The organism is Nocardioides sp., assembly GCF_047607365.1.
Taxonomy (GTDB): Bacteria; Actinomycetota; Actinomycetes; order Propionibacteriales; family Nocardioidaceae; genus Nocardioides.
The window spans coordinates 1-40,798 of the sequence record NZ_JASGDD010000019.1; the positions used below are offsets into that span (position 1 = coordinate 1).

Genomic DNA, 40,798 nt, shown 5'->3' on the forward strand with positions numbered 1-40,798 from the left:
CGCCCCCGAGCCGCGCCGCGACCGCGCGCACGTGGCTGCGCTCCCGCTCGGTGCCGCGGCCCGCGTGCAGGGTCGCGGCGGCCAGCCGGGCGCCGACGTCGACGGGCAGGCAGAGCTCGTGGCCGAGCAGCGCGAGGGCGGCGTGGCCGAGGGCGAAGGTGGGATCGTGCGTGATCGCCTCGGCGAAGTGACGGACCGCCCCCGACCGGAGCCGGAGCATGTCCCTGAGGCCGTTCTCGTAGGCCGCCGCGGCAGGTGCCGAGGTGGTCAGGCGAAGGCCGTAGGGGTCGGTCGGCGTCACAAAAGTAGACTAACTCAGGCGACATTAGATGTGTCGGACCCGCCGCTTAATGTTGACTGTGTGACGGACCCGCGGAGCTATCGCCCGAAGGCCGGGGAGATCCCGACCAGTGCGGGCGTCTACAAGTTCCGCGATCCGTCGGGCCGGGTCATCTACGTCGGCAAGGCCAAGAACCTCCGCGCCCGGCTGTCGAGCTACTTCCAGGATCTCGCCGGGCTCCACCCGCGCACCGCGACGATGGTCACGACCGCCGCGAGCGTCGAGTGGACGGTGGTCAACACCGAGGTGGAGGCCCTCCAGCTGGAGTACTCCTGGATCAAGGAGTTCCACCCCCGCTTCAACGTGAAGTACCGCGACGACAAGTCCTACCCCTGGCTGGCCGTCACCATCTCCGACGAGTTCCCGCGCGTCATGGTCGGGCGCGGGGCGAAGCGGAGGGGCACGCGCTACTTCGGTCCCTACGGCCACGCCTGGGCGATCCGGGAGACCGTGGACGTGCTGCTGCGGGTGTTCCCGATGCGCTCGTGCAGCAACGGGGTGTTCAAGCGCTCCCAGCAGGTGGGGCGGCCCTGCCTGCTCGGCTACATCGACAAGTGCGCCGCGCCGTGCGTCGGCAACGTCAGCGCCGAGGACCACCGCGCGATCGTCGAGGACTTCTGCGACTTCCTCGGCGGGCGCACCACGGCGATCCAGCGGCGCATCGAGCGCGAGATGCACGAGGCGGCCGAGGAGCTGGAGTTCGAGCGCGCGGCCCGGCTGCGCGACGACCTCGGCGCGATCCAGCGTGCGCTGGAGAAGCAGGCCGTCGTGCTCGGCGACGGCGCCGACGCCGACGTGATCGCCCTCGCCGAGGACCCGCTCGAGGTCGCGGTACAGATCTTCCACGTCCGCGGCGGCCGTATCCGGGGCCAGCGTGGCTGGGTCGCCGACCGCGTCGAGGCGGGCGGCACCGACAAGCTCGTCGAGGACTTCCTGCTCCAGCTCTACGCCGGCGTCGACCCCGCCGACGAGGGCGACCGCGGCGCCATCCCTCGCGAGATCCTCGTCCCCGCGCTCCCGCCGGAGGCCGAGGCGCTGGAGCAGCTGCTGAGCGAGATCCGGGGGAGCCGGGTCGGCATCCGGGTCCCGCAGCGCGGCGACAAGCGCACGCTGATGGAGACCGTCGCGCGCAACGCCGGCCAGACGCTGGCGCTGCACAAGACCCGCCGCGCCTCCGACCTCACCACCCGCTCCCAGGCGCTCGAGGAGATCGAGCAGGCGCTGGACCTCCCCGAGGCGCCGCTGCGGATCGAGTGCTACGACATCTCCCACCTCCAGGGCACCGAGATCGTGGCGTCGATGGTGGTCTTCGAGGACGGGCTCGCGCGCAAGTCGGAGTATCGCCGCTTCATCATCCGCGGGCAGGACGGCTCCGACGACGTCAAGGCGATGCACGAGGTGATCACCCGTCGATTCCGGCGGCTCCTCGACGACCAGGCCAACGCCACCGAGATCGACCCCGAGACCGGCCGGCCCGGCAAGTTCTCCTACTCGCCCGGCCTCGTGGTCGTCGACGGCGGAGCGCCCCAGGTGGCCGCCGCCGTACGCGCCCTGGAGGAGCTGGGCATCGACGACGTCCCGGTCTGCGGACTGGCCAAGCGCCTGGAGGAGGTCTGGGTCCCGGGCGAGGAGGACCCGGTCATCCTGCCGCGCAGCTCCGAGGGGCTCTACCTGCTCCAGCGGCTGCGCGACGAGGCACACCGGTTCGCGATCACCCACCACCGCAACCGCCGATCGAAGTCGATGGTCGAGTCGATGCTCGACGACGTACCCGGCATGGGGGAGGTGCGCCGCCGCACGCTGATGAAGCACTTCGGCTCGCTGCGGAAGCTGCGGGCCGCCTCGGTCGAGGAGATCGCCGCGGTGCCGGGCATCGGCCCGGTGACCGCTGCCGCGATCAAGGCCGCCGTCGATCAGAATGGACCTGGCATGGTGGTCAACACGGCGACCGGCGAAGTGCAGGAGGGCACGTGAGCACAGCCGCGGATGCGGCCCAGAGGGCCGGGGGACAGGAGGCCGGCGAGCTGGTCGTCGTCACCGGGATGACCGGCGCCGGCCGGAGCACGGCCGCCAAGGAGCTCGAGGACCTCGGCTACTTCGTGGTCGACAACCTGCCGCCGGCGCTGCTGCCCGAGGTGATCCGTCTCGTCGACGAGGATCCCACCGGCGGTCGCTCGCAGCCGGTGGCGGTGGTGATCGACGTCCGCTCCGGCGCGTTCTTCGACGAGCTCCGCGAGCAGCTCGGCCGGGGGCTCCTCGACCGCCGCACCACGCTGCTCTTCCTCGACGCCACCGACGAGGTGCTCGTACGCCGTCAGGAGGCCGCCCGTCGTCCCCACCCTCTCCAGGGCAGCGACCGCCTGCTCGACGGGCTGATCCGCGAGCGCGAGACGCTCGGCGACCTGCGCGCCATGGCCGACCTGGTGATCGACACCTCCTCGCTCAACGTCCACCAGCTGACCGCCCGGGTCGCCGCGATGTTCGGCACCCCCGACACGACCAGGCTCAAGGTCTCGGTGGTGAGCTTCGGGTTCAAGTACGGCATCCCGGTCGACGCCGACTTCATCGCCGACATGCGCTTCCTGCCCAACCCGCACTGGGTGCCCGAGCTGCGCGACGGCAACGGCCGTGACAACGCGGCGGTGGCGGACTACGTCTATGCCGCTCCGGGCGCGCAGGAGTTCCTCGAGGGCTACGTCCCCGTGCTCGCCGGCGTCGCCGAGGGATATCTCCGCGAGGGGAAGCGCTTCATGCGCGTCGCGATCGGCTGCACGGGCGGCAAGCACCGCTCGGTCGCGATGTCGGAGGAGATCGCCCGCCGGCTCCGGGCCCGGGGCCTGGAGGCCAGGGCACTGCACCGGGACCTCGGCCGTGAGTGAGCCGGTGGGTGGGCACGACCGGGCCCAGGCGGTGGTCGCGTTCGGCGGCGGGCACGGCCTGCATGCCACGCTCTCCGCCTTGCGCCTGCTCGTCGACGACCTCACCGTCGACGACCTCACCGCCATCGTCACGGTCGCCGACAACGGCGGCTCGTCGGGGCGGCTGCGCCGTGAGTTCGACGTGCTCCCGCCCGGCGACCTGCGGATGGCGCTCGCCGCGCTGTGCGGCAACGACGACTGGGGCGAGACCTGGGCACGGGTGATGCAGCACCGCTTCGCCGGCGACGGCGAGATGAACGGCCACAACCTCGGCAACCTCCTCATCGTCGGCCTCTGGGAGCTCCTCGGCGACCACGTCGCCGCGCTCGACTGGGTGGGCCGGCTCCTCGGCGCGACCGGCCGGGTCCTGCCGATGGCGCTCACCCCGATGGACATCACCGCCCAGGTGCGGGGCCTCGACGCCGGGGACCCTGACCGGCTCGTCGGCGTACGCGGTCAGGTGGAGGTGGCGACGACCGGCGGGGTGATCGACTCGATCGCCCTCGACCCCGCCGATCCGCCCGCATCGCCGGAGGCGCTCAAGGCGATCCTCGACGCGGACTGGGTCTTCCTCGGACCGGGGTCCTGGTTCACCTCCGTGATCCCGCACCTCCTCGTCCCGGCGCTGCACGACGCGCTGCTGGAGACGAGGGCGCGGATCGTCGTGGTGCTCAACCTCGAAGAGCAGGCGGGAGAGACTCCGGGCTTCGGTCCGGCCGACCACCTCGCCGTGCTCCTGGAGCACTCGCCCCAGCTCGACGTGCACACCGTGCTCGCCGACCGGGGCTCGGTCGGCGACGGCCTGGGCGAGCTGACGGAGGCGGTCGCCGCGGCCGGGGCGACGCTCGTGCTGGCCGATGTCGCCGTCGGCGACGGGAGCCCCCGTCACGACCCTGTCAAGCTAGCGACCGCCCTGCGAGGGTTGTTGACTCCCATGGAAGGATCGTCGCCATGGCGATGACGGCACAGGTGAAGGCGGAGCTCTCGGCCACCCCCGTCACGAAGACCTGCTGCCGCAAGGCCGAGGTGGCCTCGATCCTCCGGTTCGCCGGCGGGCTGCACATCGTCAACGGCCGCATCGTCGTCGAGGCCGAGGTCGACACCGGCGCCGCCGCGCGACGTCTCAAGGCGAACATCGCCGACGTCTACGGCCACCAGGCCGAGGTGACCGTCGTGCAGTCCAACGGCCTGCGCAAGGGCAACCGCTACATCGTGCGCGTCACCCGCGAGGGCGAGGCCTTCGCGCGTCAGACCGGGCTCCTCGACCAGCGCAACCGACCGGTCCGCGGGCTGCCGCCGGCTGTCGTGTCGGGCGGTGTCTGCGACTCCGAGGCGGCCTGGCGGGGAGCCTTCCTCGCCCACGGCTCGCTCACCGAGCCCGGTCGCTCCTCCTCGCTCGAGGTGACCTGCCCGGGCTCCGAGGCAGCGCTCGCACTGGTCGGCGTCGCCCGCCGTCTGGGCATCCAGGCGAAGGCTCGCGAGGTCCGGGGCGTCGAGCGGGTCGTCATCCGCGACGGCGACGCCATCGGCGAGCTGCTCACCCGCCTCGGCGCCCACGAGTCGCTGATGGCCTGGGAGGAGCGACGGATGCGGCGCGAGGTCCGCGCCACCGCCAACCGGCTGGCCAACTTCGACGACGCCAACCTGCGCCGCTCCGCCCGCGCGGCCGTCGCCGCCGGCGCTCGCGTCGACCGCGCGCTGGAGATCCTGGGCGACGACATCCCCGACCACCTCCGCCAGGCCGGCTTCCTGCGGCTGGAGCACAAGCAGGCCTCCCTGGAGGAGCTCGGCCAGCTGCACGACCCCGCGCTCACCAAGGACGCCATCGCCGGCCGCATCCGCCGCCTCCTCGCCATGGCCGACAAGCGAGCCGAGGAGCTCGGCATCCCCGACACGGAGTCGACGCTCACCCCCGACATGCTGGCGGACGACTGAGACTCGCTCGTGACGGATGAGGGTCCGCCCTCACGTTCGAGCCAGAGGCAATTCCGTATTCTCCTTCGTCAACTCTTGGCACCTGCTTCAATGAGCCATGGACGCTTCGGTGGTGGGGACGACCCTTGGTGTCGTGTTGGGTGGCACGGGTGGAGCCTTGCTCAATCGGTGGTTCGGCCGCGTGAACGGCGAGGTGGTTCTCGTCTCGATCGTGCGTGAAGCGCCCGCTCACCGGCCCGCCCGACTGACTCCCCGGCTGATGGAGCTGATGGAGCGCTCGGTATGGGTGCCGGTGCTGCCCGACGATCTCACGTTCGGGTACCTCGGGGAATTGCGCGAGGCGCTCGCGCTCCTGAGCGAGCAGGAGATCCCGGAGGCTCTCGCTGAGGCTCGCCGGCTCCGCGAGGAGATCCCTCGTACGACGTCGAAGGCGGGGAAGACGCAGATCGCCTTCGACTTCGTGACGCCGAAGAAGGTCCTTCGCGAGCAGATCGCCGGCGGTCTGCTCCGGCAAGACCTGACCCTGGCGCTGTCGAACCCTCAGGCCGAGCCCGTGGTCCCGGTGGTCGACGCCGAGCATGAGGGCGCGCCCGCCAAGGTCTTCAGCTTCCCGACCTCGACCGTTCGGTTCGCGTACAGCAAGTACTTCGCGCCGGCCGCCGAGCTCGCCAAGGTGCTGCCCTTCATCGAGGCGGTATCGCGGTTCGACGTCGACGCACTGCTGGCCTGCGTCGACTACGCCGAACGCAGCCTCCGGGGAGACGCGGACCAGCTGGTGCCGATCATCGCCGAGCTCGACGCCATCCTGATGGGCGCCGCGTGGAGCACGGAGGCCATCCTCGTGAACCGCGGCGACCGGGCGTTGGTCGTGCATGCCTATGGCGCGCTCGTCACGCGAGGCACGCAGCGGTCGATTCCGGCGCTCCCGCTCAGAGTCAGCCAGGCGGTTCCCGCGGTCGCCCCCTCGGGCGCGAGTTCGATCGATCGGGCCCCCTCCTACGTCTCGGTCCCGCCTCAGTCGACGCTGCGACTGCAGTTCGAGTCCGACGTCGAGGAGCCGACCGTGGGATCCTCGGCGCTCGAAGCCGTCTTCGACACGGACCTGCTCGACTGCTCCATCGTGCTGCTGCGGCAGGGTCGTGTCTACGCCGGCCGCAAGACCCTGCGCTCGGACTGGGTTCGCTTCGGCAAGAAGCTGGATGCCGACCAGAGTCGCCTCGTGCTGGAGGCAGCGGGCAAGCGTCGCCGGTGAGGCGCTCGCCGCACCGAGCCGTTCGCCTGCCGCTTGGAACGAGCAAACGACCGGCGGACACGGCCCCGGTAGGGTTTCGGCGGGTCACTGAAGGCCCGAACCGCATCGGGGTCACCAAAGGCCCCACCACCTGAGGAGTGAGCATGACCGTTCGCGTAGGCATCAACGGCTTCGGCCGTATCGGCCGCAACTTCTTCCGCGCCGTACGCCAGTCCGGCCTCGACATCGAGATCGTGGCCGTCAACGACCTCTCGGACAACGCGGTGCTCGCGCACCTGCTCAAGTACGACACCATCCTCGGCGTCCTCGACGCCGACGTCACCGCCACCGGCGACGAGATCAAGGTCGGCGACCAGATCGTCAAGGCCTTCGCCGAGCGCGACCCCGCCAACCTCAAGTGGGCCGACGCGGGCGTCGACGTCGTCGTGGAGTCCACGGGCTTCTTCACCGACGCCACGAAGGCGCGTGCGCACGTCGACAACGGCGGCGCCAAGAAGGTCATCATCTCCGCGCCCGCCACCAACGAGGATGCCACCATCGTGATGGGCGTCAACGAGGGCATCTACGACGCCGCCGCCCACACGGTGATCTCCAACGCGTCCTGCACCACCAACTGCCTCGCCCCGCTGGCCAAGGCGCTCCACGAGGGCATCGGCATCGAGAAGGGCCTGATGACGACGGTCCACGCCTACACCGCCGACCAGAACCTCCAGGACAACATCCACAAGGACCTGCGCCGCGCCCGTGCCGCCGCGCTCAACATCGTCCCGACGTCCACCGGCGCCGCCAAGGCGATCGGCCTCGTCCTGCCCGAGCTCAAGGGCAAGCTCGACGGCTACGCGCTGCGCGTCCCCACCCCGACCGGCTCGCTGACCGACCTCTCCTTCGAGGCGTCGCGCGAGACGTCGGTCGAGGAGATCAACGAGATCGTCAAGGCCGCCGCCGACGGCAAGTTCCTCAAGTACTCCACCGACCCGATCGTCTCCTCCGACATCGTCAACGACCCGGCCTCGTCGATCTTCGACGCTCCGCTCACCAAGGTGATCGGCAACCAGGTCAAGGTCGCGTCGTGGTACGACAACGAGTGGGGCTACTCCAACCGCCTCGCCGACCTGATCGACTACATCGGCAAGACCCTCTGATCCCGGTGGGGGAGTACGCCGGTCTGGGCGAGGTCGCGGGTAAGCGGATCCTCGTCCGGTCAGATCTCAACGTCCCGCTCAAGGACGGAGTCATCGGGGACGACGGGCGCATCCGCGCCTCCGTCCCGACGATCAAGGCGCTCGCCGACGCCGGTGCCCGCGTCGTCGTGATGGCCCACCTGGGCCGTCCGGACGGGTCGCCGGATCCGGCGTACTCCCTGGCTCCGGTCGCCGCCCGCCTGGGCGAGCTCCTCGGTGCTCCGGTCGCGTTCGCGACCGACACCGTGGGCGACTCGGCGAAGGAGACCGTGGCCGGGCTCGCCGACGGCCAGGTGGCCGTCCTCGAGAACGTCCGCTTCAACGCCGGCGAGACCTCGAAGGACGAGGCCGTCCGCGGCGCGTTCGCCGACGAGCTGGCCGCGCTCGGTGACGCGTTCGTCTCCGACGGCTTCGGCGTCGTCCACCGCAAGCAGGCGAGCGTCTACGACGTCGCCCTCCGACTGCCGCACGCCGAGGGTGGCCTGGTGGCGGCCGAGATCGACGTGCTCCGTCGCCTCACCGACAGCCCCGAGCGGCCGTACGCCGTGGTGCTGGGCGGCTCGAAGGTGTCCGACAAGCTCGGCGTCATCGACAACCTCCTGGAGAAGGCCGACACCCTGCTCATCGGCGGCGGCATGGTCTTCACCTTCCTCAAGGCCCAGGGTCACGAGGTCGGCAAGAGCCTGCTCGAGGAGGACCAGATCCCGACCGTGCTGGACTACCTCGAGCGGGCCAAGGCGAGCGGCGTCGAGATCGTGCTGCCGACCGACATCGTCGTCGCCGACTCCTTCGGCGACGAGGCGTCGGCCCGGGTGGTCCCGGCCGACGCGATCCCGGCCGCCTCGCTCGGCCTCGACATCGGCCCGGAGTCCGGTGCCGCCTTCGCCGCCGCGGTCCGCGGTGCGAGGACCGTCTTCTGGAACGGCCCGATGGGCGTCTTCGAGCAGCCCGCCTTCGCGGAGGGCACGCGTGCTGTCGCGGAGGCCCTAACCGAGGTCGACGGCCTGTCGGTCGTCGGCGGCGGCGACTCGGCCGCGGCCGTCCGGGCGCTGGGCTTCGACGACCATCAGTTCGGGCACATCTCCACCGGCGGCGGTGCCTCTCTCGAGTATCTCGAGGGCAAGGAGCTCCCCGGCATCACGGTGCTGGGAGCCTGACGTGGCGAGCAAGCGCACCCCGCTGATGGCGGGGAACTGGAAGATGAACCTCAACCACGCCGAGGCCGTGGTGCTGGTCCAGAAGCTGTCGTGGACGCTCGCGGACAAGAAGCACGACTACAGCCTCGCCGAGGTCGTCGTCGTGCCGCCGTTCACCGACCTGCGGTCGGTCCAGACCCTCGTCGACGGCGACCGGCTCTCGATCAAGTACGGCGCGCAGGACGTCTCCGTGCATGAGTCGGGCGCCTACACCGGCGAGATCTCCGCCGGCATGCTGGCCAAGCTCGGCTGCGCGTACGTCGTCGTCGGCCATTCCGAGCGGCGCGAGTACCACGGCGAGACCGACGAGGTCGTCAACGCCAAGGCGCGCGCCGCGCTCGGCGCCGGGATGACTCCGATCGTGTGCGTCGGGGAGTCGCTCGAGGTCCGTCAGGCCGGCGAGCAGGTGCCCTACTGCACCGCGCAGGTCGAGGGCGGGCTGGTCGGCTTCACGCCCGAGCAGGTCGCGGGCCTCGTCATCGCCTACGAGCCCGTCTGGGCGATCGGCACCGGCGAGGTCGCGACGCCGGAGGACGCGCAGGAGGTCGCCCAGGCGATCCGCAACCAGGTGCGCGAGTCGTTCGGCGACGCGGCGGCCGACGGCGTACGCGTTCTCTACGGGGGGTCGGTCAAGGCGTCCAACGTCGCCTCGATCATGGCCCAGCCCGACGTCGACGGTGCGCTCGTCGGCGGCGCCAGCCTCCAGGCCGACGAGTTCGGCGGCATCTGCCGCTTCTATGCCATGCCTGTGCTCTGACCGACGACCCGTGACGTAGGATTCTCAATCGTGCTCGAAATGCTCTTCACCGTCATCCTGGTGACCGCCAGTGTCCTGATGGTCCTGCTGGTCCTGCTCCACAAGGGTCGCGGTGGCGGCCTCTCCGACATGTTCGGCGGTGGCGTCTCCAGCGGCCTCGGCGGATCGTCGGTGGCCGAGCGCAACCTCGACCGGATCACCATCGGCATCGGTGCGATCTGGTTCGCCTGCGTCATCGCCCTCGGCATCCTGAAGGCCTACTGATGGCCGGCGGCGGCAACGCGATCCGGGGCAGCCGGGTCGGTGCCGGCCCGATGGGCGAGGCGGAGCGCGGCGACGCCGCGCCCCGCAAGGCGGTCACGTACTTCTGCGCCAACGAGCACCGCTCCGTCGTGACCTTCGCGGTCGAGGCGACCTCGCCCGACTCGTGGGACTGCCCCAAGTGCGGCCTGCCCGCCGGACTCGACTCCGACAACGCCCCGGCCGCGCCGAAGATCGAGCCCTACAAGACGCACCTCGCCTACGTGAAGGAGCGCCGCTCCGACCAGGAGGCGGCCGACATCCTCGAAGAGGCCGTGCAGCTGCTGCGCTCCCGCCGGAAGTCCGGCGACATCATCTTCTGAGCGTCCCCCGGGGCCCCGCGGCACCGCTCATGGTGCGCCGTTCGGTCAATCGGCCGGCTCGGCGTACACGATGAGGTTCTTCGTGTAGTGGAAGGCGCCGTTGGCGTAGGTGACCTTGTCGGTGCAGGTGACGAGGATCAGCCGGCGCTCGAGGTCCTGGGCGAAGATGCCGCGAGGCAGCTTGGTGCGGTCGACGGCCCGGATCCGGGTGATCCGCCACCGGCTCGTCCGGCCCGCCGGCGGGGTCAGCTCGATCACCTGTCCCCGGCGTGCCCGCTGCAGGCGCTTGAAGGCGCCCGGGCGGTCGTGGTCGTCGGAGACGTGACCGACGAGGACGGTGGTGCCGACGACCGCGTCGGGCGTCGCTCCCGCAGCCCAGATGCCGGCCGTGGAGATCGCGTGCGGAGGAGTCAGGGTGCTGCCGTGGAAGTCCACCCGCGCGAGGGTGGTCGAGAGCCCGACCGCGCGCAGGCTGACCCGGCCGGGCGCTCGCCGGTCGGCCGTCTCGGGCGTCCCGTCGGACTCACCGCCTGAGTCGACCGACGGGTGACCGGGGACGCGCACGCGGGGAGGTCCGGCGAGCGTCGTCTCCGCGGCGATGCCCGGGGCGGTCCACGGCACCTCGGAGCCGAGCGCCGTGGCGGCGAGGCGCTCGACGTAGGTGTAGCAGCCACCCTCCGCGATCCGGGTCGCCCCGACCTCGACCGTGCCGTCCGCACCGGCGGAGAAGACGCCCTGCGCGGCGGTCGCGGCGCCGCTCCAGGCCGCCCCGGCGCAGGTGAGGGAGGCGTCGGGCCGCACCGGGCCGAGCAGGCGCCACTCCCCGGCGGCCGGCGTCGCGCCCGGCCCGTTGGGGAGTCCGGCGATCGTCACCCGGTCGACGAGCGTGGCTCCGGCCGTGGCGCGCTGGGTGTTGACCACGGTCGAGAGGCTCGGCACCGACGTGACGACCGCCGTCTCCGTCTCGATGCCGGGTGGTGACCAGTCGACGGCCAGCGTCGTCGGGCTCGCCGCGAGCCGCTCGACGTAGGTGTAGCAGCCGGTGACGCTGATCCTCGTGGCGCCGACCTCGACGTCCCCGTCCCCCGGAGCCGTGAACGTCCCGGAGGAGACGATCGGCGCACTCGACCAGTCCAGGGCGCCGCACCCGCCGTCCGCCGCGGGCGCGATGGGGCCGAGCAGTCGCCACTCGCCCGCCACCGTCGCCCCGGACGTGCCGGTCACCGTGACCCTGTCGACCAGGGTGTCGCCGAGGACGGCCCGCTGGCTGTTCACCTGGGTGGAGAGCGACGGCACCGCCAGGCCGGGGCCGGTGATCGCGGCGCGCAGCCGGGTGCGGCCGGCGGAGGCGGCCACCCGCTGGCGATGGTCCGCCGAGGGCGTGTAGAGCCGGAACCGGCTCGCCGGGACCCGGCTGACGACGACCCGGACGCGCACCTCGGCGGAGGAGGTCGGGCGGACCTCGCGCGCGATCGGCCGGTCCGCCGTCCTCCCGCGCCAGACCGTCCGCCCGTTCGCGAACCGTCCGCCCTCGAGCCGGATCACGACCGGCAGCCCGGGCACCCAGTGCCCGGTCGCGGACCGGATGCCCACGCCGTCGAGCCGCCCGCCCGCCAGGGTGAGCGCGGGCGCCGCGTAGCCGTCGGCGCCGGGAGCGTTCGCCAGCGCGTCACGGACCAGCGACGCGTGCCGCCTGATGATCCTGGCGGCCAGCTTCGGCGTCTCGTGCTGCATCCGCGCGACGTGCTCGCTCACCCGCAGCGGGTGGCTGTTGAGCCGCTCGCCGACGGCCCACCACAGCGCGGCGGCGAGGACGGGATCCGAGGCTGCCCGCGGGAGCCAGCGCGAGGTCAGGTAGCCGACCACCGGGTCGTCGACCAGCGTCGAGGACGGCGTCCGGTCGGGCCAGTCCCAGGCGTCCCCGGTGTCGAGGCAGATGCCGCGGACGCCGTTGGCCAGGCGGCCCACGCCGAGCTCGGAGCCGTCGGAGGCGACGTACCCCGAGAAGCCCTTCGTGGGCGCGTGGCCGTGACCGATGGTGGCGGCGCGGACGGGGCCGACGCAGACGGCCGTGGCGACGAGGATGAGGATCAGGAACCGGAGGCGTGTCATGGCCCCGATCCTCAGGACCCGGACACCGCCCCGCTCCGATCAGCCGTACGCTGGTGGGAATCCGCCCCGGAGAGGCCGTCTGTGGACACCGAGCGGCCCACGGAGTGACGCGTGGGACGGTGTCGCGGTGTCGTCGCTCAGAGCTGCGACGCCGACCCGCGGTCGAGGAACCAGATCGTCTCCGCCCGGCCGGTCACGCCCGCGGCGGGCGTCTCGTGGAGATCGGCTCCGCCCAGCGCGCTCGCCACGGCGCCCGCCTTGCCCTCGCCCGAGGCGACGAACCACACCGAGACGCCGCGCCGCAGCGCGGTGTAGGTGAGGCTGATCCGCTCCGGCGGCGGCTTCGGCGACCCGGTCACACCGACGGCCAGGAGACCGGTCTCGTCGAGCTGCGGGAAGCCGGGGAAGAGCGAGGCGATGTGGCCGTCGGGCCCGATGCCGAGCATCAGCACGTCGAACTGCGCGGGCACCGTCGCCGCGTAGGCGCGGGCGCCCTCGTCGACGCTGCACGCCGCCGACGTGGAGGCCATCTCATGGATCCGGTGGGCCGGCACCCCGAGGGCGTCGAGGAAGGCGGCACGCGCCTGGCCGACGTTGCGGTCCGGGGAGTCGGGGGCGACGTACCGCTCGTCGCCGAACCAGAAGTCGACCGCACCCCAGTCGACGCCCGAGTCGTCGGCCAGCCGGGCGACGTCGGCGTGGATGGCCTCGGCGATCGTGCCGCCGGTCAGGCAGATCTGGGGCACGTCGCCGGCCGCCTGGAGGTCGGCGATCCGGTTGAGCAGCTCGCCGGCGACGGCGGTGGCGAGCTCCTCGGGACTGTCGTGGACCTCGACGCGCGCGTCCTCCGGACTGCTCATGAGCGGTGCTCCCGGTAGTAGTCGATGAGGGCCCGCGTGGAGGCGTCCTGCTCGGCCGCCGCCTCGGCGTCGCCGCCGACCGCGGGTGCCACCTCCAGCGCGAGCTGCTTGCCGAGCTCGACGCCCCACTGGTCGAAGCTGTCGATGCCCCAGACCACGCCCTGGACGAAGGTGAGGTGCTCGTAGAGCGCGATCAGCTGCCCGAGCACCGCCGGAGTGAGCGCGGGCGCCATGATCGAGGTCGTCGGGCGGTTGCCGGTGAAGACGCGCGCGGGGTTCTCGGCCTGCGGGCGGCCGAACGCCAGCGCCCGGGTCTGCGCGAAGAAGTTGGCGAGGAAGAGCTCGTGCACATCCGTGTCGCCGTCGCGGAGGGGGTACGGCGGGGTGGCGAACGCGATGAAGTCGGCCGGGATCAGCCGCGTGCCCTGGTGGATGAGCTGGTAGAACGCGTGCTGCCCGTTGGTGCCGGGCTCGCCCCAGAACACCTCGCCCGTGGGGGTCGTCACCGGCGTGCCGTCCCAGCGCACGCCCTTGCCGTTGGACTCCATCGTGAGCTGCTGGAGGTACGCCGGGAAGCGGTGCAGCAGCTGGGCGTAGGGGAGCACGGCGTGGGTCTGGGCGTCGAGGAACGTGGAGTACCACACGTTGAGCAGGCCCATCAGGAGCGGGACGTTGTGCTCCGGATCGGCTGTCCTGAAGTGCTCGTCGATGGCGTGGAAGCCGGCGAGGAAGTCCGCGAACGCCTCCGGCCCGATGGCGACCACGAGGGAGGTCCCGATCGCCGAGTCCACGGAGTAGCGGCCGCCGACCCAGTCCCAGAAGCCGAAGGCGTTGTCGGGGTCGATGCCGAAGGCGGCGACCTTGTCGAGGGCGGTCGAGACCGCGACGAAGTGCTTCTCGATCGCCGCCTTCTCGTCCACGCCGCCCAGCGCGGAGCCCAGCTCCGCGAGGAGCCATCCCTTGCACAGCCGGGCGTTGGTGAGCGTCTCGAGCGTGCCGAACGTCTTCGAGGACACGATGAAGAGCGTGGTCTCCGGGTCGAGGCCCGTCAGCGTGAGGGCGGCGTCGGTGGGGTCGATGTTGCTGATGAACCGGCACTCGATCTCAGGGTGGCGGTAGGGCGCGAGCGCCTCGTAGGCCATCACCGGGCCGAGGTCCGAGCCGCCGATGCCGATGTTGACGACCGTGTGGATCCGCTTACCCGAGACGCCGGTCCACTCACCGGAGCGGACCTTCTCGGCGAAGGCGTAGACCCGCTCGAGCACGCGGTGCACGTCGGGCTCGACGTCGACGCCGTCGACGTCGACGACCACGCCCGCCGGCTGCCGCAGGGCGGTGTGGAGGACCGCGCGGTCCTCGGTGACGTTGATGTGCTCCCCGGCGAACATGGCGTCGCGTCGCGCGGCGACCCCGACCTCGTCGGCCAGGTCGAGCAGGGCCGTCCAGATCTCCGGTGTCACGAGGTTCTTGGACAGGTCGACGTGCAGGTCCGCCGCGTCGAGCGTGGAGCGCCGCACCCACTCCTCGTCCGCCAGGGCGGCCGGGAGGTCCGGGACGAGGCCGTCGGCGAGTCTCCGGAGCCGTCCCCAGGCCTCGGTCGTCGTCGCGTCGACGGGGGAGTCGCTCATGCCTGCTTGCTCAGCTCGTCGGCCACCGTCTGCTGCAGGTCGGTCCACGACGCCTTGAACTTGTCGACGCCCTCGGTCTCCAGGGTCCCGAAGACGTCGGCGACGTCGATGCCGACCGCGTCGAGCCGGTCGAAGACCGCCTGCGCCTCCGAGCCCTTCCCGGTGACCTCGTCGCCGGTCACCTCGCCGTGGTCGGCGAAGGCGAGGAGCGTCTTCTCCGGCATGGTGTTGACCGTGTCGGCGACGACCAGGCCCGCGACGTAGAGCGTGTCGGAGTAGGCGGGGTTCTTCACGCCGGTGGAGGCCCACAACGGACGCTGGGCGTTGGCGCCGGCCGCCTCGAGGGCCTTCCAGCGCTCCGAGGCCACGACCTCCTCGAAGGCCGCGTAGGCGAGCTGGGCGTTGGCCACCGCGGCCTTGCCCCGCAGGGCCAGTGCCTCGTCGGAGCCGATCTTCTCCAGCCGGGCGTCGATCTCGGTGTCGACGCGGGAGACGAAGAAGGAGGCGACCGAGCGGATCGTCGAGAGGTCGATCCCGGCCTCCTTCGCCTTCTCCAGGCCGGCGAGGTAGGCGTCCATCACGGCGCGGTAGCGCTCGACGGAGAAGATCAGGGTCACGTTGACGCTGATGCCCTCGCCGATCACCTCGGTGATCGCAGGGAGGCCCTCGAGAGTCGCGGGGATCTTGATCAGCACGTTGGGCCGGTCGACCGAGGCCCACAGCGCCTTGGCCGAGGCGACGGTGGCCTCGGTGTCGTTGGCCAGCGTCGGCTCCACCTCGATCGAGACCCGGCCGTCGTCCTTCGTCGCCGCAGCGACGGGGGCGAAGATGTCGCACGCGTCCCGGACGTCGTTGGTGGTGAGGGTGAAGATCGCCTCGTCGACGCTCTTGCCGTCGGCCGCCAGCTTGCCCAGCAGCTCGTTGTAGGCGCCGCCGGCGCCGATGGCGGCCTGGAAGATCGACGGGTTCGTGGTCACGCCGGTCACGGCGCTGTCGTCGATGAGGGACTGCAGGTTGCCGGAGTCGATCCGCTCGCGCGAGAGGTCGTCGAGCCAGATGGAGACGCCGGCCTCGGACAGCGCCTGGAGCTTCGGGTTGGTCATGGGGTCCTCCTAGGGGTGGTCAGTGGACGAGACGCACGATGATTCAGTGGACGGCCGCGATGCTGTCCTTGGCGGCCTGGGTGACGGCCTCGGGTGTGAAGCCGAACTCCTTGAAGATGCGGGCGGCGTCGGCCGACGCCCCGTAGTGCTCGAGGCTGACCGAGCGGCCGGCGTCGCCGACGTACTCCCGCCAGCCCTGCTTGATGCCGGCCTCCACGCTCACGCGCGCCTTGACGATGGGCGGCAGCACCTCGTCGCGGTAGGCCTGGGTCTGCTGCTCGAACCACTCGACGGACGGCACCGAGACGACGCGGGCGTTGATGCCCTCGGCCTTGAGCTGCTCGCGGGCGGTGACCGCCAGCTGCACCTCGGAGCCGGTGCCGATGAGAATGACGTCCGGCTGGCCGCCATCGGCGTCGATCAGGACGTACGCGCCCTTGCCGACGTTCTCGGTGGTCGCGAAGCCGTCGGTGCCACGCGGGAAGATCGGGAGGTTCTGGCGGCTGAGGATCAGGCCCGCCGGGCGATCGCTGTTCTTGAGCACCTGGAGCCACGCCGCCGCGGTCTCGTTGGCGTCGGCGGGGCGGACGATGTCGAGACCGGGGATCGCGCGCAGCGCCCAGAGGTGCTCCACCGGCTGGTGGGTCGGGCCGTCCTCGCCCAGGCCGATCGAGTCGTGGGTCCAGACCCAGATGGCCGGCGCCTTCTGCAGCGCGCCGACGCGGACCGCCCCGCGCATGTAGTCGGAGAACTGCAGGAACGTGCCACCGAAGACGCGGGTGCCGCCGTAGACGGCGATGCCGTTGATGATCGCGCCCATGCCGTGCTCCCGGATGCCGAAGTGCAGCACCCGGCCCTGGAGGGGATCGCCCTTCCAGTCGTGCGTCGAGCGGCTGGTCGGGATGAAGGAGGGCGCGCTGGTGATCGTGGTGTTGTTCGAGCCGGCGAGGTCGGCCGAGCCGCCCCACAGCTCGGGCATCACGCCGGCGATCGCGTTGATCACCTTGCCGGACGCCGCACGCGTGGCGATGCCCTTGGCGTCGGCCTCGAACGTCGGCAGCGCGGCCTCGAGCCCCTCGGGCAGCTCGCGCTCCTTGAGCCGCTGCAGCAGCGCGATCTTGTCGGGGTTGGCCTTCTCCCAGGCGGCGTACCTCTCGTCCCAGGCGGCGCCCCACTCCTTGCCCTTCGCGAGCAGGGATCGCGTGTGCTCCAGGACGTCGGCGGGCACCGGGAAGTCGACCTCGGGATCGAAGCCGAGCAGCTTCTTGGTCGCGGCGACCTCCTCCGCGCCGAGCGCGCTGCCGTGGGCCGCCTCGGTGTTCTGCGCCTCGGGCGCCGGCCAGGCGAGGATCGTGCGCAGCACGATGATGCTCGGCTTGTCGGAGACCTGGCGGGCCTTGTCGATCGCGTCGTAGAGCGCCGGGACGTCCTCGTGGTAGTCCTTGCCGTTCGCGTGGTCGCCCGCATGGGTCCAGTCGACGACCTGGACGTGCCAGCCGTAGGCCTCGTAGCGCTTGGCGACGTCCTCGTTGAACGCGACGTCGGTGTTGCCCTCGATCGAGATCTTGTTGGCGTCGTAGATGACCGTCAGGTTGCCGAGCTCCTGGGTGCCGGCGATCGAGGACGCCTCGCCGCTGACGCCCTCCTCGAGGTCGCCGTCGGAGGCGATCACGTAGACCTGGTGGTCGAAGGGCGAGTCCCCGATGGCGGTGTCCGGGTCGAGGAGGCCGTGCAGGCGGCGCGACGCCATCGCGAAGCCGACGGCGTTGCCGACGCCCTGGCCGAGCGGGCCGGTCGTGACCTCGACCCCGGCGGTGTGGCCGAACTCGGGGTGGCCCGGCGTCTTGGAGCCCCAGGTGCGCAGGCTCTCGATGTCGTCGAGCTCGAGGCCGAAGCCGCCGAGGAAGAGCTGGAGGTAGAGCGTGATCGAGCTGTGCCCGGCGCTGAGGACGAAGCGGTCGCGGGCGATCCAGTCGGGATCGGCGGGGTCGTGCCGCATGATCTTCTGGAAGAGGAGGTACGCCGCCGGCGCGAGGCTCATCGCGGTGCCGGGGTGGCCGTTGCCGACCTTCTGGACGGCGTCCATCGCGAGGACGCGAATGGTGTCGACGGCCTTCTTGTCGAGGTCGGTCCACTCGAGCTTGGGGAGGGAGTCAGTCACGTTTCCGAGCCTACTCATGTCCGGGTCTACACTCACCCCGTGACCACCACCCTCGTCTCCGAACAGGTGGGGTCGGCCACCTGGAAGGACGTGGTGGCGGCGTACGTCGGGCTGACCAAGCCCCGCGTGATCGAGCTGCTCCTCCTGACGACCGTGCCGGTGATGTTCTTCGCCGCCCGGGGCGTCCCCGGGCTGTGGCTGGTCGTCGCCACGGTGGTCGGCGGAACGCTGTCGGCCGGATCGGCGTCGGTCTTCAACTGCGTCTACGACCGCGACATCGACGAGCAGATGCGCCGCACGCGCCGCCGGGCGCTGCCGCGGCACATCGTCTCGCCCGGCGCCGCGCTGGTCTTCGGCGCGGTGCTCGGCGTCGTCTCGACGATCGTGCTGTGGGTGTGGGTCAACCCGCTCTCGGCCGTGCTCTCGGTGACGGCCAACGCCTTCTACGTCTTCGTCTACACGATGCTGCTCAAGCGGCGCACGACCCAGAACATCGTGTGGGGCGGCATCGCGGGCTGCTTCCCGACGCTCATCGGCTGGACCGCGGTCACCGACCGCGTCGCGTGGGCGCCGATCGTGCTCTTCGCCGTGGTCTTCTTCTGGACCCCGCCGCACACCTGGGCGCTGGCGCTGCGCTACCGCGAGGACTATGCGGGGGTCGACGTGCCGATGCTGCCCGTCGTGCGGCCCGCGCGCGTCGTCGCCCGCCAGATCGTCGCCTACTCGTGGGTGATGGTCGCCACCTCGCTGCTGCTCCTGCCGGTCGCCGGCACGGGCGTCTTCTACACCGCCGCCGCCGTCGTCCTCGGCGCGGTCTTCCTCGTCGAGGCGCACAAGCTGAGCGCCCGGGCGCGCGACACCGAGGACCTGAGCCTGATCCGCCCGATGCGGCTCTTCCACAGCAGCAACCTCTACCTCTCGCTGCTCTTCGTCGCGGTCGCCCTCGACCCGCTCATCTCCCGCTGACGCTGCTCCGCCGCACGCGCCGCGCTCGGCGGCTGGGCCGCTGATCAGCCGCCGACGCGCTCGCGCGTCGTGAGCACCACGCGGGCGAGGCCGGCGGCGACGAGGGCGGCGCCGAGCATGTGGAGCACGACGAGCAGCTCGGGGAGGTCGAGCGCGTACTGCACGTAGCCGAGCACGCCCTGGAGGAGCTCGATGCCGAAGAGGAGGCCCGCGAAGCGGGCCAGCCAGCGCTCGCCTCGGCGGGCGGCCAGGGCGAGGAGCGCGACCGTCAGCAGGACGAGCAGCCACACGGCGTACCCGTGGAGGTGGGAGAGGTCGGCGGGGTCGAGGCCGTTGCGCGGTGCGGTCTGGTCGCCGGCGTGGGGGCCGGAGCCGGTGACGACCGTGCCCAGCCAGAGCACCAGCGCCCCGACCGCCAGGACCGCCCAGGACAGCGCGCGGGTCGGCGTGCCGGCGGCGGCGCGAGCCGGGCCGGTGAGGTCGTCGACGAGCCACACGCACAGCCCGATCATGAGCATCGACAGCAGCAGGTGACAGGCCACGATCCAGGGGTTGAGGTGGGTGAGCACCGTGACCCCGCCCAGGACCGCCTGCGCCGGGATCCCGATCGCGACCACGACGGCCAGCCGCCGGGGCCGGTCGCGGCGGCGCCACAGCGACACGACGCACGAGATCGCGACGGCGGCGAGCACGTACGTCAGCATCCGGTTGCCGAACTCGATCGCGCCGTGCGCGCCGAGGGCCGCGTGCGGGACGAGGGAGGCGCCCGTGCACTTCGGCCAGGTGGGGCAGCCGAGCCCGGAGTCGGTGACCCGCACGGCACCGCCGGTGACGACGATGAGGATGTTGGCGACCAGGTTGGCGACGGCGAGGCCGGGGACGTGGGCGCGGCACCACGCCGCGTAGGCGCGACCCCACGCGCGGATCACTCCCAGGCGACGCTGCGCGTCGCTGGTCGCTCGCTCGCGGCCGACGTCTCCGCGAGCAAGCTCTCTCCGACGCCGTCGCTCGCTCACTCCCATTTGAAGGTCCTCGCGGTGAGCGTGCTGCCCGCGACGGCCCAGACGAGCAGCACGCCCAGGTCGCGCCAGGCGACGCCGTTGTCCAGGAACGCCGTGCGGACCGCCTCGCCGAGGGCGCCGGACGGCAGGAGGCGCGTCACGTCGCCGAACTCGCCGTACGCGTGCGCGGGGAGGACGACCGCGCCGCCCGCCAGGAGCAGGAGGTAGACGAGGTTGGCGGCGGCGAGCGTCGCCTCCGCCCGCAGTACGCCGGCGACGAAGAGCCCCAGCGAGGCGAAGGCGGCCGTGCCCAGGACGATCGCGAGCAGGAAGCCGATGGCGCCGGGCTGGGGGGTCCAGCCGAGGAGCTGGCCGACGCCGCCGATGACGATCAGCTGGAACAGCTCGACCAGGAGCAGCGCCAGGACCTTGCCGGCGAGCAGGCCGACGCGGGGCAGGGGGGAGGCGCCGAGGCGCTTGATCACGCCGTAGCGCCGCTCGAAGCCGGTCGCGATGGCGAGCGAGGTGAACGACGTCGACATGATCGCGAGCGCGAGCACGCCGGGGGTGAAGATGTCGACCAGGGGGCGGCTCTCGTCGAGGTCGAGGTGCTGGCCGCCCTTGACGCCGCCCACGAGGACGATGACCGGGATGACGACGGCCAGGAGCAGCTGCTCGCCGTTGCGCAGCATCAGCCGGGCCTCCATCGAGGCCTGGACCACGATCTGGCGCAGCAGGGGAGCGCTGCCCGGACGCGGGGTGAAGGTGCCGGCGCTCATCGGCGTGCTCGCTTCGCCGCGCGCGCCGACGAGGCTCCCCGCGCGCTGTGCTGTCTGGTTCGCTCGCTGCGCTCGCTCACTCGCCCGACACCTCCTCGCCCATCGGCCGCCCGGTGACCTCGAGGAAGACGTCCTCGAGGGTGCGCGAGCCGAACGTCATCGACTTGATCCCCACGCCCTGCCGGGCGCCCCAGTCGGCCAGCGCGGAGCGCAGGTCCTTCTCCGCCACGTCGCTCAGCTCCCGGTCGACGGTCAGCCGGACGGTCGCCGACGTCCCGCGGGTCAGCTCCTCCGGCGTCCCGCTGGCGATGAGCCGGCCGTGGTTGATGATGTGGACGTGGTCGGCGAGCGCCTCGGCCTCCTCGAGGTAGTGCGTCGTCAGCACCACCGTCACGCCGTCGGCGCGCAGCTCGCTGAGCAGCTCCCAGGTGGTCCGCCGCGCGAGCGGGTCCATGCCCGCGGTCGGCTCGTCGACGAAGACCAGCTCGGGCCGCCCCACGATCGCCATCGCCAGGCCGAGACGCTGCTGCTGGCCGCCCGACAGCCGGCGGTAGGGGGTGCGGCCGCACTCGTGGAGCCCGAGCCGGTCGGCGAGCAGGTCGACGTCGAGGGGGTGCGCGTGCAGGCGCGCGACGTGGCGCAGCATCTCCAGCGCCCGCACGCCGCTCCAGGCGCCCTGCCCCTGGAGCATCACGCCGATGCGGGGGAGCAGCGCCGAGCGCTGCGTCGTGGGGTCGAGCCCGAGCACCCGCACCCGGCCACCGTGCGGCCGGCGGTAGCCCTCGCAGGTCTCCAGCGTGGTGGTCTTCCCGGCGCCGTTGGGGCCGAGGACGGCGGTGATCGTTCCGGTCTCCACCGTGAGGCTCAGTCCGCGGACGGCCTGCTTGTCGCCGTACGTCATGACGAGGGAGTCGACGACGACGGCGGGCTCCTGCACGCCGGCAGTCTAAGGAGACGGGCCGATCCGCCACGCATCGGGAGCTGGTAAGGCGACCCTTCGTTGAAGGGCTCGGCGAATAAGAGCACACTGGTGTTGTGAAAATCGACGAGCGTCAGGAGAGCCCCGGCACGCGCCGGCGGGTCGCGCGCTCCCTCCTCGTCGACGGACCGTCCACCGCGGCCGCCCTGGCCGAGCGGCTCGACCTCACCCCGGCGGCCGTGCGCCGCCACCTCGACCAGCTCGTCGCCGACGGCTCCGCCGCCTCACGCGAGCAGCGCGCCACCGCGGAGCGTGGTCGCGGACGACCGGCGCGTGAGTTCGTGCTGACCGACGCCGGACGCGAGGGCTTCGAGCAGACCTACGACGACCTGGCCGCCCAGGCGCTGCGCTTCCTGCGCGACACGGTCGGCGAGGACGCCGTGAAGGCGTTCGCCCAGCGTCGCGCGTCGTTCATCGCCGAGCGCTTCGCCGCCGTCTCCGCCCATGAGCCGGAGATGTCGCCCGCGCAGGTGCTCGCCCGCATCTTCACCGACGAGGGCTACGCCGCCTCGGTGCGCGAGCTGCCGCTCGCAATAAACGGGGCCGGGGAGCAGTTGTGCCAACAGCACTGCCCCGTCTCCCATGTCGCCCATGAGTTCCCGCAGCTCTGCGAGGCCGAGACCGAGGCGATCAGCCAGGTGCTCGGCACCCATGTCCAGCGTCTCGCCACCATCGCCCACGGCGACGGGGTCTGCACCACGTGCATCCCCGCCGTGAGCACCACCAGCACCACCGAGAGGAAGCAGGTCACCGCATGACCTCCGTCGACAACCGCATCGAGGAGCTCAACCCCGAGCTCAAGGGCATCGGCCGCTACGACTTCGGCTGGGCCGACAAGAACGACGTCGGCGCCGACGCCAAGCGCGGCCTCAACGAGGAGGTCGTGCGCGACATCTCCTCGAAGAAGTCCGAGCCGACGTGGATGCTCGACCTGCGTCTCAAGGGTCTGAGCCTCTTCGGTCGCAAGCCGATGCCGACGTGGGGCTCGGACCTGTCCGGCATCGACTTCGACAACATCAAGTACTTCGTCCGCTCAACCGAGAAGCAGGCGGCGAGCTGGGACGACCTGCCCGAGGACATCAAGAGCACCTACGACCGGCTCGGCATCCCGGAGGCGGAGAAGCAGCGCCTCGTGGCGGGGGTCGCGGCGCAGTACGAGTCGGAGGTCGTCTACCACCAGATCCGCGAGGACCTGGAGGAGCAGGGCGTCATCTTCGTCGACACCGACACGGCGCTGAAGGAGCACGAGGAGCTCTTCCGCGAGCACTTCGCGACCGTCATCCCGGTGGGCGACAACAAGTTCTCCGCGCTCAACTCGGCGGTGTGGTCCGGCGGCTCGTTCATCTACGTGCCCAAGGGGGTCCACGTGGACATCCCGCTGCAGGCCTACTTCCGGATCAACACCGAGAACATGGGCCAGTTCGAGCGCACCCTGATCATCGCCGACGAGGGCTCCTACGTGCACTACGTCGAGGGCTGCACCGCGCCGATCTACTCCTCGGACAGCCTCCACTCGGCGGTCGTCGAGATCATCGTGAAGAAGAACGCCCGCGTCCGCTACACGACCATCCAGAACTGGTCGAACAACGTCTACAACCTCGTCACCAAGCGCGCCTTCTGCGAGGCCGGCGCGACGATGGAGTGGGTCGACGGCAACATCGGCTCCAAGGTGACGATGAAGTACCCCGCGGTCTACCTGATGGGCGAGCACGCCAAGGGCGAGACGCTCTCGATCGCCTTCGCCGGCGAGGGCCAGCACCAGGACGCCGGCGCCAAGATGGTCCACGCGGCGCCGCACACCTCCAGCTCGATCCTGTCGAAGTCGGTCGCGCGGGGCGGGGGCCGGACGTCGTACCGCGGGCTGATCCAGGTCAACGAGGGCGCCTACGGCTCCAAGTCCAACGTGCTCTGCGACGCCCTCCTCGTCGACCAGATCTCGCGCAGCGACACCTACCCGTACGTCGACATCCGCGAGGACGACGTGTCCATGGGCCACGAGGCGTCCGTCTCGAAGGTCTCCGACGACCAGCTCTTCTACCTGATGAGCCGCGGCATGGAGCAGGACGAGGCCATGGCGATGATCGTCCGCGGCTTCGTCGAGCCCATCGCCAAGGAGCTCCCGATGGAGTACGCGCTGGAGCTCAACCGCCTGATCGAACTGCAGATGGAAGGAGCGGTCGGCTGATATGACCGCCACCCAGCTGGGCCAGTCCTTGGACTCGGTCCTCTCCTCGCTCGAGCTCGAGCCGGTGGAGTCCCACCTCCACCCGGCCGGGTCCTTCGACGTCGCCGACCACGCGGTCCCCACCGGCCGCGAGGAGATCTGGCGCTTCACCCCGCTGCGCCGCCTGCGCGGGCTGCACGCCGACGCCCCCCTGGACGGTGACGGGTTCGAGGTGCGCATGGAGGTCCCCGCCGGTGTGATCACGAGCGGGGTCCCCGTCGCGGAGTCCGAGCGCGGACTCTCCGGTCTGGTGCCCACCGACCGGATCGCCGCGCGGGTCTGGGAGAGCTCCCCCTACGTCCGCACCATCGAGATCCCGGAGGACGCCGAGCTCACCGAGCCGATCGTCTTCACGCTGACCGGTACCGGCGGCGACCACGCCGTCGCCCGGCAGGTCCTCGTCAAGGCCGGCCGCTTCTCGCGCGCCACGGTCGTGCTGCGGTTCGAGGGCTCGGCGACCTGGGCGGACACCGTGGAGCTCGTGGTCGGCGACGGTGCCGAGCTCACCTACGTCACCATTCAGGACTGGGCCGACGACGCCGTGCACCACAGCACGCAGCAGGCGGTGGTCGGCCGCGACGCCTCGCTCAAGCACATCGCGGTCACCTTCGGCGGCGACGTCGTCCGGCACGACACCACGGTGCAGTACGCCGGCCCCGGCGGCTCCGCGGAGCTCCTCGGCCTCTACTTCGCCGACGAGGGCCAGCACATCGAGCACCGGCTCTTCGTCGACCACACCGCCCCGCGGACCAAGTCGAACGTGGTCTACAAGGGCGCGCTGCAGGGCCAGGGCGCGCACACGGTGTGGATCGGCAACGTCCTGATCCGCAAGATCGCCGAGGGTATCGAGACCTACGAGGAGAACCGCAACCTCGTCCTCACCGACGGCGCCCAGGCCGACTCGGTGCCCAACCTCGAGATCGAGACCGGCGAGATCGAGGGCGCGGGCCACGCGTCCGCGACCGGCCGGTTCGACGACGAGCAGCTCTTCTACCTGCGCTCGCGCGGGATCTCCGAGGCCGAGGCGCGACGGCTCGTCGTGCACGGCTTCTTCAACGACCTGATCCGCCAGGTCGGCGTGCCCGCGCTCGAGGAGCAGCTGCTCGCGACCGTCGAGGCCGAACTGTCCAAGAACGTTTCAACCATCACTGGAGCAATCGCATGAGCACGCTGGAGATCAAGGACCTGCACGTCACGGTCGCCGACGAGAACGCCGAGGGCGGGGTCAAGGAGATCCTCAAGGGCGTCACGCTCACCATCCGCGACGGTGAGACGCACGCGATCATGGGCCCCAACGGGTCGGGCAAGTCGACGACGGCGTACTCCATCGCGGGTCACCCGAAGTACACCATCACCGGCGGCGAGGTCCTCCTCGACGGGCAGAACCTCCTCGAGCTCTCGCCCGACGCGCGGGCGCGTGCGGGCCTCTTCCTGGCGATGCAGTACCCCGTCGAGGTGCCCGGCGTGAGCATGGCCAACTTCCTGCGTACGGCGAAGACCGCTCTCGACGGCGAGGCCCCCAAGCTCCGGACCTGGGTCAAGGACGTCAACACCGCGCTGGAGCAGATGCACCTGGACCCCGCGTTCAGCCAGCGCTCGGTCAACGAGGGCTTCTCCGGCGGCGAGAAGAAGCGCGCCGAGATCGCCCAGCTCGACCTGCTCGACCCCAAGGTCGCCGTGCTCGACGAGATCGACTCCGGTCTCGACATCGACGCGCTGAAGGTCGTCTCCGAGGGCATCAACCGCTTCCGCGAGCGCCCCGGCAAGGGCCTCCTGCTCATCACCCACTACACGCGCATCCTGCGCTACGTGAAGCCCGACTTCATCCACGTCTTCGTCGACGGCCACGTCGCCGAGACCGGTGGCGAGGAGCTCGGCGAGGAGCTCGAGGCCAACGGCTACGACCGGTTCTCCAAGGCAGCGGTCTGACCATGGCGTCCGTGCCCGATGTGAGCAGCGGCCTGCTGCCCGAGCTGGAGGTGGTCCGCAAGGACTTCCCCATCCTCGAGCGCACCCTCCACGACGGCCTGCCGCTCGTCTACCTCGACAGCGCCAACACGTCGCAGAAGCCGCAGATCGTGATCGACACGATGGTCGACCACCTCGAGCGGCACAACGCGAACGTCGCGCGGGCGATGCACGTCCTCGGCGCGGAGTCGACGGCGGCGTTCGAGGAGGCGCGCGACGTCGTCGCGACCTTCCTCGGCGCGCCCTCGCGCGACGAGGTGATCTTCACCAAGAACGCCTCCGAGGCGCTCAACCTGGTCGCGAACACGCTCGCGTGGGCACGCGGACCGCTGCAGATCGGCGAGGGCGACGTCGTCGTCACCACCGAGATGGAGCACCACTCCAACATCGTGCCGTGGCAGCTGCTCGCCGAGCGCACCGGCGCCACGCTGCGCTGGTTCGGGCTCACCGACGACGGCCGGCTCGACCTGTCGAACATCGACGAGCTCATCACCGAGCGCACGAAGGTCGTCACGTTCACGTGGGTCTCCAACATGCTCGGCACCGTCAACCCGGTCGCCGAGCTGGCCCGTCGCGCGCACGAGGTCGGCGCGGTCGTCGTCGTCGACGCCTCGCAGGCCGCGCCCGTGCTGCCGATCGACCTCGCCGCGATGGCTCCGGAGGAGCGGCCCGACGTCCTGGCGTTCACCGGCCACAAGACCGTCGGCCCGACCGGCATCGGCGTGCTCTGGGGTCGCCGCGAGCTCCTGGAGCAACTGCCGCCGTTCCTCGGCGGCGGCGAGATGATCGAGACCGTCACGATGGAGCGCTCGACGTACGCGGGGATCCCGCACAAGTTCGAGGCCGGCACGCCGCCGATCGTCGAGGCGGTCGGGCTCGGCGCCGCGCTGACCTACCTCTCGCACCTCGGCATGGACGCCATCCACGCCCACGAGCAGGCGATCACGGCGTACGCGCTCTCGCAGCTCCGCGAGGTGCCCGGTGTGTCGATCCTGGGTCCGTCCGACGCGTCGATCCGTGGCGGAGCGATCTCCTTCGAGCTCGCCGGCGTGCACCCGCACGACATCGCGCAGGTCGTCGACTCCCGCGGCGTCGCGATCCGTGCCGGGCACCACTGCGCCAAGCCGGCGCACCAGCGCTTCGGCGTCCAGGCCTCGACGCGGATGTCGTCCTACCTCTACACGACGCCGGCCGAGATCGACGCGCTCGTGGAGGCGTTGGAATATACCCGTCACTACTTCAAGTTGGACTCCTGATGAGTCAGGCGAACCTCGACGCGATGTACCAGGAGATCATCCTGGACCACTACAAGCATCCCCACGGCAAGGGTCTGCGCGACGACTTCGAAGCCGAGGTCCACCACGTCAACCCGACCTGCGGCGACGAGATCACGCTGCGCGTGCATGTCGCGGACGGCACCGTGAAGGACGTGTCGTACGACGCCCTCGGCTGCTCCATCTCGCAGGCCTCCGCCTCGGTGCTCTACGACCTCGTCGTCGGCAAGCCGGTCGAGGAGGCGCTGGCGATCCAGGAGACGTTCCTGGAGCTGATGCAGGGCAAGGGCACCGTGGAGCCCGACGAGGACGTGCTCGAGGACGGCATCGCGTTCGCGGGCGTGGCGAAGTTCCCCGCGCGCGTGAAGTGCGCCCTGTTGAGCTGGATGGCATTCAAGGACGGGACCACCCAGTCCCTGGCGAAGGAGTCGGCATGAGCCTCACCGTCGAAGACGTCAGCGAGGCGATGAAGGACGTCGTCGACCCCGAGCTCGGGATCAACGTCGTCGATCTCGGCCTGATCTACGACCTCCACATCGAGGGCGACAACGTCACCATCGACATGACCCTCACCTCGGCCGCCTGCCCGCTGACGGACCTGATCCAGGACCAGACCAACCAGGCGCTGGAGGACATGGCCAGCGAGGTCACGATCAACTGGGTCTGGATGCCGCCCTGGGGCCCGGACAAGATCACCCCCGACGGCCGCGAGCAATTACGTGCCCTCGGCTTCAACGTCTGACCTGCGAGGCGCTGGCAGAGCGTCTGCGGCGTTGGCCGGGCTCGACGGCCCGCTTCGCTCCAAGGCCGCCTTCGCCCGGCCGCCTTGCAGCCGCACACGCCAGCACCCCGCAGGCTCGTGAAGATCCGGCCGGCTGTCGTCACGGACGCGGCCGATCTGGCCGCGCTGCACCTGCGGGTGTGGCGGGAGGCCTACACCGGGCTGATCCCGGACGCCGTGCTCGCCGAGCGGGAGCAGGTCCCGGTGGTCGAGCGCGTGACGCGCTGGGTCGGGTGGGTGCGCGCTGGTCAGATCACGGTCGCGGTCGACGACGGTGGCGCCCTCGTCGGCTGGGCGGGGACCGGGCCGAGCCGCGACGCCGACATCGAGGGGCTGGAGCTCTACTCCCTCTACGTCACGGCCGAGCACTACTCGACCGGTCTCGGGCACCGGCTGCTCGCGGCGGCGCTCGGCGATCGGCCCGCCTTCGTGTGGGTGCTGCGCGGCAACGACCGCGCGATCGGGTTCTACGAGCGGCACGGATTCGCCTTCGACGGCACCGAGAAGGTCGACGAGCTCGGCCTGACCGACCTCCGCATGCGCCGCCCCGCGGAGTCCTGACCCGACGGAGCGGACCGGACGTGCGGCCGGTCGCCGCGACACGCCGCGCGAGTCGGCGTGTCGCGTCAGGATCGCTCACGTCGTGATCGCGCGAGTGCGCGGAGACCTATTATGGGCGCGTGACGCAGGCGGCCGCTGGCTGGTACCCCGACCCCGAGCCGAGTGCTTCCGGCCTGCTGCGCTACTGGGACGGGCAGGGCTGGACCGAGCATGTCAGCGCGCCGCCCTCGCCGACGGCGCAACGCTCGTCGACGCCGTACGCCGGATGGTGGTGGCGCGGCCTGGCGCTGCTGATCGACGGCGCGGTCGTGGGCGTGCCCGGCGCGATCGTGGAGCTGCCGGGCCAGATCCAGTTCCAGCGCGACGTCAGCGGGGCGGTCGAGGAGTTCTCCCGCCAGGCCGACTCCGGTGCGACGCCGGACTTCGGCCCGCTGCTCGACGCCTATGGGAACGGGCTGCAGCAGCTCGTCTGGTGGGTGCTCCCCGCCATGCTGATCGCGGTCGCCTACCAAGCGATCATGCTCCGCTGGAAGGGTGCCACCCTCGGGAAGCTCGCGCTGGGCGTGCGCGTCCGGCGGGCCGAGTGGATCGACGCGAGCGACGGCCCGCTGCCGTGGTCGACGATCGCGCTGCGGGTGCTGGCGGTCTACGTCCCCGGCGCGGCGTTCCTCCTGGCGATCGGCTCCGGCAGCGTCGTGGGCGCGGTGCTGGTCTGGATGGTCGTGTCGGTCTATCAGCTGCTCGACCTGCTGTGGGCCGCCTGGGACCCGCGCCGGCAGACGCTGCACGACAAGGTCGCCGACACCGTCGTGGTGCGCGGCCCCGGACAGCCCGCCCAGGCCCGTCTCAGCGGCACGCCCTAGGCTTGCCGCCCGTGACGGACACGGTGATCGACGTACGAGGCCTGGTCAAGGAGTACGACGGCCGCCGGGCGCTCGACGGACTCGACCTGACGCTCCGGGCCGGAGAGGTGCACGGCTTCCTGGGACCCAACGGCGCCGGCAAGTCGACGACGATCCGGATCGTGCTCGGCCTGGTGTGGGCCGACGGCGGCTCGGTCCGGCTCTTCGGGGAGGACCCCTGGGCCGATGGTCCGACGCTCCACAAGAGGCTGGCGTACGTGCCCGGCGACGTCAGCCTGTGGCCGAACCTCAGTGGCGGCGAGACCATCGACCTGCTGCTCCGGATGCGCGGCCTCGACCCGCGCGCCACGCGCAAGGACGAGCTCGTCGAGCGCTTCCGGCTCGACCTCACCACGAAGGCGCGCGCCTACTCCAAGGGCAACCGGCAGAAGGTCGCCCTCGTCGCGGCCTTCGCCGCCGACGTCGACCTCCTCGTCCTCGACGAGCCGACGAGCGGCCTCGACCCGCTGATGGAGGAGGTCTTCGACGAGTGCGTCGCGGAGCACCGGGAGCGTGGCGCCGCGGTCCTCCTGAGCAGCCACATCCTCAGCGAGGTCGAGCGCCTCGCCGACCGGGTGACGATCATCCGCGAGGGCCGCACGGTGGCATCGCAGCCGCTGGCGGAGGGCGACTCGCTGGAGGCGATCTTCAACGCGGCCTACACGTCGTGAGCGGGCTCGGCAGGACGCGCGCCGGGACGCTGGCCGGGACGACCGCGCTGCTGCGGCAGAACCTCCGGCGCGACCGCATCCTCGCCCCGGCGTGGATCCTCGTCATGGCGGGGATGGCGGCCGCGTCGGCCGGCGGCACCAAGGCGCTCTTCAGCTCCGAGGCGGACAAGGTCACCCTCGCGCAGTCGATCGACGACCAGCCGGGGCTGCGCGCGCTCTACGGCACGATCCACGACGCGCACTCCGCCGGGGAGCTGGCGATGAGCAAGATGACGGTGCTCTACGCCATCCTCGCCTCCGCCCTCTTCGTCGTCCTCGTACGCCGGCACACCCGTGTCGAGGAGGAGAGCGGCCGCGCCGAGCTCCTCGGCAGCACGGTCGTCGGCCGCGACGCCCCGATGGCCGCGGCCCTGATCGAGTGCGTGCTCGCGGCGGTCGCGCTCGGCGTACTCGTGGCGGGCGCCGACGTGGCGTTCGGGCTGCCGCTGACCGGCTCGGTCGCCTTCGGGCTCTCCTGGGTCGGCACCATGCTCGTGACCACCGGCGTCGCCGCGGTCGCGTGCCAGATCAGCGCCAGCGCACGCACCTGCGCCGCGATCGCCGCATCGGTCCTCGGCGCCGAGTTCGTCGCGCGGGCCCTCGGCGACGGCCTCGAGGTCGCGTGGCTCACCTGGGTCTCGCCGCTGGGCTGGAACTCCCAGCTGCACGCGTGGGGCCGGCCGCGCTGGTGGCTCCTCGCCGCGTACGCCGGCACCGCGCTCGTCCTCCTCGCGCTGGCGCGCCTGCTGCGCGGTCGCCGGGACCTCGGAGGGGGACTGATCCGCGCCCGGAGGGGACGAGCGAGCGGCTCGCCACGGCTCTCGTCGCCGCTGGCGCTGGTCCTCCGCCTCCACCGCGCCCTGCTCGTCGGCTGGTCGGCCGCGTCGCTGGCCGTCGGTGTCGCCTTCGGCGCGCTCGCCCCGAGCCTCGACGACATCCTCGGCGACGTCGGGGCGGGCCGGTCGCTGCTCGACAGCCTTGGCGGCGGGATGATCGTGGCCGTGCTCGGCATCGTCGCCATGGTGGTGACCGCGTTCGCCGTCGACGTGGTCGTGCACGCCGGCGGCGACGAGGCCGGCGGCCGCGCGGAGCTCGCGCTGTCCACCGGCATCTCGCGCGACCGGTGGCTCGGCGCGGTCCTCGCCGTCGGCGTCGGCGGTGCCCTCTGGCTGCTCCTGGTGGTCGGCGCGGGCCTGAGCATCGGCACGCTCGCGGTCGGCGGGGAGCACCCGCTGACCCCGTTCGAGGCGGCGCTCGCGTGGCTTCCGGCGGTCGCGATCGTGGCCGCCGCGGCGGTCGTCGCCTACACCCTGCGGTCGGCGTGGGCCGTCGCCGGGTGGGGACTGCTCGTGGGCTGCCTGGGGCTCACCCTGGTCGGGGAGCTCCTCGGGCTGCCGACGTGGATCATGCGGATCTCGCCCTTCTCCGACGTGCCGTCGTACCCGCTCGAGCCGTGGAACCTCGGCACGTTCCTCACCATGTCGGGCGTCGCGGTGCTGCTCGCCGGCGTCGCGTGGTTCCGCTTCCGGGGGCGCGACATCGGCTAGTTTCGGGGCATGTGGCAGCCCGACCCGGGGTGGCATCCCCTGAGCGGCGGCTCTGCCACGTCCACGCTCGGTGTCTGGCGCACCTCGATCGGGGGCCGCGCGGTCGTGGTGAAGCGACTGGTCGCGCCGGCGGAGGACGATCCCCCGGAGCTCTCCGATCCGCGTCACTTCGCGTTCTGGCGGCGTGCGGCCGACGTGGCGTCGTACGGGCTCGTGGGACGGACGCCGGGTCTGCGCGCGCCCGTCACCGCGGTCGAGGAGGACGCCGAGGGCATCACCCTCGTCCAGGACTGGGTCGAGGACGGCGCCAACAGCGGCCTCTTCGCGGCGCTCTCCATGGGCCGCTTCGCCGCCGCCGACCTGGGCCCGCTGCGCTGGCTCGCCCGAGGGCAGCTCCGCAGCCGCCTCGCCCGCACCGCGCGTCGCGGTGGCTGGCGCACCCTGGGCCGTACGACGGCCAGCGACGTCGCCGACGCGCTCTGGACCCGGCGCGACCGGCTCCTCGACCTGCTCGACGGCCTGCCGCAGGTCGCCCAGCACGGCGACCCGACCCTCGCGAACCTCGCCGGCCGCGAGGGCGACGACCTGATCGCCGTGGACTGGGGGACCCTCGGGACCGGGGCGGCGGGCGCCGACCTGGGCTACTACGCGCTCGGCGCGCGGGAGGAGTTCGAGCCGCTGCTCGACGCCTACCTCCTCGGCCTGCCGCCCGGTGTCGCAACCCGTGAGCAGGTCACCCTCGCCGCGCGGATCACCCTCGTCTACACCGCCTTCACCCGGGCCGAGTGGGCGCTCGCGCGGGTGGCCGGGGGAGAGGGCGCCCTCGCCGGGAAGTTCCGGCACCCGTCGGTCGCCCCGCACCTCCGCGCCCTGCAGCGCCAGCACGTCGCCGTCGAGGCCGTGCTCGGGCTCTGATCACGCCCCGTCTTCGAGCGCGGCCTCCATCTCGTCCCACCACGCCTGGAACGCGGCGGGGTCGCCGAGGGCCGATTCGACGATGCGGTTCACCGTGGGATCCCGCAGCCAAAGGAGCTTGAGGCGTCGTCCGCTGAAGAGTGAGACCGATAGCCGGCCGTTGGCGATGCCGACTCGAGAGTTGAAGGCCCGCACGTCGCGGAGCCACACGACTCGAACGCGCCGATCGGACTGGGCACTGAAGGCCAGATGATCGGGGCGAAGGTCGCGGAACCGTGCGAGGTCCTGCTGGGTGAGGGAGTGCCCGAACACAGCTGCCGCGATGTGGCCGCCCACGCCGGCGGCCACGCTGCCGACGGCGCCGAGCGCGCCGACCACGGCCGCGTCGCGCAGTTGGCGTGAGAACTGGCCCCGCGCCCGCACTCGGACGATGGCTTCACGGGTGAGCCACAGCTCGCCGTGGGCCCAGTCGGTCCATCCTGTGGTGCTCGACGTGGTCAGCAGCATGGCTAGCACGCTTGGACCCTAACGGCAGCGTCAGGCGAGCGACACCAGATCGGCGTAGGAGTCGTTCCAGAGATCCTCGACACCGTCGGGGAGGATGAGGACGCGGTCGGGCTCGAGGGCGTGGACGGCGCCCTCGTCGTGGGTGACGAGGATGATCGCGCCCTCGTAGGCCCGGATGGCGCCGAGCACCTCCTCGCGGGAGGCGGGGTCGAGGTTGTTGGTGGGCTCGTCGAGCAGCAGCACGTTGGCCGCGCTGACGACGAGCGAGGCGAGCGCGAGGCGGGTCTTCTCCCCGCCGGACAGGACGCCGGCCGGCTTGTGCACGTCGTCGCCCTGGAAGAGGAACGCGCCGAGCACCGTGCGGGCCTCGGTGTCGGTGAGCTGCGGCGCGGCCGACTGCATGTTCTCCAGCACCGAGCGGCCGACGTCGAGGGTCTCGTGCTCCTGGGCGTAGTAGCCCACCTTGAGCCCGTGGCCGGGGACGACCTCACCGGTGTCCGGGGCGTCGACGCCCGCCAGGATGCGCAGCATCGTCGTCTTCCCGGCCCCGTTGAGGCCGAGGATCACGACGCGCGAGCCGCGGTCGATCGCGAGGTCGACGGCGGTGAAGACCTCGAGCGCGCCGTAGGACTTCGACAGGTCCCTGGCGGTGAGAGGGGTCTTGCCCGACGGCTGCGGCGTGGGGAACTTGATCGCGGCGACCTTGTCGCTCTGCCGCTCGCCCTCGACGCCGGCCATGAGCTTGTCGGCCCGCTTGAGCATCTGCTGCGCGGCGCTCGCCTTGGAGGCCTTGGCGCGCATCTTGTTGGCCTGGTCGGTGAGCGTCTTTGCCTTGTTCTGGGCGTTCATCAGCTCGCGCTTGCGCCGTGCCTCGTCGGTCTCGCGCTGCGTCAGGTAGTGCTTCCAGCCCATGTTGTAGACGTCGATCACCTCGCGGTTGGCGTCGAGGTGGAAGACCTTGTTCACGCATCGCGAGAGCAGGTCGTTGTCATGGCTGATCACGATGAAGCCGCCGCGGAACGACGTAAGCCAGTCGCGGAGCCAGATGATCGAGTCGGCGTCGAGGTGGTTGGTCGGCTCGTCGAGGATCAGCACCTCGGCGTCGGAGAAGAGGATGCGCACGAGCTCCACCCGGCGGCGCTGGCCGCCGGAGAGCGTCTTGAGCTGCTGGGTCATCAGCCGCTCGGGCAGGCCCAGGGCCGACGCCATCTGCATCGCCTCGGACTCGGCGGCGTACCCGCCACCCGCCTCGAACTCGTCGAGCGCCCGCTGGAAGCGCCGCATGCCCCTCTCCGCGACAGCGGGCACGTCGGAGGCGAGGTCGAGCTCGGCGGCCCGCATCCGGCGTACGGCGTCGTCGAGCCCGCGCGCCGACAGGATCCGGTCGCGGACGAGGACCTCGGGATCGCCCACCCGCGGGTCCTGGGGGAGGTAGCCCAGCTCGCCGACGCGGCTCACCGAGCCGTTCGCGGGCTGCAGGTCCCCGGCGAGGACCTTGGTCAGCGTGGTCTTGCCGGCGCCGTTGCGCCCGACCAGCCCGACCTTGTCCCCGGGGCCGACCCGGAAGCTGACGTTCTCCATGAGGAGCCTCGCCCCGACGCGGACTTCGAGGTTCTGGGCAGTGATCATGGCGGGTCACTAGTGTAGGGGCGCTGGGCGCGGGCCCCGCATTCGCGAGCGTGAGGAGGGGCACCGATGCGCTTCAACCCGAAGGCGCGGCTCGACACCAGCCGGGTGCGGGACGTCGGCGGGAGCAGTGGCAGCGGCGGCGGGGGGATGATCCCGATCCCCGGCGGCAGGATGGGCGGCGGCATCGGCGGTGTCGTCCTCGTGATCGCGCTCCTCGTGCTCAGCCAGTGCGCGGGCATCGACCTGACCGGCGTGCTCGGCGGCTCGAGCACCACCAGCAGCTCGAGCAGCCTCGACGGCAGCATGTTCTCCGGGACGAGCGTCGACGGCAGCAGCAGCGGCGGCACCCACGACTTCTCCAGCTGCCGGACCGGTGACGACGCCAACAACAGCGAGGACTGCGCGCTGGTGGCGGTGGAGAACTCGCTCTACGACTACTGGAGCGGCGTGCTGGGCGACCGGTTCCAGCCCGAGACCGGCGTGCACGTCTTCGAGGGCCAGGTCCAGACCGACGGCTGCGGCAGCGCGACCGAGGACGTCGGGCCGTTCTACTGCCCGACGGACCAGACGATCTACCTCGACACCGACTTCTACCAGGACATGCTCGAGGGCCAGCTCGGCGGCCAGGACGCGCCCTTCGTCCGGGCCTACGTCATCGCCCACGAGTACGGCCACCACATCCAGAACCTCCTCGGCATCATGAACCAGGTGAGGACCCAGCAGGGCGCCGACTCCGACTCCGTCAAGCTCGAGCTCCAGGCCGACTGCTTCGCGGGCATGTGGGCGGGCTCGGCGACGACCGCCTCGGCCGACGGCGAGGAGCCGTTGATCAGCGACCTCACCGACCAGGACATCTCCGACGCCATCGGCGCCGCCACCACGGTCGGCGACGACTACATCCAGGAGCGCACCCAGGGCGGCGTCGACGAGGAGTCCTGGACCCACGGCTCCTCCCAGCAGCGGGTGACGTGGTTCAAGACCGGCATGGCCGCGAACAACGACGTCGACGCCTGCGACACCGGCGTCGGCAGCTGATCGCCGGGGCGGCTCAGCGCCACGCCGAGCGCCTGACCTTCCCGGTGTCGCCGCGCAGCTCCACGTCGACCAGCTGCCACGAGCGCGGCCACTTCTCCGGGTCGAGCCGCGGCTCCACCCACGCACGCAGCTCGGCGAGCGTCGCGTCACCGTCGACGACGGCATGCACGACCTCGCCGAGATCGGGATGTGGCCGCCCGACCGCGACCGAGGAGCGCACCCGGGGGTGCGCGTCGAGGACGCCCTCCACGTCGGCCGGATGGATCTTCACCCCGCCGCAGTTGATCACGTCGTCCAGGCGGTCGGCGACGTAGAGGTAGCCCTCGTCGTCGATCCACCCCGCGTCGCCCAGGCTGTGCCAGCCGTCCCGCTCGCGCGCAGGCGCACCGAGATAGGCGTACGTCGGGCGCGAGCGCCGCATCCAGATCTCGCCGTCGACGATCCGGAACTCGGAGTCGCCGACCGGCCGGCCGACCGAGCCGGGGTGGGCGAGCCACTCCCTACCGTCGATGAATGCCAGCCCGGCCGACTCGGTGCCGGCGTACAGCTCGTGCACCCGGCCCGGCCCGAGCCAGTCGATCCAGCGGCGCTTGAGGTCGGCGGGGCAGCGTGCGCCCAGGTGGAGGATCGCCCGGAGCGAGGGCAGCGCGGGCCAGGCGTCTTCGGCCTCGCAGAGCGCGGCGATCCGGCGCATCATGGTCGGCACGAGCATGCCCCACGTGACCTCGTGCGTCTCGATCAGCCGCAGCCACGTGGCCGCGTCGAAGCGCTCCATCAGGACCAGCTCGTGACCGGTCATCAGCCCGCGCATGGCGTAGGTGAAGGGCGCCGCGTGGAAGAGAGGCCCCGCGACCAGCTGGACCGCCGCGCGCGGGACGAAGGGGGCGATCGCCTCGTCGGGGTCGATGCTCTGATCGCCGGCGGCACGGATCAGCTTCGGGCGGCCGGTCGAGCCGCTCGAGGTGGCCAGACGCCAGGAGCCCTGCGCCGCGCCGGGCTGCGCGGCCAGCGCGAGGATGGCGTCCCGCTCCTCGGCCGGCAGCCGCGGGGAGAGGGGGAGCGGTGTCGCGCCCGCCGTCCACGCGGCGAGGGTCTCGACCACGAAGTCGATCGAGTTCGCCCGCGACACGGGCGCCACGGTGCCGGGTGCGATGCCGGCGGCGGCCTCCGACGCCAGCCGGCCGAGCTCGGCGCGGGTGATCACCGCATCGCCGCAGCGGACGGCCACCGCGTCGGGCTCCCGCTCGGCAAGCCGCGCGAGCGCCTCGGGAATCAGCATCCGCACCATGTGCGGAGACGCTAGGCGGCAACCCCGGTGAGGCTCCACGGGGTTACGTCGAACTTACACACCGAGTAGCACACCGTATTCCAGCCGTAACCAACACGAAACACCCAAGACGGAGGCTTCTCGACATGGTCCACGACGCCCACCGGCACCTCGGAGTGCTTCCCGCCTTCCCGTTCTACGGCGGGCCGGCGATCCAGGCCGACGTCACGGCGCGGGCGACGATCGCCGAGCTGATCGCCGATCTCGACCGCGACGGCATCGAGCGGGCACTGGTGCTGCCCAACTACGGCGTGCCGGTGCCGGACGCCGCCTTCGAGCTCAACGAGCTGGTCGTGGAGGCCGCGCAGAAGGACGACCGCATCCGCTGCGGGCTCTGGGTCTCGCCCAAGGCGACCGACGCCGAGCGGAACACGACGGCCCTCGCCCTTGCCGCCGAGGACGGTGTCACGGCGCTGAAGACCAGCTTCCTCCTCGGCGGCCACCCGACCGACCCCGAGAGCATCACCCAGCTCGACCGCATCTTCGCCACGGCGCGGGAGCACGACCTCACGGTCCACGTCCACACCAGCCCCGGCGCCGCGAGCGACATCGACCAGATCGGCACCCTCGTGGAGCGGTACGCCGACGACGTACGGCTCCACCTCGTCCACCTCGGCGGCGGCATGAGCGGCCACATGAAGCTCATCGGCGGCCGGCTCTTCGACTGGATCGAGGCCGGCAAGCAGGTCTACACCGACACCAGCTGGGCGATCGGCTTCGCCCCGCTCTGGCTGGTCAGGGAGATCGAGCGTCGCGGCATCGGCCACGACCGCATCCTCTTCGCCACGGACTCGCCCTGGGGCGACTTCGCCGGCGAGTTCGCCCGCCTCAGCGACGCGGCGGGCGACGGCGAGCTTGCTCGCCACTTCTTCACCGACAACTTCTCAGCGCTCTACCGCTGAGGACCCGCAACGGCGCGGGAGCACCACAGAGAAAGACGGTGGCGCCGCCACGAGGGCGACGCCACCGAACGACCGCTCCTTCCCGACCCTGCACACAGATCGCGAAATCACCTGCAGGGCAAGGGGTTCGATCACCGTCACGGTACACCGGCGGTGTCGCACCTCCTTCGGAAACCATCTGAAAGGAACCTCCGCGCATGCCTCCCATCACCGTGGTCTTCGTGATCACCGGGCTCGCCGTCTGGCTCAACGGCCTGGCGTTCCTCGGCATCGGCACCAAGCAGACCGAGGGCTCGCCGAGCCCGCTCGTCACCGTCGGCTGGGTCACCCTCGCCGCCGGAATCGTCGACCTGATCAACGCCGTCTGGATCGTCCAGAAGCTCTTCGGCGGCGACGCCAGCGACGTCGGCGTACGCCTTGCCGGTCTGGTCACGTTCTACGGGATCTTCTTCCTGGCGCTCGGCGTCAGCCTGGTCAAGGGTCTCGACCTCCAGCCGATAGGCAACCTCGCCGTCGGTGTCGCGCTCGTCCCGCTCGCCTGGATCCCGTTCTTCGACGGCGGCTGGATGTTCAAGTCGATCCTCATCGTCTGGGTCGCCTCCTTCCTGTCCGTCACCGCGGTCATCTACGGGAAGCTCAAGGGCCAGGTCCTGGGCGCCGTCCTCGTGTTCACCGCGCTCTACACCTTCCTGCTCCCCGCCGCGATCCTCGGATCCGGCCACACCATCCCCTGATCCCGACCCCAACCAACCCACACCCACAGGAGTGACCATGACCGACCCGACGCTCGACCTCGAGGCCCAGATCAAGGCCAACATCGAGGCCTCCCTCAACGAGATCCCGCACCCCTCCCTGCCCGCGGGCTCCAACCTCTACGGCTCGACGAAGGTGTTCCCCGACTTCCAGGCCGAGGACGGCGAGACCTACTTCACCCTCGTGCACGGCATCCCGCACGAGTCGTCCGTCTCCTTCGTCGCCGTGCTCCAGGCCACCCGCGCGCTTCGGAAGGGATTCGAGTCGGCGATCTACTTCTACGGCCCCGGGACCCTGGCCTGCATGAGCACCCGCGGCTTCCCGACCACGGGGGACACCGCCTTCCCGGGCGAGCACAACCTGAACAACACGATCGCCACCTTCATCGCCGAGGGCGGCACCGTCTACTGCTGCCGGTTCGGGCTGTCGCTGCACGGGCTGCGTGAAGAGGACCTGATCGCCGGCGTCATCCCGACGCATCCGCTCGACGTCCAGGACGCCCTCATCCACTACGCCCGCAAGGGCGCGATCATCAACTCCACCTACAACCTCTGACGGGAGGGCCGCACCGATGACGAACACACGCGTGGATGTCGCCATCCAGGGCATCCGCCTGCTCGACGCTCCCGTCTCCCGCACCGGCGGAGCCGGGCCGAGCGACGACGGCCACGTCCTCCTCGGTGGCATCGGTGCGGCCATCCCGCTCAACCCCCGCAGCCCCTACTCGGTGCGCGGCGGGAAGCTCCTTCTCGACGGCGCCGACACCGGCATGGGCGTGGAGGCCGTGGCCAGGCCGCGGTTCTACGACCTGAGCACCGCCGACGGGATCCCCTACGACAAGATCGCCCGGCTGCACTCGGCCAACGTGCTCGCCACCACGGTGGTGCAGACCTGCTCGCGCTACGCCGAGGACGAGCGCTGCCGCTTCTGCGCGATCGAGGACTCGTTGACCTCGGGCGCGACCATCGCAGTCAAGACGCCCGCGATGCTGGCCGAGGTCGCGCGGGCCGCCTACGACCTCGACGGCATCACCCAGGTCGTCATGACCACGGGAACGAGCCGCGGCAGGGACAGGGGCGCCGCCCATCTGGCCCGCTGCGCGCGTGCCATCCACGAGGCGGTCCCGGAGCTGCCCATCCAGGCCCAGATCGAGCCGCCGGCGGACCTCTCCTGCCTGCAGGACCTCTACGACGCGGGCGTCCGGAGCATCGGGATCCACGTCGAGTCCCTCGATGACGACGTACGCCGGCGATGGATGCCCGGCAAGGGATCTGTCCCGATGGCCGACTACAAGGCGGCATGGGCCGAGGCCGTCAGGATCTTCGGCTGGAACCAGGTCTCGACCTACATCCTCGTCGGCCTCGGCGAGGACCCCGACGAGCTCGTCGCCGGATGCGAGGAGCTGATCGCCATGGGCGTCTACCCGTTCGTGGTGCCGTTCCGGCCGCTTGCCGGCACGCTCGCGACCGAGGTCGACGGCGCCGTGGCTCCCCCTCACGACGTCGTCTACGACGTCACCAGTCAGGTCGCCTTCGCGCTGCGGCGCGCGGGGATGCTCGGCGCCGACCAGGCGGCGGGCTGTGCCGCCTGCGGCGCGTGCTCCGCCCTCGGCGGCCTCGACGGCAGCGACGAGCGGAGGTGCGCCTCATGAGCGCTCAGTCACTGCTGGAGGAGAACGTCCTCCTGGGCACCGCGCCCGTCACCCCGACCCTCGACGCCTTCCTCGTGGTGCGCGCCGAGGGGGCCGACCTCGAGGCCTACCGCGCGCTGCGCCGAGACGTCTTCGTCGCCGAGCAGGGGCTCTTCCCCGGCTCGGACCGCGACGACGTCGACGACGACCCCCGCACCGTCGTGCTGGTCGCCCGCACGCCCGACGGTGAGGTGCTCGGCGGCGTGCGGCTGGCGCCGATGACCGAGCTCTCCGGCGGCCGCGACCTCGGGTGGTGGCGGGGGAGCCGGCTCGCGGTGCGGC

General features: G+C 71.4%; 39 protein-coding genes and 2 pseudogenes. 29 read left to right on the forward strand and 12 right to left on the reverse strand.

The window, feature by feature from the left end:
• Positions 1-301, reverse strand: a pseudogene (locus QM572_RS01750) (pyridine nucleotide-disulfide oxidoreductase); the annotation flags it as partial.
• A gap of 60 nt (positions 302-361) precedes the next feature.
• On the opposite strand from QM572_RS01750, the gene uvrC reads away from it, so the two are divergent.
• The 10 genes from uvrC (at position 362) to QM572_RS01800 (ending at position 10,202) form a co-directional block, all read left to right on the forward strand.
• On the forward strand, positions 362-2,314 hold the full coding sequence (uvrC, locus tag QM572_RS01755; protein WP_415089389.1) for an excinuclease ABC subunit UvrC: 1,953 nt from the start codon (positions 362-364) through the stop codon (positions 2,312-2,314).
• On the forward strand, positions 2,311-3,219 hold the full coding sequence (gene rapZ, locus QM572_RS01760) for an RNase adapter RapZ (protein WP_415089390.1): 909 nt from the start codon (positions 2,311-2,313) through the stop codon (positions 3,217-3,219). Before uvrC ends, rapZ begins: the two co-directional genes overlap by 4 nt.
• Positions 3,212-4,219 carry a gluconeogenesis factor YvcK family protein gene (locus QM572_RS01765; protein ID WP_415089392.1) on the forward strand — a complete coding sequence of 336 codons (1,008 nt, stop codon included), beginning with the start codon at positions 3,212-3,214 and terminating at the stop codon, positions 4,217-4,219. Before rapZ ends, QM572_RS01765 begins: the two co-directional genes overlap by 8 nt.
• Positions 4,210-5,193, forward strand: a complete 984-nt coding sequence (gene whiA, locus QM572_RS01770) for a DNA-binding protein WhiA (protein WP_415089394.1) — start codon at positions 4,210-4,212, stop codon at positions 5,191-5,193. The genes QM572_RS01765 and whiA overlap by 10 nt, the downstream gene beginning before the upstream one ends.
• A 211-nt stretch (positions 5,194-5,404) precedes the next feature.
• Positions 5,405-6,445: a hypothetical protein gene (locus QM572_RS01775; protein ID WP_415089396.1), complete on the forward strand. Its 1,041-nt coding sequence runs from the start codon at positions 5,405-5,407 to the stop codon at positions 6,443-6,445.
• Between the two features lie 143 nt (positions 6,446-6,588).
• Positions 6,589-7,587 (forward strand): type I glyceraldehyde-3-phosphate dehydrogenase, encoded by a 999-nt coding sequence (gap, locus tag QM572_RS01780; protein ID WP_415089398.1) that lies wholly within the window; start codon positions 6,589-6,591, stop codon positions 7,585-7,587.
• Between the two features lie 5 nt (positions 7,588-7,592).
• Positions 7,593-8,783, forward strand: a complete 1,191-nt coding sequence (locus QM572_RS01785; RefSeq protein ID WP_415089400.1) for a phosphoglycerate kinase — start codon at positions 7,593-7,595, stop codon at positions 8,781-8,783.
• A 25-nt stretch (positions 8,784-8,808) separates the two neighbouring features.
• Complete coding sequence (tpiA, locus tag QM572_RS01790) at positions 8,809-9,579, forward strand: triose-phosphate isomerase (protein WP_415089459.1); 771 nt, start codon at positions 8,809-8,811, stop codon at positions 9,577-9,579.
• Between the two features lie 39 nt (positions 9,580-9,618).
• Entirely contained in the window at positions 9,619-9,843 is a 225-nt protein-coding gene (gene secG, locus QM572_RS01795) for a preprotein translocase subunit SecG (RefSeq protein WP_415089461.1), read from the forward strand.
• Positions 9,843-10,202, forward strand: a complete 360-nt coding sequence (locus QM572_RS01800; protein ID WP_415089402.1) for an RNA polymerase-binding protein RbpA — start codon at positions 9,843-9,845, stop codon at positions 10,200-10,202. The genes secG and QM572_RS01800 overlap by 1 nt, the downstream gene beginning before the upstream one ends.
• A gap of 45 nt (positions 10,203-10,247) precedes the next feature.
• Here the strand turns inward: QM572_RS01800 and QM572_RS01805 are convergent, their stop codons facing one another.
• From QM572_RS01805 to tkt, 5 genes are all read right to left on the reverse strand, one after another.
• The gene (locus QM572_RS01805) at positions 10,248-12,314 is read right to left on the reverse strand and encodes a sortase domain-bontaining protein (RefSeq protein ID WP_415089404.1); all 2,067 of its coding nucleotides are present in this window, start codon (positions 12,312-12,314) and stop codon (positions 10,248-10,250) included.
• A 137-nt stretch (positions 12,315-12,451) separates the two neighbouring features.
• Complete coding sequence (pgl, locus tag QM572_RS01810) at positions 12,452-13,174, reverse strand: 6-phosphogluconolactonase (protein ID WP_415089406.1); 723 nt, start codon at positions 13,172-13,174, stop codon at positions 12,452-12,454.
• Positions 13,171-14,802, reverse strand: a complete 1,632-nt coding sequence (gene pgi / locus QM572_RS01815; protein WP_415089408.1) for a glucose-6-phosphate isomerase — start codon at positions 14,800-14,802, stop codon at positions 13,171-13,173. Before pgi ends, pgl begins: the two co-directional genes overlap by 4 nt.
• Positions 14,799-15,905, reverse strand: coding sequence for a transaldolase (gene tal / locus QM572_RS01820; protein WP_415089410.1), 1,107 nt, complete (start codon positions 15,903-15,905; stop codon positions 14,799-14,801). The genes pgi and tal overlap by 4 nt, the downstream gene beginning before the upstream one ends.
• Before the next feature lie 43 nt (positions 15,906-15,948).
• Positions 15,949-18,084: a transketolase gene (gene tkt / locus QM572_RS01825; protein ID WP_415089412.1), complete on the reverse strand. Its 2,136-nt coding sequence runs from the start codon at positions 18,082-18,084 to the stop codon at positions 15,949-15,951.
• Between the two features lie 21 nt (positions 18,085-18,105).
• On the opposite strand from tkt, the gene QM572_RS01830 reads away from it, so the two are divergent.
• The gene (locus QM572_RS01830) at positions 18,106-19,032 is read left to right on the forward strand and encodes a heme o synthase (protein WP_415089414.1); all 927 of its coding nucleotides are present in this window, start codon (positions 18,106-18,108) and stop codon (positions 19,030-19,032) included.
• Between the two features lie 44 nt (positions 19,033-19,076).
• On the opposite strand, the gene QM572_RS01835 is transcribed toward QM572_RS01830, so the two are convergent.
• From QM572_RS01835 to QM572_RS01845, 3 genes are all read right to left on the reverse strand, one after another.
• A complete protein-coding gene (locus QM572_RS01835) occupies positions 19,077-19,961 on the reverse strand; it encodes a COX15/CtaA family protein (protein ID WP_415089416.1) in 885 nt (294 codons plus the stop codon).
• Between the two features lie 83 nt (positions 19,962-20,044).
• Positions 20,045-20,812 carry an ABC transporter permease gene (locus QM572_RS01840; protein WP_415089418.1) on the reverse strand — a complete coding sequence of 256 codons (768 nt, stop codon included), beginning with the start codon at positions 20,810-20,812 and terminating at the stop codon, positions 20,045-20,047.
• A 76-nt stretch (positions 20,813-20,888) separates the two neighbouring features.
• Positions 20,889-21,713: an ABC transporter ATP-binding protein gene (locus QM572_RS01845; protein ID WP_415089463.1), complete on the reverse strand. Its 825-nt coding sequence runs from the start codon at positions 21,711-21,713 to the stop codon at positions 20,889-20,891.
• Positions 21,714-21,847: 134 nt separating this feature from the next.
• Here QM572_RS01845 and QM572_RS01850 point away from each other — a divergent pair, with 134 nt between their 5' ends.
• The 12 genes and pseudogenes from QM572_RS01850 to QM572_RS01905 all read left to right on the forward strand — a co-directional run bounded on the left by QM572_RS01850 (position 21,848) and on the right by QM572_RS01905 (position 32,673).
• A complete protein-coding gene (locus tag QM572_RS01850) occupies positions 21,848-22,549 on the forward strand; it encodes a helix-turn-helix transcriptional regulator (RefSeq protein WP_415089420.1) in 702 nt (233 codons plus the stop codon).
• A complete protein-coding gene (gene sufB / locus QM572_RS01855) occupies positions 22,546-23,976 on the forward strand; it encodes a Fe-S cluster assembly protein SufB (RefSeq protein WP_415089422.1) in 1,431 nt (476 codons plus the stop codon). The genes QM572_RS01850 and sufB overlap by 4 nt, the downstream gene beginning before the upstream one ends.
• A 1-nt stretch (position 23,977) precedes the next feature.
• The gene (sufD, locus tag QM572_RS01860) at positions 23,978-25,180 is read left to right on the forward strand and encodes a Fe-S cluster assembly protein SufD (protein WP_415089424.1); all 1,203 of its coding nucleotides are present in this window, start codon (positions 23,978-23,980) and stop codon (positions 25,178-25,180) included.
• Positions 25,177-25,944, forward strand: a complete 768-nt coding sequence (gene sufC, locus QM572_RS01865) for a Fe-S cluster assembly ATPase SufC (protein ID WP_415089426.1) — start codon at positions 25,177-25,179, stop codon at positions 25,942-25,944. Before sufD ends, sufC begins: the two co-directional genes overlap by 4 nt.
• 20 nt (positions 25,945-25,964) lie before the next feature.
• A complete protein-coding gene (locus QM572_RS01870) occupies positions 25,965-27,239 on the forward strand; it encodes a cysteine desulfurase (RefSeq protein WP_415089466.1) in 1,275 nt (424 codons plus the stop codon).
• A complete protein-coding gene (gene sufU / locus QM572_RS01875) occupies positions 27,239-27,694 on the forward strand; it encodes a Fe-S cluster assembly sulfur transfer protein SufU (RefSeq protein WP_415089428.1) in 456 nt (151 codons plus the stop codon). Before QM572_RS01870 ends, sufU begins: the two co-directional genes overlap by 1 nt.
• Entirely contained in the window at positions 27,691-27,999 is a 309-nt protein-coding gene (locus tag QM572_RS01880) for a metal-sulfur cluster assembly factor (RefSeq protein WP_415089430.1), read from the forward strand. The genes sufU and QM572_RS01880 overlap by 4 nt, the downstream gene beginning before the upstream one ends.
• 117 nt (positions 28,000-28,116) lie before the next feature.
• Complete coding sequence (locus QM572_RS01885) at positions 28,117-28,599, forward strand: GNAT family N-acetyltransferase (protein ID WP_415089432.1); 483 nt, start codon at positions 28,117-28,119, stop codon at positions 28,597-28,599.
• Positions 28,600-28,718: 119 nt separating this feature from the next.
• Positions 28,719-29,462, forward strand: coding sequence for an RDD family protein (locus tag QM572_RS01890; protein ID WP_415089435.1), 744 nt, complete (start codon positions 28,719-28,721; stop codon positions 29,460-29,462).
• Between the two features lie 11 nt (positions 29,463-29,473).
• Positions 29,474-30,127 (forward strand): annotated as a pseudogene (locus QM572_RS01895) (ABC transporter ATP-binding protein); the annotation flags it as partial.
• 41 nt (positions 30,128-30,168) lie between these two features.
• Complete coding sequence (locus tag QM572_RS01900; RefSeq protein ID WP_415089437.1) at positions 30,169-31,758, forward strand: ABC transporter permease; 1,590 nt, start codon at positions 30,169-30,171, stop codon at positions 31,756-31,758.
• A 9-nt stretch (positions 31,759-31,767) separates the two neighbouring features.
• A complete protein-coding gene (locus QM572_RS01905; protein WP_415089439.1) occupies positions 31,768-32,673 on the forward strand; it encodes a phosphotransferase in 906 nt (301 codons plus the stop codon).
• Here the strand turns inward: QM572_RS01905 and QM572_RS01910 are convergent, their stop codons facing one another.
• Both QM572_RS01910 and QM572_RS01915 read right to left on the reverse strand, forming a co-directional pair.
• Positions 32,674-33,189 carry a hypothetical protein gene (locus QM572_RS01910; RefSeq protein ID WP_415089441.1) on the reverse strand — a complete coding sequence of 172 codons (516 nt, stop codon included), beginning with the start codon at positions 33,187-33,189 and terminating at the stop codon, positions 32,674-32,676.
• Between the two features lie 21 nt (positions 33,190-33,210).
• Positions 33,211-34,809 carry an ABC-F family ATP-binding cassette domain-containing protein gene (locus tag QM572_RS01915; protein WP_415089443.1) on the reverse strand — a complete coding sequence of 533 codons (1,599 nt, stop codon included), beginning with the start codon at positions 34,807-34,809 and terminating at the stop codon, positions 33,211-33,213.
• A 66-nt stretch (positions 34,810-34,875) separates the two neighbouring features.
• On the opposite strand from QM572_RS01915, the gene QM572_RS01920 reads away from it, so the two are divergent.
• Complete coding sequence (locus tag QM572_RS01920) at positions 34,876-35,844, forward strand: neutral zinc metallopeptidase (protein WP_415089445.1); 969 nt, start codon at positions 34,876-34,878, stop codon at positions 35,842-35,844.
• 13 nt (positions 35,845-35,857) lie between these two features.
• Here QM572_RS01920 and QM572_RS01925 read toward each other — a convergent pair whose 3' ends face one another.
• On the reverse strand, positions 35,858-37,132 hold the full coding sequence (locus tag QM572_RS01925; protein WP_415089447.1) for an AMP-binding protein: 1,275 nt from the start codon (positions 37,130-37,132) through the stop codon (positions 35,858-35,860).
• A gap of 125 nt (positions 37,133-37,257) precedes the next feature.
• Between QM572_RS01925 and QM572_RS01930 the strand changes: the two genes are divergently transcribed.
• From QM572_RS01930 to QM572_RS01950, 5 genes are all read left to right on the forward strand, one after another.
• On the forward strand, positions 37,258-38,073 hold the full coding sequence (locus QM572_RS01930) for an amidohydrolase family protein (RefSeq protein ID WP_415089449.1): 816 nt from the start codon (positions 37,258-37,260) through the stop codon (positions 38,071-38,073).
• Between the two features lie 197 nt (positions 38,074-38,270).
• Positions 38,271-38,807, forward strand: a complete 537-nt coding sequence (locus QM572_RS01935; protein ID WP_415089451.1) for an AmiS/UreI family transporter — start codon at positions 38,271-38,273, stop codon at positions 38,805-38,807.
• 37 nt (positions 38,808-38,844) lie between these two features.
• On the forward strand, positions 38,845-39,381 hold the full coding sequence (locus QM572_RS01940; protein ID WP_415089453.1) for an MSMEG_0572/Sll0783 family nitrogen starvation response protein: 537 nt from the start codon (positions 38,845-38,847) through the stop codon (positions 39,379-39,381).
• A gap of 16 nt (positions 39,382-39,397) precedes the next feature.
• Positions 39,398-40,477 carry an MSMEG_0568 family radical SAM protein gene (locus QM572_RS01945; protein ID WP_415089455.1) on the forward strand — a complete coding sequence of 360 codons (1,080 nt, stop codon included), beginning with the start codon at positions 39,398-39,400 and terminating at the stop codon, positions 40,475-40,477.
• A partial coding sequence (locus tag QM572_RS01950; protein WP_415089457.1) for a hypothetical protein occupies positions 40,474-40,798 on the forward strand: 325 nt, incomplete at its 3' end. The genes QM572_RS01945 and QM572_RS01950, both read left to right, overlap by 4 nt.

Bases quoted from the DNA above. Each gene is read 5' to 3' on its own strand.
- whiA (WP_415089394.1), top strand. From the start codon at position 4,210: ATGGCGATGACGGCACAGGTGAAGGCGGAGCTCTCGGCCACCCCCGTC.
- gap (WP_415089398.1), top strand. From the start codon at position 6,589: ATGACCGTTCGCGTAGGCATCAACGGCTTCGGCCGTATCGGCCGCAAC.
- tpiA (WP_415089459.1), top strand. From the start codon at position 8,809: ATGGCGGGGAACTGGAAGATGAACCTCAACCACGCCGAGGCCGTGGTG.
- secG (WP_415089461.1), top strand. From the start codon at position 9,619: ATGCTCTTCACCGTCATCCTGGTGACCGCCAGTGTCCTGATGGTCCTG.
- QM572_RS01800 (WP_415089402.1), top strand. From the start codon at position 9,843: ATGGCCGGCGGCGGCAACGCGATCCGGGGCAGCCGGGTCGGTGCCGGC.
- QM572_RS01805 (WP_415089404.1), bottom strand. From the start codon at position 12,314: ATGACACGCCTCCGGTTCCTGATCCTCATCCTCGTCGCCACGGCCGTC.
- pgl (WP_415089406.1), bottom strand. From the start codon at position 13,174: ATGAGCAGTCCGGAGGACGCGCGCGTCGAGGTCCACGACAGTCCCGAG.
- pgi (WP_415089408.1), bottom strand. From the start codon at position 14,802: ATGAGCGACTCCCCCGTCGACGCGACGACGACCGAGGCCTGGGGACGG.
- tal (WP_415089410.1), bottom strand. From the start codon at position 15,905: ATGACCAACCCGAAGCTCCAGGCGCTGTCCGAGGCCGGCGTCTCCATC.
- tkt (WP_415089412.1), bottom strand. From the start codon at position 18,084: ATGAGTAGGCTCGGAAACGTGACTGACTCCCTCCCCAAGCTCGAGTGG.
- QM572_RS01840 (WP_415089418.1), bottom strand. From the start codon at position 20,812: ATGAGCGCCGGCACCTTCACCCCGCGTCCGGGCAGCGCTCCCCTGCTG.
- QM572_RS01845 (WP_415089463.1), bottom strand. From the start codon at position 21,713: ATGACGTACGGCGACAAGCAGGCCGTCCGCGGACTGAGCCTCACGGTG.
- sufB (WP_415089422.1), top strand. From the start codon at position 22,546: ATGACCTCCGTCGACAACCGCATCGAGGAGCTCAACCCCGAGCTCAAG.
- sufD (WP_415089424.1), top strand. From the start codon at position 23,978: ATGACCGCCACCCAGCTGGGCCAGTCCTTGGACTCGGTCCTCTCCTCG.
- sufC (WP_415089426.1), top strand. From the start codon at position 25,177: ATGAGCACGCTGGAGATCAAGGACCTGCACGTCACGGTCGCCGACGAG.
- sufU (WP_415089428.1), top strand. From the start codon at position 27,239: ATGAGTCAGGCGAACCTCGACGCGATGTACCAGGAGATCATCCTGGAC.
- QM572_RS01880 (WP_415089430.1), top strand. From the start codon at position 27,691: ATGAGCCTCACCGTCGAAGACGTCAGCGAGGCGATGAAGGACGTCGTC.
- QM572_RS01905 (WP_415089439.1), top strand. From the start codon at position 31,768: ATGTGGCAGCCCGACCCGGGGTGGCATCCCCTGAGCGGCGGCTCTGCC.
- QM572_RS01915 (WP_415089443.1), bottom strand. From the start codon at position 34,809: ATGATCACTGCCCAGAACCTCGAAGTCCGCGTCGGGGCGAGGCTCCTC.
- QM572_RS01920 (WP_415089445.1), top strand. From the start codon at position 34,876: ATGCGCTTCAACCCGAAGGCGCGGCTCGACACCAGCCGGGTGCGGGAC.
- QM572_RS01925 (WP_415089447.1), bottom strand. From the start codon at position 37,132: ATGGTGCGGATGCTGATTCCCGAGGCGCTCGCGCGGCTTGCCGAGCGG.
- QM572_RS01930 (WP_415089449.1), top strand. From the start codon at position 37,258: ATGGTCCACGACGCCCACCGGCACCTCGGAGTGCTTCCCGCCTTCCCG.
- QM572_RS01935 (WP_415089451.1), top strand. From the start codon at position 38,271: ATGCCTCCCATCACCGTGGTCTTCGTGATCACCGGGCTCGCCGTCTGG.
- QM572_RS01940 (WP_415089453.1), top strand. From the start codon at position 38,845: ATGACCGACCCGACGCTCGACCTCGAGGCCCAGATCAAGGCCAACATC.
- QM572_RS01945 (WP_415089455.1), top strand. From the start codon at position 39,398: ATGACGAACACACGCGTGGATGTCGCCATCCAGGGCATCCGCCTGCTC.